54 protein-coding genes and 2 tRNA genes (2 of these 56 cut by a window edge) are annotated in these 56589 nt (G+C 64.3%); 30 read left to right on the top strand and 26 right to left on the bottom strand.

Translation table 11 applies throughout. The features are described 5' to 3' along the window. Positions 1 to 5: the final stretch of a DUF1178 family protein gene (locus J0H39_15465; protein ID MBN9498152.1), read on the top strand. Its footprint begins 475 nt before the window's first position; the window shows 5 of its 480 coding nt (coding positions 476–480); the start codon falls outside the window, past its left edge; its stop codon occupies positions 3 to 5. Between the two features lie 6 nt (positions 6 to 11). On the opposite strand, the gene J0H39_15460 is transcribed toward J0H39_15465, so the two are convergent. Then, the gene (locus J0H39_15460) at positions 12 to 497 is read right to left on the bottom strand and encodes an Lrp/AsnC family transcriptional regulator (protein MBN9498151.1); all 486 of its coding nucleotides are present in this window, start codon (positions 495 to 497) and stop codon (positions 12 to 14) included. A 117-nt stretch (positions 498 to 614) separates the two neighbouring features. Here J0H39_15460 and J0H39_15455 point away from each other — a divergent pair, with 117 nt between their 5' ends. The 3 genes from J0H39_15455 to J0H39_15445 all read left to right on the top strand — a co-directional run bounded on the left by J0H39_15455 (position 615) and on the right by J0H39_15445 (position 3575). Continuing rightward, positions 615 to 1589: a mitochondrial fission ELM1 family protein gene (locus J0H39_15455; protein MBN9498150.1), complete on the top strand. Its 975-nt coding sequence runs from the start codon at positions 615 to 617 to the stop codon at positions 1587 to 1589. An 84-nt stretch (positions 1590 to 1673) separates the two neighbouring features. After that, positions 1674 to 2657, top strand: coding sequence for a thioredoxin-disulfide reductase (trxB, locus tag J0H39_15450; GenBank protein MBN9498149.1), 984 nt, complete (start codon positions 1674 to 1676; stop codon positions 2655 to 2657). A 27-nt stretch (positions 2658 to 2684) separates the two neighbouring features. Continuing rightward, on the top strand, positions 2685 to 3575 hold the full coding sequence (locus tag J0H39_15445; protein MBN9498148.1) for a LysR family transcriptional regulator: 891 nt from the start codon (positions 2685 to 2687) through the stop codon (positions 3573 to 3575). Between the two features lie 436 nt (positions 3576 to 4011). Here J0H39_15445 and J0H39_15440 read toward each other — a convergent pair whose 3' ends face one another. Further along, positions 4012 to 4959 carry a hypothetical protein gene (locus J0H39_15440; protein ID MBN9498147.1) on the bottom strand — a complete coding sequence of 316 codons (948 nt, stop codon included), beginning with the start codon at positions 4957 to 4959 and terminating at the stop codon, positions 4012 to 4014. Positions 4960 to 5206: 247 nt separating this feature from the next. Here J0H39_15440 and J0H39_15435 point away from each other — a divergent pair, with 247 nt between their 5' ends. The 3 genes from J0H39_15435 (at position 5207) to J0H39_15425 (ending at position 7239) form a co-directional block, all read left to right on the top strand. Continuing rightward, positions 5207 to 5842 (top strand): 2OG-Fe(II) oxygenase, encoded by a 636-nt coding sequence (locus J0H39_15435; protein ID MBN9498146.1) that lies wholly within the window; start codon positions 5207 to 5209, stop codon positions 5840 to 5842. Positions 5843 to 5874: 32 nt separating this feature from the next. Beyond that, positions 5875 to 6510, top strand: coding sequence for a 2OG-Fe(II) oxygenase (locus J0H39_15430; protein MBN9498145.1), 636 nt, complete (start codon positions 5875 to 5877; stop codon positions 6508 to 6510). A gap of 177 nt (positions 6511 to 6687) precedes the next feature. Continuing rightward, entirely contained in the window at positions 6688 to 7239 is a 552-nt protein-coding gene (locus tag J0H39_15425) for a GNAT family N-acetyltransferase (protein ID MBN9498144.1), read from the top strand. On the opposite strand, the gene J0H39_15420 is transcribed toward J0H39_15425, so the two are convergent. Genes J0H39_15420 through J0H39_15405 form a run of 4 tightly spaced genes read right to left on the bottom strand, consistent with a single transcriptional unit; the run spans position 7236 to position 11925 of the window. Then, on the bottom strand, positions 7236 to 8351 hold the full coding sequence (locus tag J0H39_15420; protein MBN9498143.1) for a glycosyltransferase family 4 protein: 1116 nt from the start codon (positions 8349 to 8351) through the stop codon (positions 7236 to 7238). The two genes, J0H39_15425 and J0H39_15420, sit on opposite strands and share 4 nt — an antisense overlap. Continuing rightward, positions 8351 to 10276, bottom strand: coding sequence for a hypothetical protein (locus J0H39_15415; protein MBN9498142.1), 1926 nt, complete (start codon positions 10274 to 10276; stop codon positions 8351 to 8353). Before J0H39_15415 ends, J0H39_15420 begins: the two co-directional genes overlap by 1 nt. 39 nt (positions 10277 to 10315) lie before the next feature. After that, positions 10316 to 11272, bottom strand: a complete 957-nt coding sequence (gene msrP, locus J0H39_15410) for a protein-methionine-sulfoxide reductase catalytic subunit MsrP (protein MBN9498141.1) — start codon at positions 11270 to 11272, stop codon at positions 10316 to 10318. A 59-nt stretch (positions 11273 to 11331) separates the two neighbouring features. Then, positions 11332 to 11925 (bottom strand): tetratricopeptide repeat protein, encoded by a 594-nt coding sequence (locus tag J0H39_15405; protein MBN9498140.1) that lies wholly within the window; start codon positions 11923 to 11925, stop codon positions 11332 to 11334. A gap of 61 nt (positions 11926 to 11986) precedes the next feature. On the opposite strand from J0H39_15405, the gene J0H39_15400 reads away from it, so the two are divergent. Next, complete coding sequence (locus J0H39_15400) at positions 11987 to 13072, top strand: M14 family metallopeptidase (protein ID MBN9498139.1); 1086 nt, start codon at positions 11987 to 11989, stop codon at positions 13070 to 13072. 24 nt (positions 13073 to 13096) lie between these two features. Then, on the top strand, positions 13097 to 13558 hold the full coding sequence (locus tag J0H39_15395) for a GatB/YqeY domain-containing protein (GenBank protein ID MBN9498138.1): 462 nt from the start codon (positions 13097 to 13099) through the stop codon (positions 13556 to 13558). Here the strand turns inward: J0H39_15395 and J0H39_15390 are convergent, their stop codons facing one another. Then, the gene (locus J0H39_15390) at positions 13559 to 13990 is read right to left on the bottom strand and encodes a type II toxin-antitoxin system VapC family toxin (GenBank protein ID MBN9498137.1); all 432 of its coding nucleotides are present in this window, start codon (positions 13988 to 13990) and stop codon (positions 13559 to 13561) included. Further along, positions 13987 to 14268, bottom strand: coding sequence for a type II toxin-antitoxin system Phd/YefM family antitoxin (locus J0H39_15385; GenBank protein ID MBN9498136.1), 282 nt, complete (start codon positions 14266 to 14268; stop codon positions 13987 to 13989). The genes J0H39_15390 and J0H39_15385 overlap by 4 nt, the downstream gene beginning before the upstream one ends. A gap of 154 nt (positions 14269 to 14422) precedes the next feature. Here J0H39_15385 and J0H39_15380 point away from each other — a divergent pair, with 154 nt between their 5' ends. The 6 genes from J0H39_15380 to J0H39_15355 all read left to right on the top strand — a co-directional run bounded on the left by J0H39_15380 (position 14423) and on the right by J0H39_15355 (position 21155). Next, complete coding sequence (locus J0H39_15380; protein MBN9498135.1) at positions 14423 to 16306, top strand: DNA primase; 1884 nt, start codon at positions 14423 to 14425, stop codon at positions 16304 to 16306. A 55-nt stretch (positions 16307 to 16361) separates the two neighbouring features. After that, entirely contained in the window at positions 16362 to 18452 is a 2091-nt protein-coding gene (gene rpoD / locus J0H39_15375; GenBank protein MBN9498134.1) for an RNA polymerase sigma factor RpoD, read from the top strand. A 251-nt stretch (positions 18453 to 18703) separates the two neighbouring features. Next, positions 18704 to 19174, top strand: a complete 471-nt coding sequence (locus J0H39_15370; GenBank protein MBN9498133.1) for a hypothetical protein — start codon at positions 18704 to 18706, stop codon at positions 19172 to 19174. Positions 19175 to 19211: 37 nt separating this feature from the next. Beyond that, positions 19212 to 19973, top strand: a complete 762-nt coding sequence (locus J0H39_15365) for a hypothetical protein (protein MBN9498132.1) — start codon at positions 19212 to 19214, stop codon at positions 19971 to 19973. Between the two features lie 92 nt (positions 19974 to 20065). Further along, a tRNA-Ile gene (locus J0H39_15360) sits at positions 20066 to 20138 on the top strand. Positions 20139 to 20222: 84 nt separating this feature from the next. Beyond that, entirely contained in the window at positions 20223 to 21155 is a 933-nt protein-coding gene (locus J0H39_15355) for an SMP-30/gluconolactonase/LRE family protein (protein MBN9498131.1), read from the top strand. Here the strand turns inward: J0H39_15355 and J0H39_15350 are convergent. The 5 genes from J0H39_15350 to J0H39_15330 all read right to left on the bottom strand — a co-directional run bounded on the left by J0H39_15350 (position 21122) and on the right by J0H39_15330 (position 24572). Next, on the bottom strand, positions 21122 to 21529 hold the full coding sequence (locus J0H39_15350; GenBank protein MBN9498130.1) for a hypothetical protein: 408 nt from the start codon (positions 21527 to 21529) through the stop codon (positions 21122 to 21124). The two genes, J0H39_15355 and J0H39_15350, sit on opposite strands and share 34 nt — an antisense overlap. A 62-nt stretch (positions 21530 to 21591) precedes the next feature. Further along, positions 21592 to 21915, bottom strand: coding sequence for a hypothetical protein (locus J0H39_15345; GenBank protein MBN9498129.1), 324 nt, complete (start codon positions 21913 to 21915; stop codon positions 21592 to 21594). 6 nt (positions 21916 to 21921) lie between these two features. Further along, on the bottom strand, positions 21922 to 22242 hold the full coding sequence (locus tag J0H39_15340) for a YggT family protein (GenBank protein ID MBN9498128.1): 321 nt from the start codon (positions 22240 to 22242) through the stop codon (positions 21922 to 21924). Positions 22243 to 22382: 140 nt separating this feature from the next. After that, positions 22383 to 24290: a cation acetate symporter gene (locus J0H39_15335; GenBank protein ID MBN9498127.1), complete on the bottom strand. Its 1908-nt coding sequence runs from the start codon at positions 24288 to 24290 to the stop codon at positions 22383 to 22385. A 15-nt stretch (positions 24291 to 24305) separates the two neighbouring features. Next, positions 24306 to 24572, bottom strand: a complete 267-nt coding sequence (locus J0H39_15330; protein ID MBN9498126.1) for a DUF4212 domain-containing protein — start codon at positions 24570 to 24572, stop codon at positions 24306 to 24308. A 312-nt stretch (positions 24573 to 24884) separates the two neighbouring features. Between J0H39_15330 and J0H39_15325 the strand changes: the two genes are divergently transcribed. Then, positions 24885 to 25496 (top strand): hypothetical protein, encoded by a 612-nt coding sequence (locus J0H39_15325; GenBank protein ID MBN9498125.1) that lies wholly within the window; start codon positions 24885 to 24887, stop codon positions 25494 to 25496. A gap of 62 nt (positions 25497 to 25558) precedes the next feature. Here J0H39_15325 and J0H39_15320 read toward each other — a convergent pair whose 3' ends face one another. Beyond that, complete coding sequence (locus J0H39_15320; protein ID MBN9498124.1) at positions 25559 to 27238, bottom strand: MFS transporter; 1680 nt, start codon at positions 27236 to 27238, stop codon at positions 25559 to 25561. A 253-nt stretch (positions 27239 to 27491) separates the two neighbouring features. Here J0H39_15320 and J0H39_15315 point away from each other — a divergent pair, with 253 nt between their 5' ends. After that, positions 27492 to 28949 carry a CBS domain-containing protein gene (locus tag J0H39_15315; protein MBN9498123.1) on the top strand — a complete coding sequence of 486 codons (1458 nt, stop codon included), beginning with the start codon at positions 27492 to 27494 and terminating at the stop codon, positions 28947 to 28949. Here J0H39_15315 and J0H39_15310 read toward each other — a convergent pair. Continuing rightward, entirely contained in the window at positions 28930 to 29886 is a 957-nt protein-coding gene (locus tag J0H39_15310) for a 3'-5' exonuclease (GenBank protein MBN9498122.1), read from the bottom strand. The two genes, J0H39_15315 and J0H39_15310, sit on opposite strands and share 20 nt — an antisense overlap. 53 nt (positions 29887 to 29939) lie before the next feature. Between J0H39_15310 and J0H39_15305 the strand changes: the two genes are divergently transcribed. After that, positions 29940 to 31127 (top strand): GTP-binding protein, encoded by a 1188-nt coding sequence (locus tag J0H39_15305; protein ID MBN9498121.1) that lies wholly within the window; start codon positions 29940 to 29942, stop codon positions 31125 to 31127. A 93-nt stretch (positions 31128 to 31220) separates the two neighbouring features. Next, positions 31221 to 32903 carry an energy-dependent translational throttle protein EttA gene (gene ettA, locus J0H39_15300; protein MBN9498120.1) on the top strand — a complete coding sequence of 561 codons (1683 nt, stop codon included), beginning with the start codon at positions 31221 to 31223 and terminating at the stop codon, positions 32901 to 32903. Between the two features lie 74 nt (positions 32904 to 32977). On the opposite strand, the gene J0H39_15295 is transcribed toward ettA, so the two are convergent. Next, the gene (locus tag J0H39_15295) at positions 32978 to 33616 is read right to left on the bottom strand and encodes an ABC transporter substrate-binding protein (protein MBN9498119.1); all 639 of its coding nucleotides are present in this window, start codon (positions 33614 to 33616) and stop codon (positions 32978 to 32980) included. 29 nt (positions 33617 to 33645) lie between these two features. Then, complete coding sequence (locus tag J0H39_15290) at positions 33646 to 34470, bottom strand: VacJ family lipoprotein (protein ID MBN9498118.1); 825 nt, start codon at positions 34468 to 34470, stop codon at positions 33646 to 33648. Positions 34471 to 34800: 330 nt separating this feature from the next. On the opposite strand from J0H39_15290, the gene J0H39_15285 reads away from it, so the two are divergent. The 4 genes from J0H39_15285 to metH are packed head-to-tail and all read left to right on the top strand — an operon-like array spanning position 34801 to position 40344. Beyond that, complete coding sequence (locus J0H39_15285; GenBank protein MBN9498117.1) at positions 34801 to 35748, top strand: metalloregulator ArsR/SmtB family transcription factor; 948 nt, start codon at positions 34801 to 34803, stop codon at positions 35746 to 35748. 10 nt (positions 35749 to 35758) lie between these two features. Continuing rightward, complete coding sequence (gene metF, locus J0H39_15280; GenBank protein ID MBN9498116.1) at positions 35759 to 36640, top strand: methylenetetrahydrofolate reductase [NAD(P)H]; 882 nt, start codon at positions 35759 to 35761, stop codon at positions 36638 to 36640. Between the two features lie 10 nt (positions 36641 to 36650). Further along, on the top strand, positions 36651 to 37703 hold the full coding sequence (locus J0H39_15275) for a homocysteine S-methyltransferase family protein (protein MBN9498115.1): 1053 nt from the start codon (positions 36651 to 36653) through the stop codon (positions 37701 to 37703). Position 37704: 1 nt separating this feature from the next. Then, a complete protein-coding gene (metH, locus tag J0H39_15270; GenBank protein ID MBN9498114.1) occupies positions 37705 to 40344 on the top strand; it encodes a methionine synthase in 2640 nt (879 codons plus the stop codon). On the opposite strand, the gene J0H39_15265 is transcribed toward metH, so the two are convergent. Then, positions 40345 to 41307 carry a hypothetical protein gene (locus tag J0H39_15265; protein ID MBN9498113.1) on the bottom strand — a complete coding sequence of 321 codons (963 nt, stop codon included), beginning with the start codon at positions 41305 to 41307 and terminating at the stop codon, positions 40345 to 40347. Between the two features lie 32 nt (positions 41308 to 41339). Here J0H39_15265 and J0H39_15260 point away from each other — a divergent pair, with 32 nt between their 5' ends. Next, positions 41340 to 41819 carry a thioesterase family protein gene (locus J0H39_15260; protein MBN9498112.1) on the top strand — a complete coding sequence of 160 codons (480 nt, stop codon included), beginning with the start codon at positions 41340 to 41342 and terminating at the stop codon, positions 41817 to 41819. Here J0H39_15260 and J0H39_15255 read toward each other — a convergent pair. Further along, positions 41816 to 42796 (bottom strand): serine protease, encoded by a 981-nt coding sequence (locus J0H39_15255; protein MBN9498111.1) that lies wholly within the window; start codon positions 42794 to 42796, stop codon positions 41816 to 41818. The genes J0H39_15260 and J0H39_15255 overlap by 4 nt on opposite strands. A gap of 91 nt (positions 42797 to 42887) precedes the next feature. On the opposite strand from J0H39_15255, the gene J0H39_15250 reads away from it, so the two are divergent. Then, positions 42888 to 45107, top strand: coding sequence for a UvrD-helicase domain-containing protein (locus tag J0H39_15250; GenBank protein MBN9498110.1), 2220 nt, complete (start codon positions 42888 to 42890; stop codon positions 45105 to 45107). A gap of 4 nt (positions 45108 to 45111) precedes the next feature. Then, positions 45112 to 45996 carry a 50S ribosomal protein L11 methyltransferase gene (locus tag J0H39_15245; GenBank protein MBN9498109.1) on the top strand — a complete coding sequence of 295 codons (885 nt, stop codon included), beginning with the start codon at positions 45112 to 45114 and terminating at the stop codon, positions 45994 to 45996. On the opposite strand, the gene J0H39_15240 is transcribed toward J0H39_15245, so the two are convergent. Further along, the gene (locus tag J0H39_15240; GenBank protein ID MBN9498108.1) at positions 45993 to 46772 is read right to left on the bottom strand and encodes a hypothetical protein; all 780 of its coding nucleotides are present in this window, start codon (positions 46770 to 46772) and stop codon (positions 45993 to 45995) included. The genes J0H39_15245 and J0H39_15240 overlap by 4 nt on opposite strands. A 55-nt stretch (positions 46773 to 46827) precedes the next feature. Here J0H39_15240 and J0H39_15235 point away from each other — a divergent pair, with 55 nt between their 5' ends. Then, positions 46828 to 47244, top strand: a complete 417-nt coding sequence (locus J0H39_15235; GenBank protein ID MBN9498107.1) for a thermonuclease family protein — start codon at positions 46828 to 46830, stop codon at positions 47242 to 47244. Here the strand turns inward: J0H39_15235 and J0H39_15230 are convergent. After that, entirely contained in the window at positions 47241 to 48866 is a 1626-nt protein-coding gene (locus J0H39_15230) for an FMN-binding glutamate synthase family protein (GenBank protein MBN9498106.1), read from the bottom strand. The two genes, J0H39_15235 and J0H39_15230, sit on opposite strands and share 4 nt — an antisense overlap. Before the next feature lie 132 nt (positions 48867 to 48998). Between J0H39_15230 and J0H39_15225 the strand changes: the two genes are divergently transcribed. Beyond that, positions 48999 to 49760 carry a response regulator gene (locus tag J0H39_15225; protein ID MBN9498105.1) on the top strand — a complete coding sequence of 254 codons (762 nt, stop codon included), beginning with the start codon at positions 48999 to 49001 and terminating at the stop codon, positions 49758 to 49760. Here J0H39_15225 and J0H39_15220 read toward each other — a convergent pair. From J0H39_15220 to J0H39_15205, 4 genes are all read right to left on the bottom strand, one after another. Then, positions 49757 to 52171: a GcvT family protein gene (locus tag J0H39_15220; GenBank protein MBN9498104.1), complete on the bottom strand. Its 2415-nt coding sequence runs from the start codon at positions 52169 to 52171 to the stop codon at positions 49757 to 49759. The genes J0H39_15225 and J0H39_15220 overlap by 4 nt on opposite strands. Position 52172: 1 nt before the next feature. Further along, on the bottom strand, positions 52173 to 53408 hold the full coding sequence (locus tag J0H39_15215; GenBank protein MBN9498103.1) for an aromatic ring-hydroxylating dioxygenase subunit alpha: 1236 nt from the start codon (positions 53406 to 53408) through the stop codon (positions 52173 to 52175). 80 nt (positions 53409 to 53488) lie between these two features. Further along, a complete protein-coding gene (locus tag J0H39_15210; GenBank protein ID MBN9498102.1) occupies positions 53489 to 54199 on the bottom strand; it encodes a GNAT family N-acetyltransferase in 711 nt (236 codons plus the stop codon). Positions 54200 to 54225: 26 nt separating this feature from the next. Next, a tRNA-Thr gene (locus J0H39_15205) sits at positions 54226 to 54300 on the bottom strand. A 129-nt stretch (positions 54301 to 54429) separates the two neighbouring features. Between J0H39_15205 and J0H39_15200 the strand changes: the two genes are divergently transcribed. Further along, positions 54430 to 55428 (top strand): LLM class flavin-dependent oxidoreductase, encoded by a 999-nt coding sequence (locus J0H39_15200; protein ID MBN9498101.1) that lies wholly within the window; start codon positions 54430 to 54432, stop codon positions 55426 to 55428. 1 nt (position 55429) lies between these two features. Here the strand turns inward: J0H39_15200 and J0H39_15195 are convergent, their stop codons facing one another. Beyond that, the gene (locus J0H39_15195; protein ID MBN9498100.1) at positions 55430 to 55864 is read right to left on the bottom strand and encodes a hypothetical protein; all 435 of its coding nucleotides are present in this window, start codon (positions 55862 to 55864) and stop codon (positions 55430 to 55432) included. Between the two features lie 87 nt (positions 55865 to 55951). Here J0H39_15195 and J0H39_15190 point away from each other — a divergent pair, with 87 nt between their 5' ends. Further along, positions 55952 to 56589, top strand: partial view of a pyridoxal-phosphate dependent enzyme gene (locus J0H39_15190; protein MBN9498099.1) — the 5' portion only. The gene runs 364 nt beyond the window's last position; 638 of the gene's 1002 nt are visible here — the first part of the coding sequence; it begins with the start codon at positions 55952 to 55954; its stop codon lies off the right edge, out of view.

The following is a 56589-nucleotide window of genomic DNA, read 5'->3' as shown; positions in this document are numbered from 1 at the left end:
CCTGAGGCGTATTAGCGCTTCGCTTTGACCTCGATCGGCACGCCGGGCATGTGCTTGGTCGTCTTGATCGTCAGCGCCGATTTGACGGTCGAGACGTTCGGCGCGGCCGTCAACTGCGTGGTCAGGAATTTCTCGTAGGCGTCCCAATCGGCCGCGACGACTTTCAGCAGGAAGTCGGTCTCGCCGGTCAGCATGTGGCACTCGCGGACCATCGGCCAGGAATCGATGAGTTCATGAAAGGCCCGGAGGTCGACTTCCGCCTGGCTTTTGAGCGACACCGAAGCGAACACCGTCACGCCATATCCCAGCGCATGGGGGTCGATCTCCGCGTGGTAGCCGCGGATGATCTTGGCTTCCTCCAGCACGCGCACGCGGCGCAGGCAGGGCGGGGCGGATATGCCGGCCCGCTTGGCGAGATCGACATTGGTCATCCGCCCATCCGCCTGAAGGTCGTGGAGGATCTGGTGGTCGACGTCGTCGAGCTTGTGGCCGCGCATAATTACTGTCCGGTAACCTGGGTGAATTGAAATAATGTTAGCAATCGCCGGGCCACGCGCCTAGCCCTGTGTAAAAAAATTGCGCGAAACCCAAGCGGGGGGTAGGGACCGCACGCCATGACGAACCGCCCGCGTACCGCCTGGATCATCAGCCCCGGCCAAGTCGGCATGAAGGCCCAATGCCGGGGCCTCGCCGAGGCGCTGGACCTGACCTACGAATTCAAAGACGTGAAATTCCGCTGGCCCTATCGCTGGCTGCCGGAACGGCTGCTGACCGGCAATCCGTTCGACATGCTGGAAGCCGATAGCCCGCGCGTCGATCCGCCCTGGCCCGATGTGGCGATTACGCTGGGATCGCGCTGTGCGCCGATCGGGGTGGCGATGAAACGCCGCTCGGGCGGCAAGGTCGTCGCCATCCATGTGCAGAAACCGGCTGTGCCGCCCGAATGGCTCGATGCCGTCATCTCACCTTGGCATGACGGTTTGAAGGGCGCCAACGTCATCGAAACCGAGGCCGCGCTGCATTACGTGACGGCGGCAAAACTCAGCCAGGGCGCCGAGGAATGGCGCGCGACCTTCGCACCGATCAAGCGCCCGCTCGCCGGAATCATCCTCGGCGGGTCGAACGGAATGCGGCGCTATCGCTTCTCCGACGAAGCCGTGGCGCGCATCGACGACAACATACGTAAGCTCGCCGCGTCGGGCGTGGGCTTGGCGCTGACGACCTCGCGCCGCACCGATGCGAATGCGCGCGCGAAACTCGTGCGCACTGTGCGCGACCTCGGCGGCTTCGCCTACGACACCGAAGAAGGGGGCCCCAATCCCTATCTCGGCATTCTGGCGCTGGCCGATGCGCTGATCGTGACCGAGGATTCGGTATCGATGACCAGCGAGGCGCTCTCGACCGGAAAACCGGTCCTGGTCGCCGATTTGGACGGCAAATCCGGGCGCATTGCCGCCTTCCAGGCGGAAATGCGCCGCCAAGGCCGGACCCGCGCCTTCGAAGGGCGACTGGATACTTGGACCTACGATCCGCCCCGGGATACCGAACGCGCGGCCCTTGAAATCAAACGCCGATTTGGCTGGGGATAAGAATTCAAAATTTTTTTGGACCCGCTAGGCGTGCGCAAACATGCCTGATAGGTTTGCGCTGTACGCATAGCGGAGTCCGATTCCATGCCCCAGACCCATCGCACCAAGGTTCTCATCATCGGGTCGGGGCCCGCCGGTTACACCGCCGCGATCTATGCGACCCGCGCCAATTTGTCGCCGATTCTGGTGCGCGGCATGCAGCCGGGCGGCCAGCTTTCGATCACCACCGATGTCGAGAATTTCCCCGGCTTCGAAAAGGCCATCCAAGGCCCGTGGCTGATGGAGCAGATGTACAAGCAGTGCGAGCATATCGGTACGCTGATCCTCGAAGACCTGATCGTCGATATCGATCTTTCGAAGCGCCCGTTCGTGGCGAAGGGCGATTCGGGCGATAGCTACATCGCCGACACGGTCGTGATCTGCACGGGGGCGCAAGCGCGCTGGCTCGGCATCGCGAGCGAGGACAAATTCCGCGGCGGCGGCGTTTCGGCTTGCGCCACTTGCGACGGCTTCTTTTTCCGCGGCAAGAAGGTCGCGGTCGTCGGCGGGGGCAACACGGCCGCCGAAGAAGCGCTCTACCTCACCAATCACGCCAGCAAGGTGACGCTGATCCATCGCCGCGATTCCTTGCGCGCGGAAAAGATGATGCAGGCGCGCCTGCTGAAGAATCCGAAGATCGAGATTATCTGGAACGCGGTGGTCGAGGAGATCGTGGGCGAGGATTCGCCGATCCCCGGCGGTGCCGCGACCGTAACAGGTTTGAAGCTGAAGGACACCGTGACGGGTGCGGCATCGTCGATCGCGGTCGACGGGCTGTTCGTGGCGATCGGCCATGTGCCGGCGACGTCGCTGTTCAAAGGCAAGCTCGCGATGGATGCGGAGGGCTATCTGCTGACCAAGCCCGATTCCACCGCGACCGACGTGCCCGGCGTATTCGCGGCGGGCGACGTGAAGGATAAAATCTTCCGCCAGGCGGTGACCGCCGCGGGGATGGGGTGCATGGCGGCCTTGGAGGCCGAGAAATTCCTCGCCCACGAGGAAAGCGCCCATCTCGCGGCCGCGCAATAAGGCGGAAGGGCAGGGAGCGACGTTCCGATGGACTGGGACAAACTAAGGGTGTTTCACGCGGTCGCCGAGGCGGGGTCCTTCACCCATGCCGGCGACAAGCTGAACCTGTCGCAATCGGCGGTCAGCCGGCAGATTTCGGGTCTGGAAGACTCGGTGTCGGCGCCGCTGTTCCACCGCCATGCGCGCGGCCTCATCCTCACCGAGCAGGGCGAGCTGCTGTACAACGCCGTGCGCGAGGTTTTCGCCAAGCTCGCGATGGTCGAAACCCAGCTCGCCGAGACGAAGGAAAAGCCGACGGGCTTGTTGCGCGTTACCGCGACCGTGGCCTTCGGCTCGGTGTGGCTCGCCCCGCGCTTGGGCGAGTTCCTCGACCAGTACAAGGACGTGCAGGTCGAGATGAAGCTCGACGATCGCGAACTCGATCTTGGCATGCGCGAGGCCGATTGCGCGATCCGCATGCATCCGCCCCGCCAGGGCGATCTCATCCAGCGCCATCTTCTGTCGGTGCATGTGCATGCTTACGCGAGCCAAGCCTATATCGACCGTCATGGCATGCCCAAGACGGCGACCGATCTCGATAAGCACAAGCTGATCGTCTATGGCGACGATCCCAATCCGCCGTTCCCGAACGTGAATTGGCTGTTGGAGGCGGGCACGACCGGCGGGCGCAAGCGCAAGCCGACCTTGCGCGTGAACAACGTCTACGGCCTGTTGCGCGCGGTCGAAAGCGGCATCGGCATCGCCGGCTTCCCCGATTACATGGCCAATCAATCGGAGAAGGCGGTTCGCATCCTGCCCGAACTCGAAGGCCCGACCTACGAGGCCTATTTCGTCTATCCGGAAGAACTGCGCAGCTCCAAGCGCATCGCGGTGTTCCGCGACTACCTTGTCCAAAAGGTTGCCGAATCTCAGTTCTAATCGGTTACCGCCTAGGCGGTAGCGGGTTGTTCGTTGTGCGCTGCGGCGAAAATCGACGTGGTTCGTAGCGCTAAAAACGACAAAAACGCCTTTTCTACGAAAGGTTTAGGTGGGCATGCGAAGGGCGCAAGCCTTCCATGCCATTTTTGCCATTTTTTCAAGCAGTTTAGTCCCTATGTTTGTCTTGTCGGTTTTGCGGCGCACCTAGCGCCCTTGCCGAAGGGCCCTCTCTTCGGAGCGGGCGGGGTTCTCTGAACCCTACGTCTCCCAGACGTGAAGCCTCCCTGTTCAACTCGCCCGGTGCATTGCACCGGGCGTTTTTTTTATTTTCCCGATAGGGAGCGGAGCAGTTCCGACTTAAGTGCAAAGCTCGCCTGGGGCGATATTTTGGCCTTGGCACGCAGCATTGCAGAGTTTGACAGCTGTGCTGTTTAAGTCACGTTGCGGCAGAAGGTAGGGTCATCCACCAACATGCAATACCGGCTGCGATGTTGAGCAAAAATTGCAAAACAAGCGACGCAATTAGCTTAAGCGCACTATTATTCGCTTTTGCGGCTAATTTATTCAACGCATCAAGGTCGCCATTGGTGATTTGGAACAAGCTTATATGTCTCGATCGGTTTGCCCATCGAGACATCTTTATAGTGAGATCATGGCAAAACCCGTGAATAATTAAGAATAAGCCGAAGATCATTGGCGCTGCTGTCAATTGATCCCTGATGTCTGGAAGCCGCGCAGCCCAAAGGGAAGCCAGGGTTGCAGTTAGAAAAGGAAGGAGAGCGAGGCCGAGTTTATCTAGATAAAATTCATATTTTAAATAGAAGCCATGAATATTCAGAAAGGAATGAGGCTTGTTTCGGGCTTCAATCCAATTCTGAATGCGCAAGAAGACTTCATCAGAAAAGTTCTGGGTCGCTCCATCAACTGTTACACAAGTCGATCCCATCTCAAATTGAAAGTTATCAAGATCACTTGGCGATTTTGAGAGCGCTGCTTGAAGGAATACTAAAGGATTAATCGGATTTGATATCCTGACGGTAATTGTCAATTCGTTTCTGACTTCATCGATAGTTTGTGCGATTCCCCACCGAGCTACAATTCGTTCGGTTTGTTTGCCAATTGGGATGGTCGTCATTTGAGTTAGGTCGGAGGTAACTCCGTCATGATGTGTCTGATCTGAGAATGAAATTAGAAATGAAAAGGTTGGGGTTTCGGTTGCCGGCGCCGATGCTAGTTTTTCACTTACACTCTGAAATAGTTCTTGAAGGGCGGTGACATCGCAAAGGAATTGTTCGGTGAATACCTTCGTTATCGCCCCTAGTCTCGATCGAGTTATTTTGTATGGCTTTCCAAGTACAGCAATAGCGCCGGACAAATCAGACACCGAGCTTCCCCTATTGTTTTGAGCGACAATCCATCATTTTGTAAAATGTTGATTATTTTTCATAGATTGAGTCAAGATAAAACAAATCTATTCCAATAATAATCGTAATCTCGGGCTTAATTGTTTTGCGATCTATCCGATCTGCGACGTAGCGTCGCGCCGTACCTCGCAATTGCGCTGGATCAAGGCCGCCGGGGGGTGGGGACGGGCATGAAGCCCCGGTCAACCCCGCGAGGCTATCGTTCCTATGGCGTTTATCGATCTCGACGCGTTGCGTGCCGCCCCGTTGCGCCGCGAGCCCTTCGACCATTTCCTGGCCAGCGGCATCTTGCGCGAAGGGGCTGCGGAAGAGATCGAGCGCGACTTTCCCAAGCTGTCCGGGGCGGGGCTTTATCCCGCCGACGAAGCTGGCGGCGGTCCCGCCTTTCGCGCGCTGATCGATGAAATCCAAAGCCCCGCGTTGCGGGCGGCTTACGCCGCGAAGTTCGGCGTCGACCTCGACGGGCGGCCCTTGATGGTCACGGTGCGCGCAAGGGCGCGCGCGAGCGACGGCAAGATCCATGTCGATTCCACCGCGAAATTCGTCACGTCGCTGCTCTATCTCAATCGGCCGTGGGCGAATGCGGGCGGGCGTTTGCGCTTCCTGCGCGGGCCCGGCGACATCGACGACTACATCGCCGAAGTGCCGCCCGATGCGGGCACGCTCGTCGCCTTCCGCCGCACCGAAAACTCCTGGCACGGCCACAAGCCCTTCGAAGGCGAGCGGCGCTACGTGATGTTCAACTGGATGACCGGCCGCGCGATCGCCGCGTGGGAAATCGCGCGCCATCGCGCTTCGGCCTTCGCCAAGCGTCTTCTCTCCGGCGGCGAGGAGGCCGCGTGATCATGCAAATCGTCGATATCTGCGCCGTGAAGATCGCCGATGCTTTCGCCGCCAGCCTCGCCTCGGCGCGCATCCGCGAAACGCCGTTCCGCCATTGGCTGCTGACCGACGCGTTACCCGACGAAACGCTGACCGCGCTCGCCGAACTGCCCGCGCCGCCGGCCGAGATCGGCGACACGCAAGGGCGGCGCGAGACGCATAACTCGAGCCGCCGCTTTTTCGCCCCCGGCGATTTGTGGGACGGCACCTGCCAAGCGGTCGCGCAGACTTTCCAAGCGCCCGAAACGGTGGCAATGCTGGCCGACGCGACCGGTGCGCCCTTGGAAGGGGCAAGCCTGCGCATCGAATATTGCCAGGATCGCGACGGGTTCTGGCTGGAGCCGCACACCGATATCGGCGCCAAACTTTTCACCATGCTGGTCTATCTCGGCGACGATCCGGCGATGGGCACGGATATCTACGATGCCGAGAAACGCCATCTCGGTGCCGCCCCGTTCGGCTTCGGGCGCGGGCTGATTTTCGTGCCCGGCGACGACACGTGGCACGGCTTCGAAAAGCGCAAGATCGACGGCGTGCGCAAGTCGATCATCGTCAATTACGTGAAGCCGGAATGGCGCTCGCGCCACGAGCTGGCGTTTGCCAACGCCCCGGTTCTATTCCCGAATTAGCGATCTTTGCTGCATTGCACAAAAGTCATTTGACCCCCGCCTGGGGTAGGGGGATAGTGCCGACACCGGATGCGTGACCGCGTCGGGCGACCCGTCTTCGAACATGGGCGCCCCGGTCATCCCCGCCGGTGGAGCGAAACGTCCGATTCCCATTGTTTGGCGAGGGAGCCGGGCGAAATGCGTTACTTCCGACGTTTACATTCCTTCGATGCCGAGGCGCTGACAGCACATCTGGTCGCGCTGGATTCGCGCGACCGGCGTTCTCGGTTTTCCGCCCCGGTCTCGGACCAAGCGATCCGCGCCTATGTCGCGGGGATCGATTGGCGTCGTGCGGCCATCGTCGGTTGCTTCGACGGCGCCAATCTGATCGGCACGGCGGAATTGCATTTGCCGGCCGCTGGCGATTTGTCGCGCGAGGGCGAATTCGCCGTCGCGGTGGCGCCCGGGCGGCGCGACGAAGGCTTGGGCAGCGAATTTCTGCGCCGCGTGATCGTGCTCGCGCGCAATCGCATGCTGCGGCGTTTGCGGATGGTGTGTCTACTCGACAACGGGCCGATGCGCCGCATCGCGCGCAAATTCGGCGGCGAGCTCGACATCACCGATGGCCAAGCCTGGGCCGATCTGCGCTTGCCGTTCCCCGACCCGCTCTCGCTCGCCAGCGAAGCCTACGAGGAGGGCTTCGGCCTCGCCGCCGCGATGCAAACGCGGCACGGGCTGGCACCCGTCTAAGCGCGCTTGAGCGCCGCTTCGAGATTGTCGGCGAACTCGGCGGCGCCGAAGCGCGGTCCCGCCCAAGCGGCGCCCGCAGCTGCGAGGCTTTGCGCGAACTTGGGATCGTCCATCACGCGCGCGATCTGGCGCGCGAGGGCCGCGCCATCACCCGGCGGATAGAGCAAGCCGGTCGTGCCGTCGTCGATCAATTCGCGCGTACCGCCCGCATCGCTCGCGATCACCGGCACGTTCGCGCGTAACGCTTCGACCGTCACGCGGCCGAAGGCTTCGTTGCGCGACGTGACCAGCACGGCGTTGGCTTTCGCAAGCTTTGCCCCCAGATCGCGCACATGGCCGTGGAAATGTGTTTGCGCGTCCACGCCGCCGTCGCGCGCCGCATCGCGCAAACGCGTGGTGTAGCCTTCGGCCCCTTCGCCGAAGAAATGCAGATGCGGGCGCTTATTCCCGCGCGCCAGGATCGTCAACGCGGCGATCGCATCGGCTTGGCCCTTTTGCGGGTTGAGCGAGCCCGGCAAGGCGAGATGGAACGCGCCCGAGGGCTCGTAATCGGGAACGTTCGCCGCCGGTGTCGGATCGATGCGGTAATAGACGCGCGCGATTTTCCCGCGCGGCAGGAAATTCGCGTATTTCGCCGCGACGGCGTCGGAATTGACGATCGCGAGCGACGTCGTGCGGCGCATGATCGCGGCCGCCCACGCGTCGCCGCCCGCGAATTCCAGACCATGATCCTCGCGGCCGAATTCGTGGATCCACCAGACGTGTTTGAGCCCCGCGCGCTCGGCGGCAAGCGCGCCGACACCCAGCACCATCGTGTTGGTGACGACGAGATCGGGTTGCGCGTCGCGCAACAGCGCGGCCAAGGCGGCGATGGCGCGCCACGTGCGCCAGCGCAGGCGCCACGCTTTGCGGCCTTTGGTGCTGGCCCAAAGCGGCAGATCGACGATGCGATGTTTGACGCCGAGTTTTTCCAATCGCGCGATCATGCTGCCCGCATCGGGCATCCACACTTCGGCGCTATGGCCGCGCGCGATCAGCGCTTCGATCCCCTCGACCATCGCCGAGGTCGCCCCGCCCAGATCGCCTTGGTGCGAGAGGAAGAGAAGCTTCACTAGAAGCCGAACATGTGGTCGAGGCTGAAGCGCCCATCGGGTTCGGCGAGCCCGTGATAGCCGAACAGGCGGCAGGTCCGATCGCGGATCAGCACATAGCCGCCGCCGGCCGCTTTCGCGATATCCGCCTTGGCGAAATGCTCCGACACGCGCCACAGCCGCGAGCCCGAGCACGGGATCGCGAGCGACGATTCGGCGAACTTGGTGCCGGTGGCGTCGTGCAGTTCCAGCACGGTCTCGGATGTCTTCCGCCACGGCGTGGAGGCGGGATAGATCAAATGGCAGAACGCGTCTTGCGCGTCGACGCCGAGGCTGAGGAACAGCCGCGTCGTCAGACCCGGCGGACGGCCGATATAGGATTGCGGCTCGTTCTTGAACACGAGGGCGGTGTTGAAGATATGGCTGCCGAAGCTCGTCTCGGCGGCATGCGCGGCGCCGGCTTTGCGCGCGTAGCGGAACAACGCGTGGATCCAGCCATCGCCGCCGCCGCCGTCGCGGAAATCGTAGGACAGTTCGACATGGCCGTAGCCGCCGGCGAGATCGGCGGTGAGGGGCACTTCATGCGCATGGTCGCGCGCGAGATTGCCGAGGAACTCCTCGCGCGCCAGCGCGCCGTCCTTGTCGTAGAAGCGCGCGATCAGCGGCAGCGTCGCTTGGCCGCGCGCCATCGGCGTGGGCAGCGCCACGCCGGTGAAATCGGCGAGCGGCAGGATCGGGGCGGGCAGGATGAAGCCCTTGCCGAAATCCGCCCCCAGTTTCGCGATATCCGCATCGGGCTTCAGATCGCTGCGCTCGACATTGGCGTGCGCGACGTGGCGCTTGCCCGCAATCTCGACCTCGTAGCGCGGGCGCACGACGAATTTGCCCGCATCCATCTCGATCTGCTGCGGCCAGGACAAAGACGGCAGCAACTCGCCCATATCGACCGCGCGCATGCCGAAGCCGGGGATCGGTGCTTTCATCGGCACCCATGCGTCGGTCCCCATGCGCGCGAATTTCACGCCGTCGGCGGGGATCGGGCAGGAATGCGCGTTCTGCACCCATACGCGCACGCGTTCGCCCGTGCGGGGGGCGGGAATCCCGGCGTAATAATCGGCGGGCCATGGGTTCGCGTCGTGGGTGCAGGTGATTTCGTCCTTCCCCCAGAAATCCAGCGCGTATTTCAAAACGTCGTGGCCGGTCACGTCGATCATGTGGATGAACAACTGACCGACGAAATCGCCAAGCCCGAAACGCTGGCGGACCTCGCGGCTATCGACCGTGAAGGCCGATACGCCCGGCGCCAAAGTTTCGTCCCAGGTGGCGAGGGGCCGGCCGTCGGCATCGAACAGGCGGAACCAGGCGCGCACGTTCTTGGCGCCATAGCCCGCCCAGTAATTGGCGCTGACCATGCGCGAATGGCGCTGGGGTTCGTCGACGAACAGCACGAGATTCGTGACGAAGTTATAGGTCGACAGATAGCGCTTCTTGTCCGTGATCAGCGCGTCGGGAATGCGCATCGCGTCGAGTGTGGCGACCGCAACGCCGTCTTGCAGCCACGGCTTGATCTGGGCGATCAGCGGCTCGGTGTCGAACGCGGCGACGAAAACCGCTTTGGCGCCCGACGCGGCGATGCGCGAAACCGGTTGGACCTTCAGCCCCGCGATCTCGCGGCCGATATGGGCGTGGTTTTGGCCGTAGAGCCCGGCGATTTCAATGCCGGAGAAATCCTGCAGCGACGATATGGCCGCCCAAGCGCCGAACGGATCGTAGATCGCGACGGGGCCTTTCGCCGCCAACTCGGCCGCGAGTTTGCGCGCGGGTTCCACGGCCAGCGGATGGCCGACCGCGCGGAATAGCGCGTCGCCGCCCGTGCGGTTGTCGAAGGTCTCGATCGGAAGGGCGCGCCGCGCCGTTTCCGGGCGGGCGGGGGAAGAGTCCGGCATGGCCCGGATATACGCCCGCCCCGCCGGATTCTCAACGTGTTAGGCCCAGAGCCGTTCGTCCTGGCGGTTGGTGTACAGGTCCGCCACGTAATCGCCGTAGCCGTTGAAAAGCTGCGTGGGCACGCGCTTGCCGGTCCCAAGCACTTCCTCGCTCGCCTGGCTCCAGCGCGGATGGGCGACGCGCGGGTTCACGTTCGCCCAGAACCCGTATTCGCTGGCCTGAAGCTGTTCCCAGAACGTCTTCGGGCGCTGGTCGGTGAAATTGAAGCGCACGATCGATTTGACGCCCTTGAAGCCGTATTTCCACGGCGTGACCAGGCGCAAGGGTGCGCCGTTTTGGCGCGGGATCGGCTTGCCGTAAAGACCGGTCGCGATGAAGGCGAGTTCGTTGGTCGCCTCGTCGATCGTCAGGCCTTCAGTATAGGGCCAGGGATACCAGGTCGCGCGCTGGCCGCTGGCGACCGACGGGTTCTGGAACGTCTGCATCACGACGTATTTGGCGCTGGAGGTCGGCTTGCACCATTCGACGAATTGCTTCAGCGCGAAGCCCGACCACGGCACGGTCATCGCCCAGGCTTCGACGCAGCGGAAGCGATAGACGCGTTCCTCCAGCGTCATCGCCTTCAGGATATCGTCGAAATCCACCGTGCGCGGCTGTTCGACCATGCCCTCGATGCGCACCTGCCAGGGGCGGATCGGCAGTTTCTCGGCCGCGCGCCAGATGGTTTTCGAGGTGCCGAATTCATAGAAATTGTTGAACGTCGTCGCGTCGTTCTCGGCCGAAATCTCGCGATCGACGCGATAGCGCATGTTGCGCATCGCCGGATACAGCCCCGCCGACGGATCTTCCTGGGCGATCGCATTGCGCCCGCCGCCAAGCAATCCGCCGGCAATCATGCCAAGCCCTGCGCCCAGCGTGCGCCGGCGCGTCCACAAGGCTTCGGGGGTGGTTTCGCGTTCGGGAATTTCCCAGCCGCGGGGGCGACGGATCAACATGGGTTTCGTCTCCGAATGAATCTGTCTCCGGCGTTTCGCTTTACGTAAGCCGGAAGTTACTAGATCGCGCCGTCGCGCGCTTTTTTGCGCAACTGTTCGACCTGGCCGCGCACATTGGCCATATGGGGGTTGATCGCCAGGGCCTTTTCCAAGACCTCCAGCGCCTTGTCGGGGTGGTTTTGGCGCATCGCGATCAGGCCCAAGCCCGACAGCGCGCCGAAATGGCGCGGCTCCAGCTCCAAGGTCTTCTCGGCGTCCTTGCGCGACTCCTCCAGCCGGTCGAGCAGGAACAGCACGGTCGCGCGGCGGTTCCAGCCTTCGGCGTAATCGGGCTTCAGGCCCGTGATCGCGTCGTAGATCGCGAAGGCGCCGAACATGTCGCCGCGATTCTGCGCGTCGAGCCCCAGGCGCATCAGCGAGTTGATCGCACCATCGTCCGGCTCCAGCCACACGCGCCAGATGGCGTTTTCGTAGATCTGCGCCTCGCGCGCGTCGGCGGCGGCTTTCAGCTTTTCGAACAGCGGGTCGAGGCGGGCATCTTGCGCTGCGTCGGCCGGAACGGCGGCGAAGACGAGCATTACGGCGAGGGCCATCGCCCTACCGAGGTCCAGCATCGATGCCAAGCGCCCCGAAATACGCATGGGGGAAATCATGCGCGCCCGCCGGGCGGCTGTAAACTTGCATTTTCGGGCAGGCGAAGGTCTAACAAGGGGAATGTCCGCCGACAGCCATTTCGCCCGGGATTACACCGGCGCGCGGGAGAAATTCCTCGCCGCCGCCAAGCCCCATGCGACGCGCTATCGCGCCTTCCAAAACCCGCTGCGCGGGCCCCGGGGCGAACAGCTTTTCTGCGATGCCGTGTGGTCGGGTCCGATGGTCGCCGACCGCGTGCTGGTCACGATTTCGGCCACGCACGGCATCGAAGGTTTCTGCGGCTCGGGCGCGCAAACCGCGTGGTACGCGACAGGGGCGTGGCGCGAGATTCCGCCGGACGTGGCGCAGCTTCATCTGCATGCCGTCAATCCGCACGGCTTCGCCTGGCTGCGCCGGGTGAACGAGGACAATGTCGACCTCAACCGCAATTTCGTCGACCATATCCGCCCCTATCCCGAGAACCCGGCTTACGAGCGCCTCGCCCACGCGATTTGCCCGAACGAATGGACCGAGGCGTCGCGCAAAGCCAGTGCCGCGATCCTGGCCGAGTTCGCCAAGCGCCACGGCGATTTCGCCCTTCAGGGCGCGATCTCCTCGGGCCAGTATTCGCATCCCGACGGCGTGTTCTTCGGCGGCCACGCGCCCACGTGGTCGCATCGCGTGATCCGCACATTGTTCGCCGATTGGCTGTATCTGTCCAAGCGCATCGGGATCGTCGATTTCCATACCGGCCTGGGCCCGCGCGGCTATGGCGAGATCATCTGCGGTCTGCCGCCCACGCATCCCGGCAGCAAGCTGTCGCAAGCGTGGTACGGCGCCGATTTGACTTCGCCCGAAATGGGCACGTCGACATCGCCGCCCTTGCACGGCACCAACGGCGAAGGCTTCGCGCGGTTCCTGGCGCACGCCGCGTTTTCGCATGTGGCGCTCGAATACGGCACGCTGCCCGTACCCGACGTGCTCGACGCGATCCGCGCCGACAATTGGCTGCATCTGCACGGCGACATCGCGGGCGAAGACAGCCGGCGCATCAAAACGCAGATGCGCGACGCCTTCGCGCCCGCCGACGCCGCTTGGCGCGACGCGGTGTGGACCCGCGCCGACGACGTTCTGCGCAAGACCGCGTTCGGTCTCGCGTCCGCTTGATTTTTCTTTGACGGAGTAAAACCCATGTCGCTTCGCGCCCAGCTCACCGACGCCCTCAAGGAATCGATGAAGGCCAAGGATCAGGTGCGCACCGACACCATCCGCATGGCGATCGCCGAGATGAAGAAGCGCGATATCGACGCGCGGGCCCTCGGCAACGCGAATGGCATTCCCGATACCGAATTGCAGGCGGCGATCCAGAAGCTGATCGCTTCGCGCCGCGATTCGATCGTCATGTACGAGAAGGGCGGGCGGCCCGAATTGGTCGCGAAGGAGCAGGCGGAGATCGCCGTGCTCGAAACCTTCCTGCCCAAACAGCTCGACGCCGCCGCGATCGAAGCGGCCGCGAAGGAAGAAATCGCCGCCGCCGGGGCGACGTCGGTCAAGGATATGGGCAAGGTGATGGGCGCCATGAAGGCGAAATTCACCGGCCAGATGGATCTGGGCCTCGCCTCCGCGACCGTCAAACGCCTGCTGGGCGGTTGATCAAGCGGCCCACGGATCGACGACCGATACGCCGACGATCTCGGGGAAGTGCCGAACATTGCGCGTCGCGACGGCCAGGCCATGGACGGACGCCGTCGCGCCGACGATCAGATCGATACCGGATAGCGTGATTTTTTTCGCTGCCGCTTGGCCGGCGATCCTTCCCCATCGCGCGAGGACGCGATCGTCGATCGGCAGCACGCGCTCGCCATAGCGCGCACGGATAGCGGCGGAGATGGTCGCCAAGCGGCGCCAATCGGTATCGCCCTCGGCTTCTAGTTTGGCGATGCCTTTGGCGATCTCGGCGAATGTGAAGGCACTGACATAGAGATCTGCGTCAGGTTTCGAATTCAGCCAAGCGACGGCGCGTGGATCGGGCGCACGCTTCATCGCTAAGCTGATCACGTTGGTGTCGAGCAACCAACCGTTCACGGCGAAAAATCGACCTCGCGGTCGAAGGATTCGTCGCGCGCTGGCTCGAACTTGTCGAACGCGAAGCTCGCCAGGAAGTCGCCGAACGGCAAGTCGGGCCTAGTCAGCGATTCGAAGGCGTCCGCCGACAGCACGACGACCTCGCGCGCCTTGCGGCCGTCACGCGGGTTGCGCACGACGCGCTGTGGCGATTTGAGCGCGCGCTCGAACACTTCTGAGAAATGCGTTTTCGCGTCGCGGACGGTCCAGGCTTTGTCGGATTTGACGTTTTTGCTCATAGTAGTCACAGAGACTACAGATGATTCTGTAACCCGTCCAGGTACCGCTTGACGGGCCCACTCGCGAGGGGCCAAATCCGCCGCACGCCGCCCCGCAAGTCTGTGGAATACGGGGATATTTCCGGCGCTGCATGAAGGATTGGGCTCTGCGGCGATGGCGTTTCCCCCGGCTTTTCTCGAGGAGCTGCGCGCAAGGCTGACGCTGTCGAGCCTCGTCGGCCGGCGCACGCGCCTCGTCAAAGCGGGGCGCGAATACAAGGCGTGCTGCCCGTTCCATAACGAGAAGACACCGTCCTTCTACGTCAACGACGACAAGCAATTCTTCCATTGCTTCGGCTGCGGTGCCCATGGCGACGTGATCGGCTTCACGATGCGCGCCGATCATCTGTCGTTTCCCGAAGCGATCGAGAAATTGGCGGGCGAGGCGGGGCTCGACGTGCCGCGCATGGGCCCGGCCGAGCGCGAGAAGGCCGAACGCGCGAAGACGCTGGGCGACGCGGTCGAAGCGGCCTGCGTCTGGTATCAGGAAAAACTGCGCGCGCCCGAAGGCCGCGCGGCGCTGGCCTATCTGCACGGGCGCGGTCTTAGCGACGACACGATCGAGCGTTTCCGCTTGGGCTATGCGCCCGAAGGCTGGCGCAATCTCGCCGCCGCGCTGAAGCTGCGCGGCTTCGACGAGGCGATGCTGCTGGAAGCGGGCTTGATCGCGAAGCCCGAAGACCGGCCCGAGCCGTTCGACTTTTTCCGCAACCGGGTCATGTTCCCGATCACCGACCGGCGCGGGCGCGTCATCGCCTTCGGCGGGCGCGTGATGGACGATTCGAAGCCCAAATATCTCAACAGCCGCGACACGCCGTTGTTCCACAAGCGCGGCAATCTCTACGCGCTCGACAAGGCGCGGCTTGGCGTGGGCGAGCGCAAGGCGACGGCGCTGGTCGCCGAAGGCTATATGGATGTGATCGCGCTCCATCAGGCGGGGTTCGTGGGCGCGGTCGCCCCGCTCGGCACGGCGCTGACGGAAGAACAGATGGAAGCGCTGTGGCGCATCCATCCCGAACCCGTCGTGTGCCTCGACGGCGACGCCGCCGGCCAGCGCGCGGCACTGAAGGCGGCCGAGACGGCGTTGCCCTTGCTCAAACCCGGCCGCGCGCTGCGCTTCGCCGTGTTGCCGGCGGAGGACGATCCGGACTCGCTGATCAAGCGCGACGGGGCGGCGGCGTTCGAACGCTTGCTCGAACGCACGAAGGGCATCGACGACGTCGTTTGGGAAAGCGAACTCGCCAAAGGCCCGGTCGATACGCCCGACCGGCGCGCGACCCTCGACGCCGCGTTGCGCGCGCGGCTGGCGCGGATCGCCGACAAGACCGTCCAAAAAGCCTACGAGAACGAGTGGATTTGGGTCCGGTTGCGGCGCCTTGGCCGGCCGGAACCGGTGCGGCCGCGCCTGGCGTTTTCGGGCGCCCCCCGGCCGCCGGGCAAGGGACGACGCGAGTCCGTCGGCCCCCGCGATTTCGGCCTGCGGACCGCCGGTAATCCCGACATTCTGGGGCGGCGCGCCCAGAAGCTGCTTCTGACCGCCGTGCTCAATCATCCGGAGCTGCTCTGGGAGAACGCCGAAGCCTTTGCCGAGATTGGGTTTTCCGATCCCGTGGCGGCGCGCTTGCGCGCGGCATTGCTGGATTGCGCGCATGAGGCCGCCGCAGCCCAGTCTCCGCTTGACTCGCAGGGCGTGATCGCCCACTTATCCGGCATGGGTTTGGCCGAGGAAGCGGCATCGCTGACGAAGCCAAGCTCTTACGAACACGGAGCTTTTGCCGGTCCGGGCGCGTCGCAAGACGAAGCGCGGGCGGGCTTTCGCTCCGTCTTGTCGTTGCTGGCGCGCCCGCGGATCGAAGAAGAGCTTCGTGAAGCTGCGCGCGCGGTCGCCGACGCCCCGGAGCCGGAATTGCTGGCGCGGGTCGATGCGCTGACCGCGATCTTGCGCGATTTGAACGCGCAAGGCGGCGGCGACGAAGACGACGCTTACGGTACGACGTAACGCGCGACGCGATGTTCATTCGGCGGAAAATGATCCGCCCCGAGGTCGAAGCCATATGACGTCCAAGGTTAAGCCCGTCCCCGCCGCCGTTCCCCCGCGCGACGAGGCCCCCGACGCGCCGCTCCTCGATGTCACCGCCGCCGCCGTCAAGAAGATGCTCGCCCGTGGGCGCGAGCGCGGCTACGTCACCTATGACGAAATCAACGCCGTTCTGCCGCCCGACCAAGTGTCGTCGGAGCAGATCGAAGACACGCTCGCGTTGCTGTCCGAGCAGGGCGTGAACGTCGTCGAAAGCGAAGACGCCGACGACGAAACCGCCGAAGCGCCCGCCGCCGAAGAAGGTGCGGAAGCCGAAGAAGGCGGCGAACCCGTCGCCGCGAATCAAAAGGCGCCCGTGCCGGCGAAGGTCGGCGGCGAGGAAGCCGAAGAGGAAGAGGAAGAAACCAGCAAGCGCGGCAATATCGACGCGGATTCGATCGGCCGCACCGACGATCCCGTGCGCATGTATCTGCGCGAAATGGGCTCGATCGAATTGCTGAGCCGCGAAGGCGAAATCGCCATCGCCAAGCGCATCGAAGCCGGCCGCGAGAAGATGATCTCGGCGCTGTGCGAAAGCCCGCTGACGATGCGCGCGGTCGTGCATTGGCGCGACGCGCTGGTCGACGGCAAGATGCTGCTGCGCGACGTGATCGATCTCGACGCCACGAACGGCGGCGGGCCCGGCGGTTCGGGTGTCGCCATCGTGCCGGGCATGCCGGTCGTTGCGGCGCCGACGGACGACGCGGAACCCGCCGAAGGGGCGGAACCCGCCGAGGGTGCCGAACCCGCCGAGGGCGGCGAAAACGCCGAAGCGCAGAACGCGGATGCGGGCGAGGAAAACGTCTCGCTCTCCGCGCTCGAACAGCAATTGAAGCCCGCCGTTCTCGAAAAGCTCGAGACGCTCGCCGCCGTCTACAAGCGCCAGTTCCGTATGCAGGAAAAGCGCATGGAAGCGCTGCATGCGGGCAAGGCGTTCAGCCCGGTTTCCGAGAAGCACTACCAAAAGCTCAAATCCGAGCTCATCGGCATGATGGGCGAGGTGCATCTCAACAATATCCGCATCGAGCAGCTGATGAATCAGCTGTACGACCTCAACCGCAAGCTCGTGCAGGCCGAAGGCCGCCTGCTGCGCTACGCGGAGGAATGCGGCGTGAAGCGCGACGAATTCCTGTCGAAATATCACGGCAAGGAAGTCGACCCGCGCTGGTACGGGCGCGTTTCGCGCCTGACCGGCAAGGGCTGGAAGAAATTCACGATCAAGTACAAGAACGAGGTCCAGCAGCTGCGCAAGGACGTGTCGGAAATCTCCGAACGTTCGGGCCTGCCGATCGCCGAGTTCAAGAAGACCGTCGCCCAAGTCCAGCAGGGCGAGCGCGAAGCCGCGCGCGCCAAGAAGGAAATGGTCGAGGCCAATTTGCGTCTCGTGATCTCGATCGCGAAGAAATACACGAATCGCGGCCTGCAATTCCTGGATCTGATCCAGGAAGGCAATATCGGCCTGATGAAGGCGGTCGATAAGTTCGAATACCGCCGCGGCTACAAATTCTCGACCTACGCCACGTGGTGGATCCGTCAGGCGATCACGCGCTCGATCGCCGATCAGGCGCGCACGATCCGCATCCCCGTGCACATGATCGAGACGATCAACAAGCTGGTGCGCACCAGCCGCCAGATCCTGCACGAAATCGGCCGCGAGCCGACGCCGGAGGAATTGGCCGAGAAGCTCGGCATGCCGCTGGAAAAGGTCCGCAAGGTCCTGAAGATCGCCAAGGAGCCGATCTCCCTCGAAACGCCGATCGGCGACGAGGAAGATTCGCATCTGGGCGACTTCATCGAGGACAAGAACGCGGTCCTGCCGGTGGACGCGGCCATTCAGGCCAATCTGCGCGAGACCACGACGCGCGTGCTGGCCACGCTGACGCCGCGCGAAGAGCGCGTGCTGCGCATGCGCTTCGGCATCGGCATGAACACGGACCACACGCTCGAAGAAGTGGGCCAGCAGTTCAACGTGACCCGCGAGCGTATCCGCCAGATCGAAGCCAAGGCGCTGCGCAAGCTCAAGCACCCCAGCCGCTCGCGCAAGCTGCGTTCGTTCCTCGATACGTAAGGCGAAGCGCGGCAACCTTCGCGACGCTGCCAGCGGGGCCGCTCTCGACTAGGTTGCGGTTTTCGCCGTGACGCCCCTATACTCCGGAGCAAATCCGGGGTTCGGGGGGCGTTATGGGGCGGCGGCTTCTTTCGATTTTTTGCGTCGCGACAGTCGCCTTTCTGGGCGGCTGCGCTCCGGAAGTTCACAAGGGAAGGCTTCTGCCCGGTGCCGAAAAGGTCGCTGGTTTCGAGGTCGTGTATTTGACGCGATTGCCGCTGCCGGTGAGCGGGCACAGCACGGCCGGCCCGGTCAGTTCATTTGATCTCGACAAGATGCTTTCGGAGGCCTCGAAGGGGCTCGAAGAGCAAGTTCGAACGGGCTTTCGCACATTGCTCGAAAAAGACGGCCTCTATCGGCGTATTTCGATAGCGCCATCGCCTGAGCCGCTTTCCAATCCATTTGCCGCCGCCCAGATGCTGCAGCATCCCTACGCCGATCCATACGCGCTGATCGTCGTGCCGGCATCGTCGAATATTTACTGCGGCGGGTTTTTCGGCCGCGCTTGCCGCATCGACATCACCCTGGCGACGACGCTTTACGATACGCGTGCGCGCCAAGTGCGTTGGACCCAACGCGGCGGCGTCGTCGCGACGCCGGCATATGGCGCGCGCGGCGATGTGATCGGCGAGTATTGGGAGATGCTGTCGAAACAGTTGCGCGACGATGGATTGATCGATTGACGCGGCGGCGTTTCGTCAGGGAAATGGAAATCTCGCCATGTTAAAATTCGAATCTCGTCGACTTTGGGGCGCCTGCCTAGCGCTTGTTGCGCTTTTGACGCTCGGCGCGTGCGTTCAGCGCAGCGGATCGATGCAGCCGGCGAACAAGACGGCCCGGTTGGGGACGTTGATATATTCGCCGAACTTCGAAAGCCAGGCGATCGTCGTTGTCGGGCTGCGCCGGATGGGGGTTCCCACGTTCGGCTATACGATAGCGGGCGCCGAGGGCGAGAAAATCGACGGACGAGCGACACAGTCTTGGATCGGATTTTTCGGCACGGCGCCGCTTGGGCAACGCCTAACCTTGGCCGAGGATGAACTCGACTATCATATTCTACGGATGCCCCCCGGAAACTACGGCGTCATCCAAATAAACGCCGGCGTTCGATATCATCTTGTTTCATTTCAGCGCGCTTATAACGTTAATACACGCGAAACCTATGTATTCTCGCCGACACGCGAAACCTATTCTCATACGGACTTGATCGATCCGGTCGCCACGCCCGAAACGCCGATCTTCTCGGCGCGCGCCAACGAAGTCGTCTATATCGGCGATCTCGTTTTTGATGGCCGGAATCCCGAAAAGCGGAGTTTGGCGATCAGCGCATCGCCGGACGGCGCGCGGGCGGCACTTGTCGCGTTCGGCGAAACGCGACCGATGGAAACGCGAATGATGGTTCGGCCGACGGGGGCGGATGCGCGGGAGCTGAAGGCATCCCCCACGACGCCCGCCACGATCACGATTCAACAGCTCCGCTGATCGCCGGCTTCGCTTTCTGTTTATCCGCGCCGTCAACGACACCGGTTGGCGGCGCGCGCCAAACCGGCTAAACCGGTGCCGCCGGTTCCGGCGGGCCCGTAGTTCAGCGGTCAGAACGCGCCGCTCATAACGGTGTTGTCGCAGGTTCGAATCCTGCCGGGCCCACCGGAGCCGGGCGCGTCGCGCTTGCGCGGCCGCACCGCTTCGAGCCAAATAAGCCGAACGAAAATCCTGGGGGAATTCGCCATCATGTGGACGCCGTCCGAACGCTATCCCGATCCTTCCGTGCGCGTCCTCGATCCGCGCGGGGCCGGGCTCATCCCGATGAACGCCTCGGTCGAGCGGCTTTACACCGGCACGCGCTGGTCGGAAGGCCCGGTCTGGTTCGGCGACGGGCATTTTCTGGTTTGGTCGGACATCCCCAACAACCGCATGCTGCGCTGGACCGAAGAAACCGGCGCCGTCTCCGAGTTCCGCAAGCCGTCGAACTTCTCCAACGGCAACACGCGCGACCGGCAGGGCCGCCTCGTCTCCTGCGAGCATTTCACCCGCCGCGTCACGCGCACCGAATACGACGGCACGATCACCGTGCTGGCGGATAAGTTCGAGGGCAAGCGCCTGAACTCGCCCAACGACGTGGTCGTGAAGTCGGACGGCTCGGTGTGGTTCAGCGATCCGGCTTTCGGCATCCTGTCGGATTACGAAGGCGAACGGGCACCGAGCGAACTTCCGATGGCGTTCTATCGCCTCGATCCCGCGACCGGAAAACTGACGGTCGTCGCCGACGGCATGGACGGCCCCAACGGGCTGTGTTTCTCGCCCGACGAGAAATTGCTCTACGTGGTCGAGAGCGCGTCGCGCCCGCGCCGCACCTGGGTATTCGACGTGGTCGGCGACAAGCTCGCCAACAAGCGCCCCTTCGCCGATTGCGGCGAATTGGGCACGCCCGATGGCTGGCGCTGCGACGAGCGCGGCAATGTGTGGGCGGGCTGGGGCATGGGCGAGGGGCTGGACGGCGTGCGCGTCTTCGCGCCCGACGGCACGCCGATCCTGCATATTGATCTGCCGGAACGCTGCGCCAATCTGTGCTTCGGCGGCAAATATCACACCCGCCTGTTCATGGCGGCGAGCCACTCGCTCTATTCGATCTATACGAGCGTGCGCGGCGTGACGACAGCCTGAGGCAGGACGAGCAGCGCCGCGAAGGCGAACATCCAGCAGCCGACGGCGATCAGCGCCGCGTAGAGCGCGAGCGTGCGATAGGTTTCCTGCAGCACGCCGGCGATCATGCGCCGCGCGCGTTCGTCGAGCTTTTCGTCGCGCGCGCGCAGCAGAAACCAAGTCTCGGTGCGCTTGATGTCCTGGCGGTCGATCAGCGTGGCGCGCAAGGTGAGGATCATCGCCAACAGCGTCGTCAGGATCGCGCCGCTTTTGAAGGCGAGATAGGGCCACGCGGTGAGGCCGGCCATCACCGTGCCGACCGCCAGCATGAAGAACAGGCACGCGCGGCCGATCGACGTCATCGCCGCCGCCCGAATGCGTTCGATTTCCTGCACGTCGTCTCTCGCGCAAGGCCGGGGGGTAGAAGCCGCCAGCCTATCACCAACGGCCGGCGCCGTCAGGCGGCGAGGAGATAGATCAGCCGCAGGATACCCGGGATGGTCAGCACGGAAGCCGCCCCGGCCCAGATCCACAGCGACGTATTGGAATTGCGCAAGCCGGGGACGGCGCCTTCGGCCAATCCCGCCGGCACGCCCGACACCAGCAGCGTGGTCGTCGCGGTCAGCAGCGAGGCGAAATAGAACAGCAGCGACGGGTTGTCGGGCAGCCAGGACGGGACCCAAATCGGGGCGAGCGCGATCGTCAGGTCGAGATAGGGCGAAAACATGCCGTTGACGACCGACAGGCCCAGGATCAGCGCGAAAATCTGATGGCGTTCCATGGCGCCTCAGCCCCCCGCCCCGATCGGCGGCACCAGGCCCCAGCGCCACATGACCAGGAACGCGACGACGCGGATATGAAAGAGCCAGAACGCCGCGATCGGCGGCAGCATGAAGGGCCGCACGAAGCTTGGCGTGATGTAGCGCACCGCGATCAGCGCCCATTCCGTCAGCGCCACGAAGGCGCGCCAGATGTAGTTGGTGGGCTGCATCGACGGCACGAAAAAGGCGAGCAGGAAGCGGCCGACGCACGACCAGATGACGATCGCCAAGCCGTAATTGACGATCCAAAAAACCGGATAATTGAGGAAGAACTGGCTGTCGGTCATCGTGTTTCGTGAATGCCGCAACGCGCGCGGCCTGTCCATCGAAAGAAAGCCCGGCCGACAAAAATCGGCCCAAAGAAAAAGGCGGGGTCCGAAGACCCCGCCCCAGGAAAATCCGCCCCGTCGCCGGGGCGGATTTGGTTTTACTCCTTGGCCGCCATGCCGGGGGCGAGTCTGACGTCGCCGGCCGGAACGCGGATGGAGTCGATGAAGTCCTGCATCTCGGGGCTCGCCTCGGCGGTGAACTTCTGCGCGACCCATTGGGCGAGGAACGCCGCCGGGATGCCGAAGATACCGACCGAGATGTTGTTGATGCCCCAGAGATACGCGACTTGGCGGCCGCGCACGTTCACGATCGTCACGATGTCGCCGAGTGCGGCCTTGAGGGCCGGCCCGTAGAACTCCGTGGTGATCAGGAAGAACATGCACACGCCGTAGCCGATCAGCATGCTCCACACGCCCGACGCGTCGCCGGCCCGCTTCCACCAGATGCCGAGCACGAGGGCGGCGAACAGCCCCGACGCGGCGATGGAGAAGGCCCACGACACGAGGAACAGGATGTCCGCACCCAGGGTGCCCGCGACGTAAGCCGCGATCACCGCCACGACGGCCAGAAGCACGCGGCTGATGATCAGGCGGCGCTTCGTGTCGGCGTTGGGGTCGATCATCTTGTAGTAGATGTCGTGCGAGAGCGCGTTGGCGATCGCCAGCAGCAGACCGTCGGCGGTGGAAAGCGCCGCCGCCAGACCGCCCGCGGCCACCAGGCCCGCGATCACGTAGGGCAGACCCGCGATTTCGGGGGTCGCCAACACGATCGCGTCCGGATGGATGCGGAACTCGGAGAGCTGCAGGATGCCGTCGCCGTTGCCCGCCGCACCGCCGCGGCAGATCGGGAAGATCTCCGCCGCGTTGGCCGCGTCGCAGGCGCCGACCAGGGCGAGCCCCGGCTTGCCCCACGAAGCGATCCAGCTCGGCAGGGCCGAGATCGGCTGACCGATGATGTTCTGATACACCTCCAGCTTGGCGAAGGCCGCGTAGGCCGGCGCCGTGAAGTAGAGCAGGAAGATGAAGAACAGCGACCAGCCCACCGAGTCGCGGGCCTGACGGACCGACGGCGTGGTGAAGTAGCGCATCAGGATGTGCGGCAGCGACGCGGTGCCGACCATCAAGCACAGGATCAAGGCGAAGAAGTTGATCGCCGAGGTCATGTTGAAGGTGCCGCGCGCATCGGCGAAGGCCGCGACGTGGCCCTTGGCCACGCCCAGCGTCGTTTCCAGTGCGGCGATCTTCTCGAGCGCCTGACCGTACATCAACTGCGGGATGGGAACGCCCGTGACCTGCGCCGACATGATCACGACCGGGATCAGGTAGGCGATGATCAGGATGATGTACTGGGCGACCTGGGTCCAGGTCACCGCCTTCATGCCGCCGAGCATCGAGCACACGAGAATGCCGATGAGGCCCACGAAGCAGGCGAGCTTGAAGTCCATGCCCAGGAAGCGCGAGGTGATGATGCCCACGCCCACGATCTGCGCCACGACGTAGACGAACGACGCGGTGATCAGCACGATCACGGCGAGCGTGCGCGCCGCGTTGCCGCCGTAGCGGGCGCCGCAGAAATCGGGAACCGTGAACTGCCCGAATTTGCGCAGGTAAGGCGCCATCAGGATGGACACCAGCACGTAGCCGCCCGTCCAGCCGAGCACGAAGGCCAAGCCGTCGTAGCCGCCGAAATAGAGCGAACCCGCCATGCCGATGAACGAGGCGGCGGACATCCAGTCCGCACCCGTGGCCATGCCGTTATACAGCGCCGGGACCGAGCGGCCCGCGACGTAGTATTCCGACACTTCCGCCGTGCGCGACAGAATGCCGATCAGCGCGTAGACGCCGATCGTGAGGAAGATGAACAGGTATCCGAGGATCTTGTCGGGCACCCCGAAGAATTCGAGAATGCCGAGGAAGATCACGAAACCCGCGAACGACCCGGTATAGATCGCGTAGATCTTGCCGAGGTTCTGGAGGAAGCTGCTGTTTGCGGCGGCGCCGGCCATGGGGATTCTCCTGCCTTACTCGTCCGACACGCCGAACTCTTCGTCGATCTTGTTCTGGGCCGAAGCGTTCCAGAAGCAAAGCACGACGAAAGCGATCAGCGATCCCTGCGCGGCCATATAGAAGCCGAGCGGGAAGCCCAAAACGCGGATCTCGTTCAACGAGACCGCGAAAAAGTGGACGACGAAGCTGAAAAAGAACCACAGGGCCAGGATCGTCCACATCAATTTGGACGTCTTGCCCCAGTAGGACTGCATTTCCTCTTGGGATAGTTTTTTGCTCATTCGACCTCTCCGCGGCGGACCGTTGGGCATACGCCGCCGGTCGCCGAATGTGTCAATGGATGGCACATCGCATCAGGCCCGGTTAAGCCGCCCCATACCGATTGCGCGGCATGTGGATCGATCGTCCGAAATGGAAGACTGAGTGGGCGAGTCCAGACCTGTCGTTTGACGCACTACCGGCGCCATTGGGGTCCCTGATAGCATGGGGCTCGGCAAACGCACAACCTGGATGGTAATTTCCGGGGGAAATAACTAAATACCGCAAACGGACGGAAACCCATGTTGACCGCTTTGATCCGACGATTTCGCCCATTGCCGATCGTCGACCCTTCCGAACTGCGCCGCTTCATCAGCGGCGAGGCGTCGTATTTGACGCAGCGCGCGGTGTACGAGTTTTCGCGCAATACCCTTGCGTGGTTCGGGCAGCATTACTTTGCAAATCAAGGGTTTGTGAAGGTTTACGCCAAGTGCCGGTGGGAGGCGTTCGGCCTGCTCGGGATCGATATGACGGCGCTGGCGCTAGGGCGCATGGTGGCGACCCCGGCCGGGCTTGCGAGCCGCGCGGCCTTGGCCGCCCGGATGGCCGAGGTGTACGCCTCCGCGCTACGTGAATACCCCGCACCCGAGCATCGGCCGGACGGGTGGGACGATCTTTTGGCCGAGTGCAAAATGCGACTCGAGGCGGTCGAGGGACCGCTCGAGCCCATCAAACTCGCCAAACCGACCGCCAAGCGGGTCTTCGAATTGCTGCCGGTCTACAGCAAGAACAAGGCGGAGGATCACAAAGTGGTCCGCAACGCTTTCGATTTCGGACTGATCGCCTATTACGACCGCTTGCGCAAACGCGTTCCGCCGGAAGCGGCGGCTAACGCGTTGCTCGACGGCGCGCCGGCCGATCGCGAATTGGAACTGCGCGCGGTGTGAAAAGAAAAGGGCCGCTTCGGGTGAACGAAGCGGCCCCCAGGTTAGTCGGGTGGAGGTCGAACTCAGCCCGACGATTCCTTCGTGAAGATGTCCTTGTCCTTGTTCTCGGGCACGAACAGCGTGCCGATGACCAAGGTCATGCCCGCGATGATGATCGGGTACCACAGGCCGTAATAGACATCGCCCGTCTGCGCGATCATCGCGAAGGACGTGGCCGGTAGCAGGCCGCCGAACCAGCCGTTGCCGATGTGATAGGGCAGCGACATGCCGGTGTAGCGGATGCGGGTGGGGAACAATTCCACCAGCGCCGCCGCGATCGGCCCGTAGACCATCGTGACCAGGATCACGAGATAGGTCAGCAGAATCACCAGCACGAACGCCTTGCCCGTCAGCGCGTCGAAGAAGCCGCTGAGCTTCACGATGTCGGGGTTGGCCACGCCCGGCATCGGGTAGCCGGCCTTGCCCAGCGCCCCGTTGACGGCCGCGGTGAACGCCGCCGGGACGGCACGCGCGGCGTCGCCCGCGAGCTTCGTCGTGTCGTAGGATTCGACTTCGACGTCGCCGATCGCAATCTTCGCGGTCGAGCCCGCGGGTGCCGGTTCGTTTTTGTAATTCACCGATCCGCGCGCGAGCAGCGCCTTGGCGTTGTCGCACGAGCTGGTGAATTTCGACGTGCCCGTCGGATTAAACTGGAACGAGCAATCCGCCGGATCCGCCTTGATCACGACGCTGACTTCCTGTTGCGCCTTGTGCAGCATCGGGTTCGCGTATTCGGTGATCGCCTTGAACACCGGGAAATACGTGACGATCGCCAATGCGCAGCCGGCGAGGATGATCACCTTGCGGCCGATGCGGTCCGACAGCGCGCCGAACACGATGAAGCCGCCCGTACCCAGGATCAGCGACCACGCGATCAGCACGTTGGCCGTCCACGCGTCGATGCGCAGGATGCTCTGCAGGAAGAACAGCGCGTAGAACTGGCCCGTGTACCAGACCACGGCCTGACCGGCGGTGAGGCCGAGCAGGGCCAGCAGCGCGAACTTGGCGTTCTTCCACTGGCCGAACGCTTCGGACAGCGGCGCCTTCGAATGCGTGCCTTCCTCCTTCATCTTCTTGAAGGCCGGGCTTTCTTCCATCTGCAAGCGGATATAGACCGAGATCGCCAGCAGGAAGATCGAAATCAGGAACGGGATGCGCCAGCCCCACGCCGCGAAGGCCGCTTCGCCCATGTAGCTGCGGACGAGCAGGATGACCATCAGCGACAGCAGCAGGCCCAGCGTGGCGGTCGTTTGAATCCAGCTGGTGTAGAATCCGCGGCGCCCGTGCGGCGCGTGTTCGGCGACGTAAACCACCGCACCGCCGTATTCGCCGCCCAGCGCCAGACCCTGCGCCATGCGCAGCGCGATCAGCGCGATGGGGGCGGCCCAACCGATCGTTTCGTAGCCGGGCAAGCAGCCGACCAGGAAGGTCGACGAGCCCATGATCAGGATGGTCATCAGGAAGGTGTATTTACGGCCGACCATGTCGCCCAAGCGGCCGAACACCAGCGCGCCGAACGGGCGAACCAGGAAGCCCGCCGCGAAAGCCAGCAGCGCGAAGACGTTGCGCGTCGCTTCCGGGAAGGACGAGAAGAACTGCGCGCCGATGATCGCCGCCAGCGAACCGTAAAGATAGAAGTCGTACCACTCGAAAACGGTACCTGCGGACGACGCGAGAATGACTCGCTTCTCTTCCTGCGTCATCGGGCGAGAGCGCGCGCTCTCTGCCATCGTGTCGGTCATCGTCAAAAGCCCTCCCAAAAATTCGTTTGATGCCGCTTTGATTTCCGATCGTGACGAACAACCGGGGTCTTGCCTTGCTTTGTGGCTGAACCCAAAATGCGTTGCCGTGTCACTGAGTTACGATCGGTGACGGCGGTAATACAGCGAAGTTCAGGAAAATCGAATAAAAGACCGAGTATAATCTGGTGAATTCTGAAAGGCAGAACTGCCCGGAATGACAAACCGTTACTCGATCGCCCTCGATCTGTTCCTGCGCCCGGCGCGCGACGCGCTGCGCGATGTGCCGATCCTGCCGGCGACCGCACCGGTGCGCGCGGCGATCGGGGCGATGGCCGAAAGCGGATCCTCGATCGCCCTGGCGGTGGACGGGGCGGGGCGTCTGGCCGGGCTGTTGACCGAGCGCGACGCGGTCACGCGGGTCGCGTTCAAAATGGATCCGGCCGCGCCGCTCGCCACGGCGATGACGCCCAGTCCCGAAACGGCCCCGCCGGACGAGCCGCTTTATCGTGTCGTCGCGACGCTGCGCCGGCGCGGCTTCCGGCACGTGCCGGTCGTCGATGCGAACGGCGCCCCGCTGGGCGTGATCGGGCGCGCCGATGCGCTCGCCGCCGTATCCGCGCGGCTGCTGGCCGAGCTCGACGTGCTCGGCCGCCTGGGCCACGGGCTCGACGATCATATCGCCGCCAAGCGCGCGCAAGCCGCCTTCGCGCGCGCGCTGCTCGACGACGGTTTGCCCGCCCCCGACATCCAGCGCGCGATCAGCGAGATCAACCGCGACATCCATCGCGATCTGCTCGACGCGGCGATCGCGCGCACGGGCCAAGCCCCGCCGGTGCCATTCACGTTGTTGATCATGGGCTCGGGCGGGCGCGGCGAAAGCTTCCTGTCGCCCGATCAGGACAACGGCTTCCTGATCGCCGATTATCCCGACGACGCGCACACCGCGATCGATTCGTGGTTCGTCGATGTCGCCACGCATTTCACCTTGTCGCTCGACAAGGCCGGGTTCGAGCTGTGCAAGGGCAACGTCATGGCGACCAATCCGCTGTGGCGCAAAACGCGCACGCAATGGCACGACCAGATCGCGCTGTGGCTGCGCCGCCGCTCGCCCGTCGCGTTGCTCTACGCCGACATCTTTTTCGATTTCGCGCCCGCCTGGGGCGATCCGGCACCGGCACTCGAATTGCGCGCGATGGTCGCCGAAACGCTGAAGCGCGAGCGCGGCTTTCTGCACGCGCTATTGTCGGGCGATCGGCGCTTGGACGTGGCGATCGGCCTGTTCGGCGGGTTGAAAACCACCGGGGCGGGCGAACATGCGGGCGAGATCGATCTCAAACTCCATGGCACGATGCCGCTGGTCGCCTCCGCGCGGTTCTGGGCGCTGGCGCAGGGCGTGGAAGCGACGGGCACGCGCGAGCGTCTGGCCGCGTTGCGCGCGATGGGTGTCGTAAAGGACGACGAGGCCGCCGAGCTGGCCGACGCGTTCGACGCGGTCACGTTCGTGCTGTTGCGCGGGCAGTTGACCGATATCGACAACGGCAAGGCGCCCGACAATTACGTGCGGCCCGACGAAATGGGAAAGCGCGAACGCGCGCGGCTGATCGACGCGTTGAAGGCGATCGACCGTTTCGCCGCGCGCACGCGCGCCGAATTCACCGGGCGATTGATCTAGCGGCCAAACGAAGTTCCAGCGCCATGTTCGACGCTTCCACCAGTTCGTCGTAATCGTCGATGCCGCGCAGCGCGCACACTTCCAGCAGCCGCGCGAAGACGCGCGCGGTGGCGTGCGCGTCGTCCAGCGCCGAATGCCGGCGGCCGATCTCGATCCGCAGCAAGGCGGCGAGCCCATCCAAGCTGTGATCGTGAAGCTCGGGGAACAGATGGCGCGCGATCAGCAGCGTGTCGAATGGCGGGTGGTCGAATTCGATGCCCGCCGGGGCGCCCGCGCGTTTGAGAAACGCGAGGTCGAAGGCCGCATTATGCGCGACCAGCACGGCGTCGCGGGTGAAGCCGGCGAACAGCTTCGCCGCCGCGCCTGCATTGGGGGCGCCCGCCACGGCCATATCATCGATGCCGTGGATCGCGGTATTCGCCTTCGGAATCGGACGGCCGGGATCGACCAGCGTCGCGAAACATTGCCCGTCCAAACATTCCGCGCCGCGCGTGCGCACGGCGCCGATCGACACGATCTGATCGTTCTTGGTGTCGAGGCCCGTCGTCTCCAGATCGAACACCACGAAAGTGAGGGCGGCGAGCTTGCGCTTACCTTCCGCACCGCCGGCGGGCGTCAATCGGGCGAGTTCGGGGTCGAAAAACTCGGGGCGGGGCGCGCGCGGCGGCGGCGGCGGGGTATTCGCGGTCAGTCGCGCGATCTCCATTTCCCGCGCGGCAAGGGCGGCGCGCAAAGGCCGGACCACCGCGCCGCGCAGAACGACATAGGAAATCGCCAAAGCCGTACCGATCCCGGCGAGGGCGGCGATGCCGATCCCGAGGAGTCCCGCCCCCGCCGGACCGCGCGAAGCCGCCCAATAGAGCAGAGCGAACACCGCCAAGCCGCCGATCACGGCGGCGAGCGTTCCGGCAAAAGGCGGGCGGTCGCGCGTTTCCATTTCGATCAGGATAGGCCCTGGCGGGATGCCGCACGAGATATTATATCACCCCAATGACCGACACCGACGCCAAGACCTGGACCCCGCTGCCGATCTCCGTACTCACCGGCTTTTTGGGCAGCGGCAAGACCACGCTGCTCACCAAGCTGCTGCGCCATCCCGGCATGGCCGATACAGCCGTGATCATCAACGAGTTCGGCGAAATCGGGCTCGACGATTTGCTGGTCCAGGGCGAGTTGCTGGAACATGTCGACCCCAACCAGCAGACCCAGTTCGTGAAGATGAACGCGGGCTGTCTGTGCTGCACCGTGCGCGGCGATTTGGAAGTCGCGTTGCGCGACCTTTATCTGAAGCGCGTGCGCAAGCAGATCCCGGATTTCAAACGCGTGGTGATCGAAACGACCGGTCTGGCCGATCCCGCTCCCATCCTGCACACGCTGATGGACGATCCGGTCCTTGCCGCCTATTACCGCCTCGACGGCGTGGTGACGACGGTCGATGCGGTCAATGCGATGGACCAGCTCGACAAGGAAAAGGAAAGCGTCAAGCAGGCCGCGGTCGCCGACCGTCTGCTGATCACCAAGGTCGATCTCGCCAAGCCGCGCGAGCTGATGCAACTGCGCGCGCGCCTGCACGACATCAATCCCGGCGCGCCGCTGTTCGAGGTGAGCCACGGCGACATCGATCCGTCGCTGATCCTGGAAGCCGGGCTCTACAATCCGGAAACCAAATCGGCCGATGTGCGCCGCTGGCTGAACGAAGAAGCCTATGCCCATGGGCATAGCCATGGCGATCATCACCACCATCATGCCCATGATCACGACCACGATCACGACCATCATGGGCACGATCATCATGGGCATGATCACGGGCATCACCACCATCACGACGACGTGAACCGCCACGACGACCGCATTCGCGCCTATTGCATCGTCATCGACAAGCCGATGGACTGGGACGTGGTCGCGGGCTGGCTGGGGTCGCTCGCCCAAAGCCGGGGCCCCGATCTGCTGCGCATGAAGGGTATCGTCAACGTCGCGGGCGAGGACACGCCCATCGCCGTGCATGGCGTGCAGCATCTTTTCCATCCGCCCGCGCGCGTGCCCCGCTGGCCCGACGAAGATCGCCGGTCCAAATTCGTCTTCATCGTGCGGGAAATCCCGCGCAAGGAGATCGAAGACAGTTTGGCGCGTTTCCAGGACGAGGCCGAGAAGCGCGCCGTTCTGGCCGCCCGGACCTAGTTTTCGGCTTAAAACCCCGCTCTTTCGCCCGTCGCCGGGACCGTGCTATTCCGGCGGCCCGAACGCGCATTCATTTTCGAAGGACCGCCCCTTATGGCCGCATATCAATACATCTACGTCATGAAGGGCATGTCGAAGATCTTCCCCGGCGGGAAGAAGATCATGGACGACATTTGGCTGTCCTTCCTACCCGGCGCCAAGATCGGCGTACTCGGCCTCAACGGTGCGGGTAAGTCGACGCTGCTGAAGATCATGGCCGGCCGCGACAAGGACGCCGGCGGCGAGCATTTCCTGGCCGAGGGTGCCACCTGCGGCTATCTCGAACAGGAACCCCAACTCGATCCCAAGAAGACGGTCGCCGAAAACGTCATGGAAGGCCTCGGGCCGCTCAAGACGATGGTCGATCGGTTCGAGGAAGTCTCGAACAAGCTGGGCGAAGTCACCGACGACGACGAGATGAACGCGCTGCTCGCCGAACAGGCGGAGCTGCAGGAGAAGATCGACGCCGCCGACGCGTGGGATTTGAGCCGCACCATCGAGATCGCGATGGATGCACTTCGTTGCCCGCCGGGCGACGCGGCCGTGACGAATTTGTCGGGCGGCGAGCGCCGCCGCGTGGCCTTGTGCCGCTTGCTGCTGCAAAAGCCCGATCTGCTGCTGCTCGACGAACCGACCAACCATCTCGACGCGGAATCGGTCGCGTGGCTCGAACGCTTCCTGCACGATTATCCGGGCTGCGTCGTCGCCGTGACCCACGATCGCTACTTCCTCGACAACGTCGCGGGCTGGATCCTGGAACTCGATCGCGGCAAGGGCATTCCCTGGGAAGGCAATTATTCCTCGTGGCTGGAGCAGAAGCAAAAGCGCCTCGTGCTCGAAGCCAAGGAGGAAACGAACCGCCAGAAGACGCTGGAGCGCGAGCTCGAATGGATCCGGCAATCCCCGCGCGCGCGCCAGGCCAAGAACAAGGCGCGTATCGCCGCCTACGACGCGCTGGTCGCGGAGGAACGCGATCGCGCGCCCGAAAGCGTGCAGATCTCGATCGCGCCCGGTCCGCGCCTTGGCAACACCGTCATCAACGCCGAGGAACTCACCAAAGGCTTCGGCGATCAGTTGCTGATCGACAAGCTGTCGTTCCGCATGCCGGCGGGCGGCATCGTGGGCATCATCGGCCCCAACGGTGCGGGTAAGACGACGCTGTTCAAGATGATCAACGGCGCCGAGAAGCCCGATTCGGGCAAGCTCATCGTCGGCGAGACGGTGAAGCTCGGCTATGTCGATCAAAGCCGCGACACGCTCGACGCCAACAAGACCGTGTGGGAGGAAATCTCCGGCGGCGACGACGTTCTGGAAATCGGCGGGCGCAAAGTGCCCAGCCGCGCCTATGTCGCGTCGTTCAATTTCAAAGGCACGGACCAGCAGAAGAAGGTCGGCGTGCTGTCGGGTGGCGAACGCAACCGCGTGCAACTCGCCAAGATGCTGAAGGCGGGGTCCAACCTGCTGATGCTCGACGAACCGACCAACGATCTCGACGTCGATACGCTGCGCGCCCTCGAAGAAGCGCTGCTCGGCTATTCGGGTTGCGTCATGGTGGTCAGCCACGATCGCTGGTTCCTGGATCGCATCGCGACCCATATCCTGGCCTTCGAAGGCGACAGCCAAGTCGTGTGGTTCGAAGGCAATTACCAGGATTACGAAGCGGATCGTAAGCGCCGCCTGGGTGCCGACGCCGACCAGCCGCATCGCATCAAGTACAAGCCGCTGACGCGCAGCTAAGCGCGCGCCCCATCGGCACAAACAAAAACGGCGCCCGCGCGGGCGCCGTTTTTCGTTGGGGGCTTGGCCGGCGGTCAGCCGCGCGCGGGCGGCGCTTTGACCTTGTCGCGCAGCATCTCGATCAGCGGGCCGACGCGCCCGCCGTTGCGCTGGACAGTCGCGTTGAAGTCGTCGCGTTGCGTGATCGCCATGCTCACGCCTTCGATCACCACGTCGATGATCTTCCAGTTCTGGCCGTCCGGCGCCAAGCGCCAGTCGACGCGGATCGGCTCGCCTTGCGTACGCACGAAATGGGTGCCGACGGCGGCTTCGCCGTCTTCCAGCGAGCGGGAGTTGACCACGCGGATCGTCTCGCCGCCGTAATCGGCGAAGCGCGTGGCGTAGCTCGCGACGATGAAATCCTCGAACGCCGAAAGATAGGCTTCGCGGTCGGCCGCGTTGGCCGTGCGCCAAGCGTTGCCCAGCGCGAAGCGGCCGATCTTCGGCACGTCGAAGCTTTCGGTGAACAGCGCGCGGAAGCGCTTGGTGCGCTCGCCCGCATCGATGTCGCGCGTGGTCAGGCCTTCGATGGCGCGCTGGGCCAAGCGTTCGATGAACTGCGAAGCGGCCGGCACCTGATTGCCGGAGCCTTGCGCCAGCGCGAAGCCGGGCAGCGCGAAGCCGGGCAGCGCGCTGAACGCGGCGGCGGCGATCAGGAAATCCCGGCGTTTCATCGAAGCGGCGTCCGTTGGCGCCCGCACCGTTACTGGCGCGTGGCGTCGGCGCGCGACGGCGCGGGGGCGTCGTCGGCATCCGACATGCGCGGCACCGGCATCGATTCGCCGCCCGCGTCGTTGCGGATCGCGGCGCGGCGGCGTTCGGTGTAGACGCGGCGGATCGTCGCGTAATAGTCGGTCGAGTTGCGCTTCAGATCCTCGAGCGTCTGCCAGTTGCGCTGACGCGAGTCGATGGCGCTTGCGCCACCGCGCGCATAGGGCACCCAGTCGAGCTTGTCGGAGCGGTTGGCGGCGAAGTTCACCGGATCGAGGAACGAGTCGACCGCGAAGCCGAGCGTATCGCGCGCGTTGGACGGCCCGAAGACCGGCAGCATGATGTAGGGGCCTTCGCCCGCACCCCAGACAGCGAAGGTCTGGCCCGCATCTTCCTCGTGCGCGGGGAAGCCCATATGGGCGGCGGGATCGAACGTGCCGAAAAAGCCGAGCAGCGTGTTGATGAAGAAGCGCGCGATCGAATTGCCGAAGCGCTGGCCTTCGCCTTGCGCGGCGTCGTTCACGGCGACCCAGGGGGTCTTCAAATTGGCGAGGAAGTTGTGCGTGCCTTCGCGCGCGCGATCGGGCAGCACGCCGTACCATGCGGCCAAGGGCTTCAGCGCGATTTCGTCGAGGAAAATATTGATCTCGAAGATGCCGCGATTGACGTATTCGAACGGGTCGTTGATGTCCGTCGATTGCTGCGCTTGCTGGCGCGGTGCGAGCGCTTCTTCGGCATGAGCCGCCGTCGACAACGTGCCGACGATAACGGCCGACAAAGCGATGTGCCGGGCGAAGCGGGGGAGCGTGCAGGACATTTCGACGACTCGTTCCTTATGGACTCTACGCACTCGTTAAGGCGATTCGCGTAGCCACACTCTCGATACACGTTTCGCGCTGTCCGTCGCCACATCGGCTTCGACCGAAGCCTGATGGACAGCGAACATGGCACGGAACGGGGGCGCCCCGATTCCTCAACTTACGCAAATAGCTATCACATGGCCTTCTGGGAGGGTAGGCAACCAGCGGCAATACCCACAAAGGCATGCCGGATGTTGCGGTCCGGTCACAGTTTCACAGGCGATTTGAGGGATGGGGAATAAAATGTATCTTGAAAGATATAAAGATACCTTTATAAAGATTGAGCTATGGCACGGTCATTAGATACCGTTCTTGAGGGATTGCGCGCCGCCGCCGAGCCGACTCGGCTGCGGCTGATGGCGTTGTGCGCCGAGGGCGAGCTGACCGTCAGCGAATTGGTCCAGATTTTGGGCCAAAGCCAGCCGCGGGTGTCCCGGCATTTGAAGCTGCTTTGCGATGCCGGGCTGTTGGACCGTTTGCCGGAGGGCGGCTGGGTTTTCTACCGCCTGGCCGAAGGCGGCAGGGCCAACGGCTTGGTGCGCCAGATCGCCGACATGATCCCCAAGGCCGACCCGCAGCTGTCCCGCGATCGCGACGGTTTGACTGCCGTGCGCGCCGCGCGCGCGACTTTGGCGGGGGAGTATTTCGCGGCGAACGCCGAACGTTGGGACGAGATCCGCTCGCTGCATGTCGACGACGCGGAAGTCGAAAAGCGGCTGCTGGCACTGTTGCCGCCGGCGAAGATCGCGGGCGAGTTGCTGGATATCGGCACGGGCACGGGCCGCGTCCTCGAACTATTCGGCCGTCACGGCGTGAAGGGCATCGGCATCGATTCCTCGGTCGATATGCTGCGCGTCGCGCGCGCCAATCTCGCCAACGCGAATTTGCCCAACGCCTATGTGCGCCAGGGCGACATGTATCGCCTGCCGTGGGACGAGCCAACCTTCGGCGCGGTAGTGATCCATCAAGTCCTGCATTTCGCCGACGATCCCGCCGCTGTGCTGGCGGAAGCCGCGCGCGTGCTCGCGCCCGGCGGGCGCCTCGTCGTCGTCGATTTCGCCCCGCATGCGCAGGACGAGCTGCGCGCGCGTCACGCGCATCGCCGATTGGGTTTCGCCGATTCCGAAATGCGCGCCTGGCTTTCCGCCGCCGGCCTCATTCCCGCCGAGCCCATCGCCTTGCCGGGCAATCCGCTCACCGTTTGTCTCTGGGCCGCCGACCGGCCCCTTTCCTGAGGAAACCCCCATGTCGCCGCGTCTGTTCGGTTCCGCGCCGGGCCACAAGCTGAACATCTCCTTCGAGTTCTTCCCACCGAAGAACGAGGAGATGGAAAAGACGTTGTGGGCCTCGGTCGAGCGTCTCGCCCCCTTGGCGCCGCGCTTCGTGTCGGTCACCTACGGTGCCGGCGGCACGACGCGCGAACGCACCCACGCGACCGTCAAGCGTCTGGTTCAGGAAACCAAGCTGAAGCCGGCGGCGCATCTGACTTGCGTTTCCGCGACGCGCGACGAAATCGACGACGTCGTGCGCGGTTATTGGGACGCGGGCGTGCGGCATATTGTAGCTCTTCGAGGTGACCCGCCGGCGGGAGCCGCGAAATACGCGCCGCATCCGGGCGGCTACGCCTATGCCAACGATCTGATCGCGGGCATCAAGAAGATCGGCGATTTCGAAATCTCGGTCGGCGCCTATCCCGAAAAACATCCGGACTCGCCGGATGCGGAAAAGGATATCGACTTCCTCAAAGCGAAGCTGGATGCGGGTGCGACGCGCGCCATCACGCAGTATTTCTTCGATGCGGAAGTCTATCTGCGCTATCGCGACAAGGTCGCCGCGCGCGGCATTTCAGCCGAGATCGTGCCCGGCATTCTGCCGGTCACGAATTTCGCGCAGGTCGTGAAATTCTCCAAAATGTGCGGCGCGTCGGTTCCGGCGTGGCTCGCGCATTTGTTCGAAGGCTTGGACGGCGATCCCGATACGCGCCGTCTGGTCGCCGCGATGGTCGCGGCCGAACAATGCCGCCGCTTGCAGGAACACGGCGTGGATTCGTTCCACTTCTACACGCTGAACCGCGCCGATCTCGCCTATTCGATCTGCCATATTCTGGGCCTGCGCCCGGCGGCATGAGGATCACAGTATGACCCGCAGCGAAAAAGCCGCGCTCTTCCGCAAGCTCGCGTCGGAACGCATTCTGGTGAAGGACGGGCCCTATGGCTCGATGATCCAGACCTACAAGCTCGACGAAGACGGTTTCCGCGCCGGTCGCAGCTTCAACATGGATCAGAAGGGCAATAACGACCTGCTGAACCTGACGCGGCCCGACGTGGTCAGCGAGATTTGCCAAGCCTATGTCGATGCGGGCGCCGATCTGCTGGCGACGAACTCGTTCAACGCCAACCGTATCAGCCAGGCCGATTACGGCATCCAGACGATGGCGAAGGAAATCGCCACCGCCTCCGCGCGCGTGATCCGCGCCGTGGTCGATGCGGCGATGGCGAAGAATCCGGCCAAGCCGCTCTTCGTCGTCGGGGCACTCGGGCCCACGAACAAGACGCTGTCGATCAGCCCGGACGTCAACAATCCCGGCTATCGCGCCGTGTCGTTCGAGGAGATGCGCGATACGTATCGCGAGCAGATCGAAGGTCTGCTCGACGGCGGCGTGGATTTCATCGCCGTCGAAACCGTGTTCGACTCGCTGAACGCCAAGGCGGCGTTGGTCGCCGTCGCCGATGCGGGCGAAGCGCGCGGCGAGGAAATCCCGGTGATGTGTTCCTTCACGCTGACCGACATGGCCGGGCGCAATCTCTCCGGCCAGACGGTCGAAGCGTTCTGGAACTCGATGCGCCATGCCAAACCCCTGACGATGGGCATGAACTGCTCGTTCGGGGCGACCGAGCTTCACCCTTATGTCGGCGAGCTCAATTCGCGCGTCGATACGCTGATCTGCGTCTATCCCAATGCGGGCCTGCCCAACGACATGGGCGCTTACGACGAGCCGCCGGAAATGACCGGGCGTCTGGTCGGCGTGTGGGCGCGCAACGGCTGGATCAACGTCGTCGGCGGCTGCTGCGGCACCACGCCCGCGCATATCAACGCGATCGCGCAATCGGTCGCCGGGGTGAAGCCCCGCGAGATCCCGAAAATCGGCGCGCGTTTGCGGCTCGCCGGCATGGAAGCGGCGAATTTTTGACATGACCGACGCAACGAATACCCAGCAAGTCGCGACCTTCGTCAATGTCGGCGAGCGCACCAACGTCACCGGCTCGGCCGCGTTCAAGAAGCTGATCCTCGCGGGCGACTACGCCAAGGCGGTCGATGTCGCGCGCCAGCAGGTCGAGGCGGGCGCGCAAATCATCGACGTCAACATGGACGAAGGGCTTCTCGACGCTGAAAAGGCGATGGAGACGTTCCTCAAGCTGATCGCGGCGGAGCCCGATATCAGCCGCGTGCCGGTGATGATCGACAGCTCCAAATGGTCGGTGATCGAGGCGGGGCTGAAATGCGTCGCCGGCAAGCCGATCGTCAACTCGATCTCGCTGAAGGAAGGCGAGGAAGCCTTCTTCCATCACGCCAAGATGGTCCGCCGCTACGGGGCCGCCGTCGTCGTCATGGCGTTCGACGAGAAGGGCCAGGCCGATACGCAGAAGCGCAAGGTCGAGATCTGCGAGCGCGCCTACAAGCTGCTGACCGAGAAGATCGGCTTCCCGGCCGAAGACATCATCTTCGATCCGAACATCTTCGCGGTCGCGACCGGCATCGAGGAGCACGACAATTACGGCGTCGACTTCATCGAGGCGACGAAGGAAATCAAGCGCCGCTGCCCGCATGTCCATATCTCGGGCGGCGTGTCGAATCTGTCGTTCAGCTTTCGCGGCAACGAGCCCGTGCGCCGCGCGATGCATTCGGTGTTCCTCTATCACGCCATCAAGGCGGGGATGGATATGGGCATCGTCAACGCCGGCCAGCTCGACGTTTACGACGCGATCCCGGCCGAATTGCGCGATGCGTGCGAGGACGTGATCCTCAACCGCCGCAAGGATTCGACCGAGCGCCTGCTCACGCTCGCGCCGAAATACAAAAAGACCGGCGACGTGCCGGACGCGGCCGAGCTCGAATGGCGCACCTGGCCCGTGATCAAGCGCATCGAACACGCGCTGGTGAAGGGCATCGACCAATACGTGGTCGAGGATACGGAAGAAGCGCGGCTGCAAGCGGCCAAGCCGATCGAAGTGATCGAAGGCCCGCTGATGGACGGCATGAACGTCGTCGGCGATCTGTTCGGGGCGGGCAAGATGTTCCTGCCGCAGGTCGTCAAATCCGCGCGGGTGATGAAGAAGGCGGTCGCGCATCTCATCCCCTATATCGAGGCGGAGAAGACGGCCGAATCGCGCTCCAAGGGCAAGATCGTCATGGCGACGGTCAAGGGCGACGTCCACGACATCGGCAAGAACATCGTCGGCGTCGTGCTCCAGTGCAACAACTACGAAGTCGTCGATCTGGGCGTCATGGTGCCCGTACAGGACATCCTGAAAGCGGCGAACGAGAACAAGGCCGACATCATCGGCCTCTCCGGTCTCATCACGCCGTCGCTGGACGAGATGGTGACGGTCGCCGAGGAGATGAAGCGCACGGGCCTGAAGATTCCGCTGCTGATCGGCGGGGCGACCACGTCGAAGACGCATACGGCCTTGCGTATCGCGCCGCGCTACGACGGGCCGACGGTGCATGTGCTCGACGCCTCGCGCGCCGTGGGTGTGTGCTCGGCCTTGCTGTCGGATACGCAAGCCGACGGCTTCAACGCCGATGTGCGCGCGGAATACGAGCGTATCCGCGTCGAGCGCGCGGGCGGGGCCAAGGACAATCTGGTGCCGCTCGCCGAAGCGCGCGCCAACGGTTTGAAGATCGATTGGGCGAAATACGACATGCCCAAGCCCAAATTCCTGGGCACGCGCGCCTTCGAGGATTATCCGCTGGCCGAATTGGTCGAGCGTATCGACTGGACGCCGTTCTTCCGCGCCTGGGAACTCGCCGGCACCTACCCGTCGATTCTCGACGACGAAAAAGTGGGCCCCAGCGCGCGCAATCTGTTCGACGACGCCAAGCGCATGCTCGACCGCATCGTCAAAGAAAAGTGGCTGGTCGCCAAGGGCGTGGTCGGCTTCTGGCCGTGCAAGCGCATCGGCGACGACGTGGCGATCTACGCCGACGAGGATCGCGTCGAGGAAATTTCGCGGCTTTATTTCCTGCGTCAGCAGATTGGCAAGCGCGCCGACCGGCCGAATATGTGCTTGGCCGATTTCGTCTCGCCCGACGCGGATTATATCGGCGGCTTCGCGGTGACCTCGGGCCACGACATCGAAGCGCATCTGGCGCGCTTCAAGGCGGCGCATGACGATTACTCGGATATTCTACTGAAGGCGCTGGCCGATCGCTTGGCCGAAGCCTTCGCCGAACGTTTGCACGAGCGCGTGCGCAAGGAATTCTGGGGCTACGCGGCGGACGAGAAGCTCACGAACGAGGAGATCGTCGCGGAGAAATATCGCGGCATCCGCCCGGCGCCGGGCTATCCCGCGTGCCCCGACCACAGCCAGAAGCCGGAGCTGTTCCGCTTGCTTGATGCGCAACACAAGGCGCGCATGAAGCTGACGGAAAGCTTCGCGATGCTGCCGACGGCCTCCGTCTCCGGCTATTACTTCGCGCATCCGCAGGCGTCGTATTTCGGCGTGGCGCGGATCGGCAAGGACCAAGTTGCCGAATTCGCGCATCGTCGCGGCGTGGACGTGGCGCAAGCCGAGAAGTGGCTGCGCCCGAATCTCGGCTACGAGAGCTGATCAGCCCTTCGCCGCGCGGGTGTAAAGCTTCCAGGCGAGGCTGGGCACGATATAGATCGGGAATTGCGCCGCCGCGATGAACAGCAGGATTTCGGGCGGCGTGGGCGGCGGCAGAATGGCGATCAGCAGCGCGTTGTTGCGGAAGCCCGTCGCCACCGCCATCGTCCCGGCGGTGCGAATACCTTTGCGCCAGAAGATCAGCGCCGAGCCGGCTTGAAGCCCCAAATTCAGCGCGAAGGCCGCGATCACGAACGCGGCGAGGCGCCATGGCTCGGCCATGGCGATGGCGGTGATCCCGTCCATCACCGCGACGGCGAACACGATCATCAGCAACACGCCGATCCCTTCCAGGATCTTGGCGTTCGCTTGCAACCGCGCTTCGCCCAAGACGCGCCGAACGAGGTAAGCGGCGATCGCCGTGCCCGCGATAATGCCGACCGAGCGCAGCAGGAACTCGCCGGTCGTGACGTCGCCGAGATTCAAACCCGCCAATGCCGCGACGAGCGGAATCGTCAGCGCCGCGATCATCGTGCCGCCCAGCACGGTGACCAATGCAAGCCCCGCATCGAGCCCGACCACGGCCGCGAACATCGCCCCGAACAGCAAGGGCGGGGCGGCGGCGCTGACCGTTAGCGCATCGTGCAGATCGCGCGGCAGACCCAACGCGGCGCCGATCACCAAGGTGATGAAGGGCACGGCGAGCAGCGCCCAGACCCAGGCGAAGCCCAGCATCGGCAAGCGCCCGAACGCCGCGCCGATCGACGCGGGCGACACGCGCAGCATCGACGCAAGCAGGATCAGCACGACCGACGGCGACAGGATCGGCTTCAACGCGGCGGCAAGATCGGGCAGCGCGATGCCGATCGCGAGGCCCGACGGCATCGCCCAGCGCGCGTGACGTGCGAGAAAATCGAGAAAACCCAGAATGATCTTTTCCTTGCCCGGAACCGCCGGGGCCGCCAAAGCTACAGGCCCGGCCGCCAGGAGGCAAAGCGTTGAATTTCCCGACCCCGTTCGACCGCCATTCGGAACGCGTGCGCCCGGAATGGATCGACTTCAACGGCCATATGAACGTCGCCTATTACGTCGTCGTGTTCGACAATGCGGTCGATGTGTTGTTCGAAGCATTGGGCTATGGCCGCGATTGGCGTGAAGCCGCCGGGCGCTCGCATTTCGCGGTCGAGGCGCATATCCGCTATCTGGGCGAAGTGAAGCTCGGCGCGCTGCTGACGGTCGAATCGCGCCTGCTGGGGGCCGACGCCAAGCGGCTCCACCATTTCCATATCATGCGCAATGCCGAGACCGGCGCCGTCGCCGCGACGTTCGAGGTCATGTCGCTGGTGGTCGACATGACAACGCGCAAAGCGGGTTCGATGGCGCCCGACGATCTGCAACGCGCACGCGACGCCGTCGCGGCGCATGCGGCGCTGCCCTTGCCGGATGGGGTCGGCCGCGCTGTCGCGATGAAGCGTTAGGGTGCGCGTTTCAGATTGAGCTGATCGAGCCGGTCGACCGAGCGCAGGGTCTGGCGCTGGATGCGGCCTTCGCGCTGCACGTCGAATTCGACCTGCGTGCCCGCCGGGCCTTGCGCCCACAGCCCGCGATAGAATTCGACCAGCGTGGGCGTGGCCTTGCCTTTGATGCCCGCGATCGTGTCGCCGCGCGACATCCCGCCACGTTCCGCCGGGCCGCCGGGGGTGACGCGCGCGACGACCAAGCCTTGCGGCGTTTCCTCCAGCGTCATGCCGGTCCAGGGGCGGCGCGGCGTCATCGCGCGGCCTTCGGCGATCATGTCGGCGAAAATCGGCTCGAGCACGTCGATGGGCACGAACACGTTGCCGGGCACGCGCGGGCCTTCGCCGCTGCCGCGCGCCCCGCTCGCGTCGTTGACGATCAGCGAGCCCACGCCGATCAACCGCCCGCGCGCGTCGAGCAACGCCGCCCCGCTCCACAACGGATGCGGCGGCACGGTGAAGATCGCGCTGTCGAGCATATATTCCCAATTGCCCGCGAAAGGCCGGCGCGAGACGACGCGCGCCGGGGCGGCGTTGTCCACGCCGCCGAAGGGCACGACCAAAACCGAATCGCCTTGCTTCACGTCCTCGGCATTGCGCGCCAACGCCACGGGCTTGGCCGCGCGCGCGGCCACGCGCGCGCGCAACAGGCCCAAGCCGGTGTCGTGGTCATAGGCGACGATTTCGGCCGCCGCGACCGAGCCATCGGGCAATTCCACGTCGGCGCGCTCGGCCTCGACCATCAAATAGCCGACGGTCAGCATCAGGCCGCTCGCGTCGATCAAAATGGCCGAGCCTTCGCGCTCGCGCCCCAAGCCGGTCGCGGTGCGCGCATCGGCGGGCACATAGGCTTTGAAGCGCATCACCGGCTCGACGATCGTTTCGAGCGATTGCGCATGGCCCGAAAGCGGGGCGGTGAAGGCGAGGAGAGCGGCCAAGACGGCCGCGCGGACCGGGGGAAATGGCATAGGAAAGAGCATGGGCCTTTCCGGTCGCGCCGCCAAGTCCCCCCGTGCGATTTCGTATGCTATGAGGGCGCCGATGGTCGAGATCGTTCCCGAGTCGTTGCCGCCCTATCTGCGCGGATTGAACCCGCCCCAGCTCGATGCCGTGCGCACGCTGGACGGGCCGTTGCTGGTGCTGGCCGGGGCGGGGACGGGCAAAACCCGCGTGCTGACCACGCGAATCGCCCATCTGCTGGTCCAGCGCAAGGCGTTCCCCGGCCAGGTTCTGGCCGTGACCTTTACGAATAAAGCCGCCGCCCAGATGCGCGAGCGCGTCGCCGCGATCATCGGCGAAACGGCGGAGGGCATGTGGCTCGGCACCTTCCACGCGCTCGCCGCACGCATCCTGCGCCGCCATGCCGAGCTTGCGGGCCTTAAAAGCAATTTCACGATCCTCGACCAGGACGACCAGATCCGGCTGATCAAGCAATTGCTCCAGGCCGAAGGGATCGACGACAAACGCTGGCCCGCGCGCGTGGTGCACGGCGTGATCGAGCGTTGGAAGGATCGCGGCCTCTCGCCCCAGCGCGTGACGGCCGAGGCGGCGTCGGAAGTCGCCAACGGCCGCGCGGTCGAGATCTACGCGATGTATCAGGAGCGTTTGAAGACGCTCAACGCCGTCGATTTCGGCGATCTGCTGCTGCACACGCTGACGATCTTCCAGAACGACGCGTCGGTGCTGGCCGAGTATCACCGCAAGTTCAAATACATACTGGTCGACGAGTATCAGGACACGAACGTCGCGCAATATCTGTGGCTGCGCATCCTGGCCCAAGGCCATCGCAATATCTGCTGCGTGGGCGACGACGACCAGTCGATCTATGGCTGGCGCGGCGCGGAAGTCGGCAACATTCTGCGCTTCGAGCAGGATTTCCCGGGCGCCAAGGTCGTGCGGCTCGAACAGAACTATCGCTCGACCGAACATATCCTGTCGGCCGCGTCGTCGCTGATCGCGCATAATCGCGGGCGCCTCGGCAAGACGCTGTGGACCGCCGACAAGGGCGGCGAGAAAGTCGTCGTGAAGCCCGTGTGGGACGGCGAGGAAGAAGCGCGCTTCGTGGGCGAGGAGATCGAGGCCCATCAACGGGCCAAGGTGCCGCTGTCGCAGATCGCCGTGCTGGTGCGCGCCGGATTCCAGACGCGCGAATTCGAAGAGCGCTTCGTCACGTTGGGGCTGCCGTACCGCGTCGTCGGGGGCCCGCGCTTCTACGAACGCCAGGAAATCCGCGACGCGATCGCCTATCTGCGCGTGACCGTGCAGCAAGACGACGATCTGGCGTTCGAGCGGATCGTCAACACGCCCAAGCGCGGGTTGGGCGATGCGGCGTTGCGCATCGTGCGCGGCCTTGCTTCGGCGCGGCGCATTTCGCTTTATGCCGCGTCGCAGGAAATCATCGGCACCGATGAATTGAAGCCCGCGCCGCGGCGTTCGTTGACGCGGCTGGTCGAGGATTTCGCGCGTTGGCGCGCGGGCCTCGAGACGATCGGGCATGCCGATCTCGTCCGCACCATTCTGGACGAGAGCGGCTACACCGCGATGTGGCAGATGGACAAAAGCCCGGAAGCGCCCGGCCGCCTCGAAAACTTGAAGGAGCTCGTCGCCGCGATCGAGGAGTTCGACACGCTGCCCGCGTTCCTCGAACACGTTTCGCTGGTGATGGAGAGCGTGGAGAAAGCCTCGGACGAAATGGCGAGCTTGATGACGCTGCACGCCGCCAAGGGCCTCGAATTCGACGTCGTGTTTTTGCCGGGCTGGGAGGAAGGCCTGTTCCCCCATCCGCGCGCGCTCGACGAGAAGGGCGAGGAAGGCCTGGAGGAAGAGCGCCGCTTGGCACATGTCGGCCTCACGCGCGCGCGCAAACACGCTTACGTCACCTTCGCGGCCAACCGGCGCATCTACAACACCTGGCAATCCTCGATTCCGTCGCGCTTTGTCGCGGAACTGCCCGCCTCGGATGTCGATGTGAAGGCGGAGACGGGGCTATGGGGCTCCGGTCCCGATTTCGCCGAGGATCCCTTTGCCCGCAATCCGCGCAGCTTCGGCCGCACGCGTGCGCCGTTGCTCGAAGGCAAAGCGACGCGTTTGGGCGAACGCGCGGCCCCCGATTTCGTGCCGGGTATGCGCGTGTTCCACGAGAAATTCGGTTATGGTCGCGTGGTCGCGGCCGAGGCGGGCAAGCTCGAAATCGAGTTCGAGCATACCGGGCCCAAAAAGGTCATGGACAGTTTCGTTCGGAAGGCGTGAGGCGATGGCCACTCTCTGGCGTTTGGTGCTGATCGGCGACGCGGTCTCGCAAGAGGCCTATGTGCGCACGCTCGAAGAAGAAGCGGGCGCCGTGACCGCGTTCGAAACGTCGCCGCAAGGCCCGTGGCGCATCGAAGCCTATTTCGAAACGAAGCCCGATCTCGGGCGCCTCGCGCCGCCGATCATCGCGGCGGCGAAGGAATTGCGCCGCCCGGTGCCCACGCTCGAGGTCGACGAACTGCCGGAGCGCGATTGGCTCGCGGAAAACCGCGCGTCGTTTCCGCCGCTGAAGATCGGTCGCTTCTTCGTCTATGGCAGCCATATCGCCGACAAGCCGCCCGCAGGTGCGTGGTCGGTGGCGCTCGATGCGTCGATCGCCTTCGGCTCGGGCGAGCATGCGACGACCAAAGGCTGTCTTGCGGCAATCGAAGCGATCGCCAAGCGCCGCCGGATCCGCAACGTGCTCGACCTGGGGACGGGCTCCGGCATTCTGGCGATCGGTGCGGTGCGCGCGGGTGCCAAGCGCGTGCTCGCCTCGGATATCGACGTCGCCTCGGCCGATCTCGCGCGGATCAATATGCGCGACAACGGTGTGGCGCGCCGCGTGAAGGTGATCGCGGCGAACGGCTTTGCCAAAATGCCGCCCACGCGGCGGCGCTTCGATCTGTCGATCGCGAATATTCTGGCGCGGCCGCTGACGCAGCTCGCCACACCCTTGTCGCGCAGCGTGAGGCCGGGCGGCAATCTCGTGCTGTCGGGCTTGCTGGCCGAACAGGAGACCTGGGTGCTGCGCGCCTATCTCGCGCGCGGCCTCACCTTCGTAGGCCGCGCCAAGGCCGGGCCCGATACGGCCGGCTGGCGCACGCTGGTGCTGAAAAGGAAGCGCTAGCCTTCCGCGCGATAGGCAGCGAGGTCGTCGAAGAACTTCGCGAACGCGGCTTTGGGCTCGAGCCCCGTCGCCTGTTCGAAGCGCACGGCTTGTTCGAAGCTCAGATTGCGCACGGGCGCGAACAGATTGTCGAACACGGTCAGGAAATCGGCCTTGGTGAATTGCGCCACGTCGTGGCCGTCGCCGAGATTGACGTATTTGTTCGGCGCCAGGCTGATCGAAGTCTGCTTGTGCTGCATGATCTTGAACAGCCAATCGCGGCGCGTTTCGAAGCGCTTGAAGGCTTGCGCGATCTTCACCAGCACCTGCCAGAAAATCGTCTCGGCGCGCGGGTCGCGATAGAAATCGTCCCAGGTGAAACTTTCGCCCAGCTTGGCGCGCAACTCCTCGACGATATCGGCGCAGGCGTCGTTCCATTCCTGCTCGGTCTCGCCGACCAGCGAATGGACGAAGAAAAAGAAGTTATGCAGCATGCCGCGATCGAGCTGCTGCGATTGGAAGAAATCCGACAGCGGATGCACGACCAAGCGGCCGAAGGCGTTGACGCGGCGGTTCTGGTTCTGCGCCTCGACGATCGTGTTGACGATCTGGCCGAACACCGCGCGATAGAAATTGTCCATCTCGCCCGATTGCTTCATCGCATCGGCGATCTTGGCGATATCGTCAGCGGTGACTTGCCCGCCGTTGCGCATCGCGGCCTCGTCGGCCGTCGCGACGAACGCGTCGAGCATCGTGACCACGGCGTGGCGGATTTGGAGCGGGCCTTTGGCGAACATGACGGCGCAAAAATTAGCGCGTCTATCCGCGCAATGCTTGGTTAAAATGCGGCCGATGAAACGTAAATCCTTCGCAATTCTTGCGGTCGCGGCGGCGGCCGCGGGCGGCACCGCACTCTGGGACCGCACCGATATGACGCCCCGCAACTTCGCGCCGGGCGAATGCCATGCCGTGGACGGCGACACGATCGATTGCGGCGGGCGGCGTATCCGGCTCGTCAATATCGACGCGCCCGAACTCCACGGCCAATGCCCGGCGGAAATCCAGGCGGCGGAGCGCGCCAAGCTCGCGGCACTGATCGCGATGGAAACCGCGACCGTGCGCGTGGTGCCGGAGAAGGGCCGCGACAAATACGGCCGCACGCTCGCCCATGTCGCGATCGACGGGCGCGATCTGGGCGATACGCTGGTATCGCAGAATCTCGCCCGGCCTTATGCGGGTGGCGCGCGCAAAGGTTGGTGCCCCGGTTAAGGGGCGGGCTGGAACGAATCCGCGCGCGCCAGACGCCACGCATCGGCGAAGCGCTTGTCGCGCGTCCCGCGCAGCAATTCGCCGCTTTCCAATTCGGGATACAACTCGGCGAAGCTGCCGACTTCGTGGTCGGCCAAGCGGCGGAAGAAATGCGCGCGACGGAACTGGCCGGGATGGTCGAGGCCGGCGGCTGCCACGAGCTCCGCCAGCGCATGCAAAGTCTGTTTGTGGAAGCTGCGCACGCGCTCGGATTTGTCGGGCACGTCCAACGCGCGCGCGCGCGTTGGGTCTTGCGTCGCCACACCGGTCGGGCAGCGATCGGTGTGGCAGCTTTGCGATTGGATGCAGCCCAGCGCGAACATGAAGCCGCGCGCCGAATTGCACCAATCCGCCCCCAGCGCCATCGCGCGCGCCACGTCGAAGGCCGACGCGATCTTGCCCGAGGCGCCCACGCGGATATGTTCGCGCACGCCGATGCCGATCAGCGCGTTGTGGACGAAGTCGAGACCTTCGCGCAACGGCGTGCCCAGATGGTCGAGGAATTCGAGCGGGGCGGCACCCGTGCCGCCCTCCTTGCCGTCGACGACGATGAAATCGGGCAGGATGCCGGTTTCCAGCATCGCCTTGCAGATCGCGAGGAACTCCCAGCGATGGCCGATGCACAGCTTGAACCCGGCGGGTTTGCCGCCCGACAGGCGGCGCATTTCGCCGATGAATTTCATCATCTCGATCGGCGTGGCGAAGGCCGAATGGCTGGCGGGCGAAATGCAGTCGACGCCCATGGGAATCCCGCGCGTCTTGGAAATCTCCTCGCTGACCTTCGCCGCCGGCAACACGCCGCCATGGCCGGGTTTCGCACCCTGGCTCATTTTGAGCTCGACCATTTTGATCTGTGGGTGCCTCGCGGTTTCCGCGAATTTCTCCGGCGAGAAACTGCCGTCGGCGTTGCGGGCACCAAAATAACCGGAGCCCAGTTCCCAGATGATGTCGCCGCCGTTCTCGCGGTGATAGGGGCTGAAGCCGCCTTCGCCGGTGTCGTGCGCGAAGCCGCCGAGCTTGGCGCCCTTGTTCAGCGCCAGGATCGCGTTGGACGACAGCGAACCGAAGCTCATCGCCGAAATGTTGAACACCGACGCCGAATAAGCGTTCTCGGTGCCGGGCGCGCCGACGCGCACGCGAAAATCGTCGCCGTTCAACGGGCGGGGGGCCACCGAATGATGCAGCCATTCGTAGCCTTCGGCGTAGACGTCGTATTGCGTGCCGAAGGGGCGCTTGTCGAGCACCGCCTTGGCGCGCTGATAGACGACCGCGCGCTTGTCGCGGCTGAACGGCATGCCGGTCTTTTCGTCCTCGAAGAAATACTGGCGCATCTCCGGCCGGATTTCTTCGAGCAGGAAGCGCAAATGCGCGGCGATGGGATAGTTGCGCAAGATCGCGTGGCGGCGCTGGGTCAAGTCGCGCCAGCCGAGCAGTGCGACGCCGCCGGTCGCGGCGAGCGCAACGCCCTCGACCCAGCCGAAAGACCCGCTGGCCGCGACATAGATCGCGACGGCGGCGAACAGCAAATTGGCGAGGGTGAGGCAGATATAGCGGGGCGCGAAGGCGAGCGACAACGCGGACATGAAATTCTCCCGGCCGGATTTCTTACGGCGAATCATACAGATTCGCGGCCCAAAGGGGAAAAGACGGAATTTTTGCGCTGCGGCGAAAGCTTGGCTTCAGCTTCGTATGGCTTATGGGCGGCGGAGGTCGTTATGCCCGCCCAGAAAGTCACTTTAGGCCCGATTTTGCTGCTCGGCCCCTGCGGGGGGATCGACGAGGCGTTGGCGATTTTCGGCCATACCGCGCTGCGCGCGGCCAGCGTGACGGGCGCTCTCGCCAATGCCGGCGATCCCGACACGCGCTTCGTCATTATCGATGCCAGCCTGCCGATCGCCGATGCGGTCAAGTTCCTCGACTTGCTGGCGGAGATCCGCCCCCACGCCGCCGCCGTGCTCGCCTTGCCGCCCGGCGCCGATTCGTCGGATCGGATCCATCTCGATCACGCGCGCGCCATCGGCGCCGTCGCCATTTTGATGCCGGGTTCCGATCCCGCCGCACTGCTGACGGCACTGGCGAAAAAGGGCTTCGGCCAGGCCAAACGCGCGCGCCGCGCGATCATCGTCGACGATACGGCGACGGTGCGCGAGATCTATTGCGCCGTGCTCGCAAAGGCGGGCTACGAAATCTTCGCATATGAAACCTTCGACGCCGCACTGGAATCGCCCGAAGCGATCGGCGTCGATCTCGCGATCATCGACATCTTCATGCCGGGCATCAGCGGGATCGAAGCGATCCGCGTGGTGCGGCGCGGCTGGCGCGGCACGAAGATTCTGGCGGTCTCCGCCGGGCTCGAAGGCCGGATGGAGGCATCGACGACGCTGCAAGCCGCCGACCGGCTCGGTGCCGATCGTATCCTGCAAAAGCCGATCAACGGCGCACGCCTGGTCGGCGTCGCGCGCGAGCTCGCCGCCTAAGCCAAAATCTTCGCGCGTTTGGGATCGACCGCCGCCCCGTCGATGCGCACGGCCGCATGGCGCTGGGTGAAGGACTCGATCTCCCAATCGCGGTGCTGGGCTTCGTCGGCGGGCACATAGCCGAACAGAATGCCTTTGCCGATCGTGTGGCCCCAGCCGCCGGACGACGCCGTGCCCAGCGTCTTGCCGCCGCGCAAAATCGTCTCGCCACCATAGAGCTGCACGGGCGCGTCGACCGTCAGCACGATCAGCTTGCGTTTGACGCCCTCGGCTTTGGCTTTCTCCAGCGCCGCGCGGCCGATGAAATCGGATTTCTTGCCGAGCGCCACGCAGAATCCTAAGCCCGCTTCGTAAGGCGTGTAATCGGGCGTGATATCCGCGCCCCAATAGAGATAGCGTTTCTCGAGACGCAAAGATTCGATCGCGCGATAGCCGGCATTCGCCACGCCGAATTCGGCACCGGCCGCTTGCAGGAGTTCGTAAACATGCGCGGCGTATTCGACCGGCATGTGCAGTTCCCAGCCGAGCTCGCCCAGATACGTCACGCGCAACGCCAGCACCGGCGCGAAGCCGATGCGGATTTCCTGCGCGGTCATATAGGGGAACGCCGCGTTCGACACGTCGCCATCCGCGACCTTGGCCAGGATATCGCGCGAGCGCGGGCCGCCGAGATTGATCACGGCGCGCGCCGACGTCACATCGGTCAACGTGACCGAGCCGTCGCGCGGCAGATTCTTCTCGATCCAGGCGCGGTCGCGCACGCCGAAGGCGCTGCCCGTGACCATGTAGAAGCGGTTCTCGTCGAGGCGCGCGAAAGTCAGATCGGCCTCGATCCCGCCGCGCGAATTGCACAGCTGCGTGTAGATCAAGCTGCCGGAAGGCTTGTCGATTTCGTTGGCCGCCAAACGCTGCACGGCGGCGAAGGCGCCGGGCCCCGTGATCTCGAATTTCGAGAACGAGGATTGGTCGATCATCACCGCGCGTTCGCGCGCGGCTTTGCACTCGGCGGCGATCGCATTGAACCAATTCGGGCGCGATTCGAAAGACGGCTTGTCGACGGCTTCCGTGCCCTTAGGTGCGAACCAATTCGCGCGCTCCCAGCCGAAGCGCGAGCCGAACACGGCACCTTGCGCTTTGAGCTTGTCGTAAAGCGGGCTGCGCCGCCCGCCGCGCGCGGACTCAAGCTCCTCGACCGGGTAATGGATCTGGTAGTAACGCCAATAGGCGTCGACGCTGCGCTCGGCGAGATACTTGGCCGACATGTGATGCTTGCCGAAGCGGCGCACGTCGAACGCCCACAAATCCATCGACGGTTCGCCCGCGACGATCCACTCGGCCATCGCCTTGCCCGCACCGCCGGAGGCCGCAATACCCGAGGTGAAGCCGCACGCGACGTAGAAATTGTCGCGCTCCGGCGCCAAGCCCAGAATCGGCTCGCCGTCGGGCGAAATCGGAATCGGCCCGTTGATCACGGTGCGAATGCCGATCTCGTTGAGGATCGGCAAGCGTTCGGCCGCCGGCAGCACGAAGGCTTCCAGGCGATCTTGGTTGGGCGGCAGCAACTCGCGCCCGAAATCGAAATTCATGCCGCCGGCGCCGAAGGTCGGCGTGCCCTGTTCCCAGCCGCCGATGGCGAGCGCCCTCGGCTCGGGCTTCAGATAGAAGATGTTGTCGGGGTCGCGCAATGTCGGCAGGCCCTTGGGCATGTCGTCGCGCTTCTCGGTGATCAGGTATTGGTGCTCGACCGCGCCGGCGGGGACGGACACGCCCGCGAATTTCGCCACGTCGCGCGCCCAAATGCCGGCGGCGTTGACCACGATCTCGCACGCGATGTCGCCCTTGTCGGTACGCACGCTGGTGATGCGCCGATCCTTCGATCCGAAGCCGGTGACGCGAATCCCTTCGATGAATTTCACGCCGCCCTTCTTGGCGCCGCGCGCATAGGCTTGCGTCAGGCTCGACGGATCGACCGAGCCGTCATTCGGCACCCACACCGCGCCGACCACACCTTTGGGATCGATCAGCGGGAATTTATCGACGGCTTCCTTGATCGACAGCGTATGAAGTTCGAAATCGAAACTGCGCGCGGTCGTCGCCATGCGTTTCAGTTCCGACCAGCGTTCTTCGGACGACGCGAGCCGCAATGAACCGACCGGTTTCCACTCGACCGCTTGGCCGGTTTCCTCCTCCAGCGTCGCGTAGAGGCGCGCGGAATACTGCATCAGGCGCGTCAAATTGCGCTTGGAACGCAACTGCCCGACGAGGCCCGCCGCATGCCAGGTCGACCCGTGGGTCAACGCCGCTTTTTCGAGAACGACGACATCGCGCTCGCCGAGCTTGGCGAGGTGATAGGCGATCGAGCAGCCGATCGCACCGCCGCCGATGACGACGATGCGGGCCTGCGCCGGAATGTCAGCCACGCATTTCTCCCAGATACCAGTCGACGAAATGCGCCACGTTCCGTTCGCGCAAGGTGGAATAGGGGCCGGGCTCGTAAGCGGGCGAGGAAATGCCGGCCTGCTGGTTTTCGCAGATCACCCAATCCTGGGAATTCGTCGCGTCCCACATTTCCAGGAGGCGCGGCAGCTCGTAGTCCTTGCCTTCGACCGCGTCCTTGTCGACCAGCCAATAGCCGCGCACGAGCGTCTCGTTGGCGGAGATCGGCGTGAGGCGCGCCGCACACGCGTAGTCGCAATTGGTGTGCTGCCAGAAATTCGGGAACACCGTGCAGCGCAGCGTGCCGCTGTCCCATTCCTTGACGTCGCCCATCAGGCGCGAGACCGGCTTGCCGTCCAGCGATTGGGTGACGAAGCCTTCCTTCAGCGGTGTGCGATGGCAGCGCCAGTTCTTGCCGGTCATGTTGGAGCTGGCGTCGCCCGTGTCGTAGCCCAACGCGGCGAAGCGTTCGTTGGCCTTGGCGACGATCGCTTCGATCGCGGGCAGCAAGGCCGGGTCCATCACCGCGCGGTCGCGTTCGACGTCGTAAGCGGTCAGGTTATATTCCGCGTGGTTGGTCGGGCAGTGATAGCACTCGCGGTTGTTCTCGAACACGACCTTCCAATTCGCCTTCACGCGATATTCGGCCTGATGCGCGATCTTCACGCGGTGCAGGGCGTGCGGCTTCATCTTGCGGCCGATTGTTTCGACGGCTTCGGAGAAGTCCGGCGGGTTCTCGGCGATCGAGAAGAACAGCAAGCCGCCCGCATCGGCGACCGCGACTTGCTTCAGGCCCAGTTCGGATTTCGGCACGCCGAATTCCTTGGCGGTGTCGAGCAGCAGCGCACCGTCGAGCCCGTAGCTCCATTTGTGATAGGGGCAGGCGAGGACGGAGCTGTGGCCGTGGCCTTCCAGGCAAATGCGCGAGCCGCGATGGCGGCACACATTGTGGAAGCCGCGCACTTTCATGTCGCGCCCGCGCGCGAACACGATCTCCGACCCCGCGACCGTGTAGACGAACCAATCGCCGGGATTGGGAATCTCGAACCCGTAGCCCGCGAACAGCCAATGCTTGCGGTGGATCTTCGCCATATCGGCGGCGAAGGCTTCGGGCGAGGTATAAAGCGCTTGGGGCAGCGAACGCCCCGGTTGATAGGCGGCCAGTGCCGCCATGACAGCAGGCGTGGGCGCCTGCGGCGTCGTTCCGTCCATTCGTGAAAGCCCCCTATTATTGCAGTTATGTTACCACGCGCGGTGGTTTCCACAATATCGCGTCGGGGTGACGGTTCCGTTTAGGCGGGGGCGGCCATCACCCGGAACTCGAAGGTTTGGCGCGGCACGAAGCCGAGGCGCTCGTACAACGCGCGCGCCCCCGGATTGTCGGCATAGAGATGGAGGAACGGCCGTTCGCCGCGCGCCGCGATGCTGCCCATCAAAGATTTGACCAGCGCCAAAGCATGGCCTTGGCCGCGAAAATCGGGATGGACGCAGACGGCGCTGATCTCGGTGAAGCCTTGCGGGCGCATCCGTTCGCCCGCCATGGCGGCGAGCCGCCCGTCGATGCGTATCCCGATATAGCGGCCGAGTTCGTGGGTGCGCGCGAAGAACGGACCGGGCTTGGTCAGCGCGGTCAGTTCCAGCATCGCAGGCGCGTCCGCCACGCCCAAGGTTTCGGGCGCGAAACCCGGCGGTGCTGCGGCCGGGATCGTCGCGATCATCTGCATGACCTTGGCGGCGAGCTTGGTCTCGAGCCCCGCGATCGGGGCGGGCGCGCCAATATCGGGGTAGAGCAAAGCGACCGGGCCGAGTTTGGCGAAGTCCCGCAATTCGTCATGCGCCGCCGGCGTCTCCGCGTGGAAGGCGGCGAAGGGCGCGATCTCGGCGGGGTAGCGCGAGACGAAACGCCCGTTCAGCGCCAGCCCGCGATGCGATGTTTTCAACGCCGTCAGAATGGGCGTGTCGAGGGCCGCGACCTGCGCTGCCGAGAGACCGAATTCGGACATTGCGTCGTCTCCCGCAAGGGCGGCGCTGGTGCCGGGTGAGGGGATTGAACCCCCGACCTTCGGTTTACAAAACCGCTGCTCTACCGCTGAGCTAACCCGGCATCCTGCCTCGTCGAGGGGCGTTGTGCCGTATCCGCCGGCCCCGTGTAAAGCCCCCCGCAGCCGCCTTGTCTTTGGGGAAGCCCGTAGCCACTTATAGGGGCGATCCGGCGGCCGAAAGGAATAGTCACGTGGTTCAATTGTCCATTCTCGAACTTGGCCGCGTCCGGCAGGGCTCGGACCGGCGTGCGGCCCTGGACGATGCGCGCGCTTTGGCCCAGCACGCCGAAAATTGGGGCTATAAGCGCATTTGGGTCGCCGAGCATCACAACATGCCCTCGGTCAGCACGGCCGCGACGTCGGTGGTGATCGCCCATATCGCGGCGGGCACGAAAACGATCCGCGTCGGTGCGGGCGGGATCATGCTGCCCAACCACGCGCCTTATGTGATCGCCGAACAATTCGGCACGCTGGAAACGCTGTTCCCCGGCCGCATCGATTTGGGCCTCGGCCGCGCGCCCGGCACCGATCAAATGACATTGCGCGCCCTTCGGCGCGATCCCGAAAGTGCCGAGAATTTCCCGCAAGACGTGCTCGAACTTCAGGCCTTCCTCGGCCCCGTCCAGCCGGGCCAGCGGATCGAGGCGGTGCCGGGGGCGGGCACGAACGTGCCGCTGTGGATTTTGGGATCGAGCCTCTACGGCGCGCAATTGGCGGCGGAGCTGGGGCTTCCCTTCGGCTTCGCCTCGCATTTCGCCCCGCAGATGCTGGATCGGGCGCTGCAAATCTATCGCGAACGTTTCAAGCCGTCCGACACATTGGCGAAGCCCTATGCGCTGGTCGGCGTGAATATCTTCGCGGCCGAGAGCGACGCGGAGGCGCGCTATCTGGCGACGTCGAAGCAGATGTCGGTCGCGGATATGTTCCGGGGCGTGCGCGAGCCGACCAAGCCGCCGATCGATGATATCGAGACCTATTGGACGCCGCAGGAGAAAGCGCACGCCATGCAGATGCTGGGGGCCAGCATCATGGGCGGGCCGGAAACGGTGCGAAAAGGTATCGACGCGTTCGTCGCGCGCACCCAAGCGGACGAGTTGATGATCGTCTCCGACATGTTCGATTTCGCCAAACGCCTGCGCTCGTTCGAGATCATCGCCGACGTGATGCAGAAAACGCGCGCGGCGGCGTAGCTCACGCGCGCAATCGCGCCCGGATTTCGGCGAGCAGGCGTTCCCGCTCGGCGGGGGCGAGGCGATGATAAAGCTGGCAGGTCTCGGTCCGGCCGTCAGGGCCGGTGAGGACCAGCTGCACGCGTTCGCCCCGGAATTCGTTGCGCGGGCCCCGGTCGGTGCGCGTCGTTTCGCGCACGTCGGTGAATTCGCCAAGCGCGATCATGCGGTCGGACGTGCCGCAGCGAAGCGTGGCGCCCGTCAGCGACACTTCGCGCGTGACGAAGCCGTAGAGCGCAACCGCCGCCCCGCCCGCGATCAGCGCGCCGGCGATCCACACCGACGCGGCCCCCCGCAGCAGCGCCACCCCGCCCGCGATGGCGGCAAGCCCGAACGCCCCCGCCGCCAGCCGTGCCGCCAGCGATGTCGCGTAGAAGACGAGGGGGGCGTCGCTCATGCCCGCCAGTCTGGCGGCCCGTTGCGCGCGCCGCAATACCGCCTTGCATGCGTTGCCGTGGGGCGTGCATTGGTTTAATTCAAACCTATGGAAGCCCTGGCGAAAACGGTCCTCCCGCGCGTCGATTTGGCGCGTTTCCCCACGCCCATTGAGGCGGCACCCCGCCTTGCCGCCGCGATCGGCGCGGCATCGTTGCGGATCAAGCGCGAAGATCTGGCCGGCGCGGCGTTCGGCGGCAACAAGCTGCGCCAGATCGAATTGATCCTGGGCGACGCCAAAGCCAAGGGCGCGGACATGGTGATTTCCACCGCCGCCGCGCAATCGAATTTCTGCCGCGCGCTGTCGGGCTCGGCCGCCAAGATCGGCTTGGGTTGCGCGCTGTTGTTGCGCGGAAAACCCGGCAGCCCGCGCATCGGCAATCTGCTGCTCGATCACGTCTTCGGTGCCGAGGTCACATTCACGGATTTGACCGATCCGTGGGACCCGGCGATCCGCGCCAAGCTCGACGAGATCGCGGACGCGGCGCGTGCCAAGGGCCGAAAGCCGCTGATCGTCCAACTCACCGGCGACACGGCGGGTTTGGGTGTCGCCGCCTGGGCGCAAGGGGCGGACGAAATTCTCGAACAGGGCGGCGATACGGCGACGCATATGGTCGTCGCCTGCGGCTCGTCCTTGACGCTCGCCGGGCTGGCGCTGGGCTTCAAACATCGCGGGCTTGGCCCGCG

This window comes from Alphaproteobacteria bacterium (assembly GCA_017308135.1).
In the GTDB taxonomy this organism is placed as follows: domain Bacteria; phylum Pseudomonadota; class Alphaproteobacteria; order CACIAM-22H2; family CACIAM-22H2; genus Tagaea.
This window is presented reverse-complemented; position numbering and strand designations above follow the sequence as displayed.

Bases quoted from the DNA above. Each gene is read 5' to 3' on its own strand.
- J0H39_15460 (MBN9498151.1), bottom strand. From the start codon at position 497: ATGCGCGGCCACAAGCTCGACGACGTCGACCACCAGATCCTCCACGAC.
- J0H39_15455 (MBN9498150.1), top strand. From the start codon at position 615: ATGACGAACCGCCCGCGTACCGCCTGGATCATCAGCCCCGGCCAAGTC.
- trxB (MBN9498149.1), top strand. From the start codon at position 1,674: ATGCCCCAGACCCATCGCACCAAGGTTCTCATCATCGGGTCGGGGCCC.
- J0H39_15445 (MBN9498148.1), top strand. From the start codon at position 2,685: ATGGACTGGGACAAACTAAGGGTGTTTCACGCGGTCGCCGAGGCGGGG.
- J0H39_15435 (MBN9498146.1), top strand. From the start codon at position 5,207: ATGGCGTTTATCGATCTCGACGCGTTGCGTGCCGCCCCGTTGCGCCGC.
- J0H39_15425 (MBN9498144.1), top strand. From the start codon at position 6,688: ATGCGTTACTTCCGACGTTTACATTCCTTCGATGCCGAGGCGCTGACA.
- J0H39_15415 (MBN9498142.1), bottom strand. From the start codon at position 10,276: ATGCCGGACTCTTCCCCCGCCCGCCCGGAAACGGCGCGGCGCGCCCTT.
- msrP (MBN9498141.1), bottom strand. From the start codon at position 11,272: ATGTTGATCCGTCGCCCCCGCGGCTGGGAAATTCCCGAACGCGAAACC.
- J0H39_15405 (MBN9498140.1), bottom strand. From the start codon at position 11,925: ATGATTTCCCCCATGCGTATTTCGGGGCGCTTGGCATCGATGCTGGAC.
- J0H39_15400 (MBN9498139.1), top strand. From the start codon at position 11,987: ATGTCCGCCGACAGCCATTTCGCCCGGGATTACACCGGCGCGCGGGAG.
- J0H39_15395 (MBN9498138.1), top strand. From the start codon at position 13,097: ATGTCGCTTCGCGCCCAGCTCACCGACGCCCTCAAGGAATCGATGAAG.
- J0H39_15385 (MBN9498136.1), bottom strand. From the start codon at position 14,268: ATGAGCAAAAACGTCAAATCCGACAAAGCCTGGACCGTCCGCGACGCG.
- J0H39_15380 (MBN9498135.1), top strand. From the start codon at position 14,423: ATGGCGTTTCCCCCGGCTTTTCTCGAGGAGCTGCGCGCAAGGCTGACG.
- rpoD (MBN9498134.1), top strand. From the start codon at position 16,362: ATGACGTCCAAGGTTAAGCCCGTCCCCGCCGCCGTTCCCCCGCGCGAC.
- J0H39_15365 (MBN9498132.1), top strand. From the start codon at position 19,212: ATGTTAAAATTCGAATCTCGTCGACTTTGGGGCGCCTGCCTAGCGCTT.
- J0H39_15355 (MBN9498131.1), top strand. From the start codon at position 20,223: ATGTGGACGCCGTCCGAACGCTATCCCGATCCTTCCGTGCGCGTCCTC.
- J0H39_15345 (MBN9498129.1), bottom strand. From the start codon at position 21,915: ATGGAACGCCATCAGATTTTCGCGCTGATCCTGGGCCTGTCGGTCGTC.
- J0H39_15340 (MBN9498128.1), bottom strand. From the start codon at position 22,242: ATGACCGACAGCCAGTTCTTCCTCAATTATCCGGTTTTTTGGATCGTC.
- J0H39_15335 (MBN9498127.1), bottom strand. From the start codon at position 24,290: ATGGCCGGCGCCGCCGCAAACAGCAGCTTCCTCCAGAACCTCGGCAAG.
- J0H39_15330 (MBN9498126.1), bottom strand. From the start codon at position 24,572: ATGAGCAAAAAACTATCCCAAGAGGAAATGCAGTCCTACTGGGGCAAG.
- J0H39_15320 (MBN9498124.1), bottom strand. From the start codon at position 27,238: ATGACGCAGGAAGAGAAGCGAGTCATTCTCGCGTCGTCCGCAGGTACC.
- J0H39_15315 (MBN9498123.1), top strand. From the start codon at position 27,492: ATGACAAACCGTTACTCGATCGCCCTCGATCTGTTCCTGCGCCCGGCG.
- J0H39_15310 (MBN9498122.1), bottom strand. From the start codon at position 29,886: ATGGAAACGCGCGACCGCCCGCCTTTTGCCGGAACGCTCGCCGCCGTG.
- J0H39_15305 (MBN9498121.1), top strand. From the start codon at position 29,940: ATGACCGACACCGACGCCAAGACCTGGACCCCGCTGCCGATCTCCGTA.
- ettA (MBN9498120.1), top strand. From the start codon at position 31,221: ATGGCCGCATATCAATACATCTACGTCATGAAGGGCATGTCGAAGATC.
- J0H39_15295 (MBN9498119.1), bottom strand. From the start codon at position 33,616: ATGAAACGCCGGGATTTCCTGATCGCCGCCGCCGCGTTCAGCGCGCTG.
- J0H39_15290 (MBN9498118.1), bottom strand. From the start codon at position 34,470: ATGTCCTGCACGCTCCCCCGCTTCGCCCGGCACATCGCTTTGTCGGCC.
- J0H39_15285 (MBN9498117.1), top strand. From the start codon at position 34,801: ATGGCACGGTCATTAGATACCGTTCTTGAGGGATTGCGCGCCGCCGCC.
- metF (MBN9498116.1), top strand. From the start codon at position 35,759: ATGTCGCCGCGTCTGTTCGGTTCCGCGCCGGGCCACAAGCTGAACATC.
- J0H39_15275 (MBN9498115.1), top strand. From the start codon at position 36,651: ATGACCCGCAGCGAAAAAGCCGCGCTCTTCCGCAAGCTCGCGTCGGAA.
- metH (MBN9498114.1), top strand. From the start codon at position 37,705: ATGACCGACGCAACGAATACCCAGCAAGTCGCGACCTTCGTCAATGTC.
- J0H39_15250 (MBN9498110.1), top strand. From the start codon at position 42,888: ATGAGGGCGCCGATGGTCGAGATCGTTCCCGAGTCGTTGCCGCCCTAT.
- J0H39_15245 (MBN9498109.1), top strand. From the start codon at position 45,112: ATGGCCACTCTCTGGCGTTTGGTGCTGATCGGCGACGCGGTCTCGCAA.
- J0H39_15240 (MBN9498108.1), bottom strand. From the start codon at position 46,772: ATGTTCGCCAAAGGCCCGCTCCAAATCCGCCACGCCGTGGTCACGATG.
- J0H39_15235 (MBN9498107.1), top strand. From the start codon at position 46,828: ATGAAACGTAAATCCTTCGCAATTCTTGCGGTCGCGGCGGCGGCCGCG.
- J0H39_15230 (MBN9498106.1), bottom strand. From the start codon at position 48,866: ATGTCCGCGTTGTCGCTCGCCTTCGCGCCCCGCTATATCTGCCTCACC.
- J0H39_15225 (MBN9498105.1), top strand. From the start codon at position 48,999: ATGCCCGCCCAGAAAGTCACTTTAGGCCCGATTTTGCTGCTCGGCCCC.
- J0H39_15215 (MBN9498103.1), bottom strand. From the start codon at position 53,408: ATGGACGGAACGACGCCGCAGGCGCCCACGCCTGCTGTCATGGCGGCA.
- J0H39_15210 (MBN9498102.1), bottom strand. From the start codon at position 54,199: ATGTCCGAATTCGGTCTCTCGGCAGCGCAGGTCGCGGCCCTCGACACG.
- J0H39_15195 (MBN9498100.1), bottom strand. From the start codon at position 55,864: ATGAGCGACGCCCCCCTCGTCTTCTACGCGACATCGCTGGCGGCACGG.